Source organism: Archangium lansingense (assembly GCF_026626635.1).
GTDB lineage: Bacteria > Myxococcota > Myxococcia > Myxococcales > Myxococcaceae > Archangium > Archangium lansingense.
This window is the reverse complement of the sequence record NZ_JAPNKA010000001.1, coordinates 13,072,925-13,128,083: the sequence shown is the minus strand read 5'-3', so window position 1 is coordinate 13,128,083 and position 55,159 is coordinate 13,072,925. Positions and strand designations below refer to the sequence as shown.

Here is a 55,159-nt window from a genome sequence, read left to right as displayed (position 1 = left end):
TGGACCTTGCCGATGTTCATCCAGAGCATGCCCTCGATGAGCGTGCCCACGGGCAGGCTGCCTAGGGTGCTCTCCAAGCGGCTCGTCACCTGGCCCTGACGATAGACGCCGTAGTCGTTGGTGCCCCCGGGCTGCTCGGCGGATAGGTGCATGACACCCTGCTGGCCTGGCTCCACGCCCAGCTTCTTCATGAGCTCGACGGTCTCGGAGGCACAGACCGACGAGGGGGCGGACGTCTTCTCCTTGCCGATTGTGATGCACGCGGTCAGGGCGAGGGTGCTCGCGATGAGGCTGGTCTTCAGGGCTGGCGGCATGGGGGCGCTCCTTCGTAGCGAGACTCCCCGCACTACACCGGCGCGCTGCCGGGTGGCCGGCGTGCGTCGTACAGCCGTCGGGCAACGGACGATGCGTCAGGCCTCGGTGACGGGCCTCCGGTGAGGAGTCCACACCCGGTGGTCCCAGACGAGCGACAGCACGGTGATGAGCAGGCCCACGATGACGTCATTGAAGGTAGCGGCGCGGTAGCTGCTGTAACCCAGGACGAAGGGCGAGACGATGAGCCACATGCCGAGCGGGGTGTTGGCGTAGCGCAGCTTGGGGACCGCGATGGCCGCGAGGGCCAGCAGCATGGTGCCCAGACCCACGCACAGGTCATTCAGCTGAGGTTCCTGGAGCCGGTAATCGAGCACGAAAGGCGCCGACACCAGCCAGAAGCCCAGGATGACGTTCAACCAGCGAGCCCACATTCGCCGCTCCTCCGGACGCTTGCACCGTTCAGGGGTTCAAGGTGGGGAGACAGGGCGTCTGGGTGCAACGGGGTGTTCTCTCTCTGGTAGCGAGCATCCACTCACGAGCCCGTCCGCCTGCCCGCCCGCTCTCTCGGTCGCCTTCCGAGTGACACCCAGGGAAAGGTAGGACACGGGGATGCTCCCATTCCCTCTGGGAGAGGGCCGGGGTGAGGCTCTGCTCCGAGGCTGTTCTCGTTGCCTGTTGTTCGCTTCTCGCCGGAAGCCCGAGTTCGCACCGTGTCATCCGATTCACGCGGGAGCATATCGGGACCACTCTGCCCTCCTTCACGGGTAGGAAGACGGTGACGGCTACCCGCACCCCGTCCCTCTCCCGAAGGGCGAGGGGAAATTGGAGACACCCATGCCCCAGTACGACTTCGACATGTTCACCATTGGTGCGGGCTCAGGCGGAGTGGCGTCGAGCCGCCGGGCGGGCTCGTACGGGGCTCGCGTGGCCATCTGCGAGGACAACCGCATCGGTGGCACCTGTGTGCACCGAGGCTGCGTACCCAAGAAGTTGCTCGTCTACGGTGCCCACTTCCACGCGGACTTCGAGGACGCGGCGGGCTACGGCTGGTCGCTGTCCGAGCCCGGCTTCGACTGGAAGAAGCTCCAGGTGGCGAAGGACAAGGAGCTGGAGCGGCTCGACGGGGTGTACCGGCGCCTGCTGAGGGACTCAGGAGTACAGCTCATCGAGGGCCGAGGCCGGGTGGTGGACGGGCACACCGTGGAGGTGGGGGGCCAGCGCTACACGGCGGAGCGCATCCTGGTGGCGACGGGCTCGTATCCCTTCCTCCCCGAGGTGACGGGCATCGAGCATGCCATCACCTCGGATGGGGCGCTGAACCTGCAGGAGTTGCCGAGGCGCATCGCCATCGTGGGTGGGGGCTACATCGGGGTGGAGTTCGCGGGCATCTTCAACGCACTGGGTGCGAAGGTGATGATGCTCATCCGGGGCGACACGGTGCTGCGCGGCTTCGACGACGACATCCGCGCGATGCTCACACAGGAGATGCGCAAGAAGGGCATCGACATCCGGCCCGAGACCTTCGTTCGTGACATCGAGAAGCGGGCAGATGGGACACTGAGCCTGCTGACGAGGATGGGGGACACGCTCGAGGTGGATGCGGTGCTGTACGCGACGGGGCGAGTGCCACAGACAAAGAGGCTGGGGCTGGAGGAAGTCGGAGTGCGGCTGGACGCACGGGGAGCGGTGGAGGTGGACGAGTGGTCGCGCACCAGCGTGGAGAGCATCTACGCGGTGGGGGACGTGACGGACCGCATCAACCTCACGCCGGTGGCAATCGCGGAGGGGCGCGCCTTGGCGGAGACGCTCTTCCATGACAACCCCACGAAGATGGACCACACGGGGGTGGCGTCGGCGGTGTTCAGCCAGCCGCCGGTGGGGACGGTGGGGTGTACGGAGCTCGAGGCGCGCGAGCGTCACGGAGAGGTGGACGTCTACGTATCGAACTTCCGGCCGATGAAGCACACGCTGAGTGGGCGGGACGAGCGGACGATGATGAAGGTGATCGTCGAGCGCGACAGTGGGCGGGTGCTGGGCTTCCACATGGTGGGGGCGGACGCGCCGGAGATCATCCAGGGCCTGGCGGTGGCGCTGAAGTGTGGGGTGACGAAGAAGCAGCTCGACGCGACGGTGGGCATCCACCCGACGGCGGCCGAGGAGTTCGTGACGATGAGGGACAAGAGGCCGGACCCGGTGGCGGACGCGGCGCAGGATCTCGGTCACAACGCCCGGCAATCCTGAGCCCCGTGCTCAATTCCGTGGAGATCACCGCTCACAAAGAAGCACAGGGCGCCGGCCACAGGGCCCTCGGCGGAGACACCAGCGGCGAAGCGGTTCCCACGCTGGTAGCCGAAGCGGTTCTCCACGAGGGACAGCTGCGTCTGACGGACTCGGGGACGCCGTGCTCGCCGCACCAGTCCTTGGCGGCCTGGAAGCAGGGGACGAGCTCGGGGTGGCACCGGGTCCTCATCAAGCGCATGGACTTCTCCTCCGCGAGGGGCGGGCCCTGGCGGAACTCAATGGGTCGGACGGAATCCGGGAACGGTTGGAGCTCCATGGACCCGAATCCAGGAATAAAAGAACAAAGGGGAAGTTGAAATTCAGCCTCGGGGAGGCTGGAATACGTCACGAGCGTGTAACCGGGCGAGCGGAGGCAGGGGCTCTGCCCATCCGGCGGGCTCCCGTTGCAGCGGGACTGGCGGGAGCGTGGGTGCTTGCGCGGGCAGGGGGGACACCATGCGGCCACAAGGACAAGCCAGGCACGAGTCGGGGCACGTCGTGGTGCTCTCGGGGCAGTCCTCGCAGGACGCCTCCCAGGCCGCATGCGCCTCCGTTGCGCCCAATAGCAGGACGAGGGCGAGCGCGAGCAGCATGGACAGGGCACGGCGCATGGACGTTGCCCTCGCGTACCTCCATCCGCGGGCAGCGGCAAGGCTCGCGGGGGGAACGGCTCTCCGCGTCAGGTTGTCTGGACTTCAGGCGTCCCTGGCCGCGCCATCGCCAGGAAATCGGTAGGCCTTCGTCTCTCCCGTAGAGGGCGCGCCGTGAAGCCGCCCGCCCGACGGGAGCTGTGCTCGCGAGGCCATGTCAGAGAGGGGGGAGATGATGATGACCAAGGACAGCAAGGGGGGAATATTGCAATCCTCAAAAATTGAGGATACTGTGGCAAGGGAGGATTCCGTGTTTCAGGACGGGGGGGAAATGCTCGAGCTCATACCGAACTACTTCCTGGTGGAAGGCGCGCAGCTGGACGAGAGCTGTGAGGATGGCCTCTCGCTGTCTCGCCGCTCGGTCTTCACCGAGAAGCTCCTCCCGGCGCGTTGGAAGCCCGTGGGGCGCAAGGGCTCCCGGCGGGAGCTCGCGCAGCGTCCCTCCGTCGTGTCCCTGCCCGTCTGACCGTTTTCGAGCACGGGTAAGCAACCTCAATCCTTCAGGTTGCAATCCAGGGATTCCTGGTTAGTCTCCGCCTCCATGGACACTCCGATTTCCGCCCGGACCGCCATCCTGATGTCGCTGATAGGGGAGCGGGGCTTCGGGCTGGAGATCATCGAGAGGGTCCGGGAGAGGACGAACGGGAAGATTCTGCTGAACGAGGGGTCTGTGTATCCGGCGCTCAAGGCGCTCGAGCGGGAGGGGTTGCTGCGCAGCTTCGAGGGAGAGCCCCTGCCTGAAAGAGGCGGACGTCCGAGGCGTTACTACGAGTTGACGGGTGAGGGTCGGAAGGTGGCCAGGGAGCAGCGCACGGCGTTGCTCAACCTGCTGCAAACGGCGGAGGCATTCTAAATGGACATCCAGCACCCGAATGATCCCCGGCAGCAGTTCCCGCTATTGAGTGCGTTCGGGATGGAGGGCGACGTCGAGGACGGGCTCACCAACTCGCACCGTCCCGTGCTGGCCGCGGACCTCACCCGGAAGGAGCGCGAGCCGCTGCCCCCGCCCGAGGCCCAGGCAGCTGAGCAGGGCGACGAGGAGGACTCCATCATCTGGGTCTCTCCGGTGGCCCCGGTGCATCAGGTGGTGCGGCGGGTGGAGGGCTTCCTCGGTCTGGTGTGCCGGTGGGTGCCCGCGCGTGTCGCCAACGAGGAGCTGGGTGACGCCCTGGAGCGCATCCATACGCTGGCCGGTGTCGGGATTCCTGCGTGGATGCTCTATGCCCAGGCGGGGGTGTCCGCCTTCTGGGCGCTCGTCCATACGGTGCAGGATGCCGCCATCCGGCTCACCCGGACGCAGCGAGCGGAGCGGTAGGCGCTAGCCCTTCAGCAGGTTCTTCATCACGAACCAGACGTTGGCGGGGCGCTCGGCGAGCCGGCGCATGAAGTACGGGTACCAGTGCTTGCCATAGGGCACGTAGATGCGCACCGGGTGGCCCTCGTCCACCAGCCGCTCCTGCAAGTCCCTGCGGATGCCATAGAGCATCTGGAACTCGAAGGCGCCGCGAGGCAGTCCCTTCTTCCGGGCATACGCCAGCGTCTCCTCAATCATCCGCTCATCGTGCGTGGCGATGCCGTGGTACAGCCCGCTGTCGAGGAGGATGCGCATGACGCGGAGGTAGTTCTCATCCACGTCCTTCTTCTCCTGGAAGGCGATGTCGGGTCCTTCCAGGTAGGCGCCCTTGCACAGGCGAATGCGGATGCGCTCGGCGCACAAGGCGCGGGCATCGGCCTCGGTGCGGTACAGGTAGCTCTGCAGCACCGCGCCCACGTGTGGCTCGCCGAACTCCTGGTGCAGCGCGCGCACCACGTCCAGCGTGGCCTGGGTGACCTCGCCTTGCTCCATGTCCACGCGCACGAAGGAGCCGCGTCGCTTCGCGTCGGCCACCACCTCGCGTGCATTGCGCAGCGCCAGCTCCCGGTCGAAGAGCAGCCCGCATTGCGTGAGCTTCAGCGACACGTTGCCGCGCACCCCCACCTGGTCGATGCGCGCCAGCAGCCGCTGGTACTCGTGCACCTCGTCGAGCGTCTCGTCCGGATTGCACACCGCCTCGTTGAGGTGGTCGAAGGAGACCGTCAGTCCTCGCGCGTTGAGCCCCTTCACCGCGGCCACGGCCTCCTCCAGCGTCTCGCCGGCGATGAAGCGGCGGGCGATGCGCCGCAAGGCGGGGACGCCGGTGGCAACGTCCTTCAATCCCTCGCGGCGCGAGAGGAACATCAGGGCGGAGCGGGACAACTGCGTGGCCTGGTCCATGGGTTCCTTTACGGGTCGTGTCGGGCGAGGAAGTCGCCGACGAGAGCGTTGAAGGCCTCGGTGTGGCTCATGTACGGCAGGTGGCTGGCCCCGCGGATGACCTCCAGGCACGAGCCGGGGATGCGCGCGGCCACGTCTCGGGCATACGAGAGCGGCACCAGCAAATCCCTGGCGCCGTGGACGACGAGGGTGGGCACGCGCAGGCGCTCGAGGTCATCCAGGTAGTCCGCGGCGAGGATGTCCCGCAGCCGCCGCAGCAGCTCCAAGGGGGACAGCCGGCGCGCCTCGCGGACGATTTCGGCCCGGCCCTCGGGAGGCAGGTGGATTCCCCCCAGCACCCGGGCCGCCGTGGGCGCGAAGAGGTAGGCGAAGGGTTTGGGCATGCGCACCAGCGTGGACAGGGCCAAGGCCCAGCGTCGCACCCGATGCACGCTGGCCACCGGCGACACCAGCACCAGCGCCTTGATGCGCTCGGGGTGGGCCAGCGCGTAGGCAAGGGAGATGAGGCTGCCGAAGGACGAGCCCACCAGGGAGAAGCGCTCGGGAAGACTCGCGTCCGGGTGCTCCAGCGCGGCGAGGTTCCACTGCAGCGGCGTGTGCGTCAGGGGCGTCTGTTGCGTCGGGGTCCACAGCAGGAGCCGCCGCTCGGTGGCCAAGGGACGCATGGGGGCGAACGAACGGCCGGACGCTCCCAGTCCTGGCAGGCACAGCACGGTCCGCGAGGCGTTGAGGTTGCTGCCGGGAAAGGTGAAGAGCCGGATGGGGTGGCCACGCACCAGTCGCTGCTCACACGCCAATTCATAGCCCCGTTGGATGTCTTCCGGCTCGGGGACGAGTCGCGGCGGGGCGGGGGGATGGGTGGCTTCATGCATGGCAGGCTCGGATGAGGAGGTGGTGCACGCGCGTGGCAATCCGGTCGCGAAAGTGTTTCAGCCGGGACTCGGGTGCATCCACGGGGGGGGGGGCCAGCGAGGGGCCGATGACGAAGGTCATCTTCACGGGCAAGGGCAGTGGACCCAAACCCATCCCCAAGGGCACTCGGTATTTCTCTCCAGGTGCGAGCGGGACACACCAGCGTTCATTCGTTGAGCAAAGAAAGATGTCATCCACGCCAAAGCCAGCGAAGGGCACGATGGGGACGCCTGACTGGGCGGCCAACCGCACGAAGCCGAGCGTCCCCTCCCAGCGCAGCGTGTAATGGTGCTGGGGTTTCTTGAATGTCTCCCAGGCGCCGCCCGGATAGCAGACGACGAGGTGTCCTTGCTTCAACATGGACAATGCGTTCTCTCGGGTGCCCTCGACACCGCCCAACCAGGGCAGCACGGTTCTCACCAGGGGTATCTTGAAGAAGCCTCGCTCGGCCAGCCCCAATGGGTAGCGGCCTGTAGCGCGATGTATCAAATGGAAGAAGGCAGGCGTCTCGTAACCCCAGAGGCCGTGATTGCCTACGAGCAGCACCGGGCCTCGGGCAGGCAGGTGCTCGGCGCCCAGCAGGCGGGCTCGGTGATAGCGGGCAGAGAGGGCCGCGCCGGTCTCGGCGAACCGGAAGACCGCGCGGCGCAAGGGGTTCTGGGCGGCATCCACGGGGTCAGAAAATGGCGATGCCCCAACCCGATGACAGACTCCCTCCGCGCGCCTGCCTGCCACCCCTTCCCATCTGCTGGAAAAGTCGTATGGGGAATGCAACTTTCAACGCCTGTCAGGAAGGGGGGAGGGCCCGGAGAGCGAGCGACCTCCGGCCTCGGTGGTTGTCCGCACCTGGAGGGGTGTCGATGGTTGTGGGGCCATGGGGCCTTTCGAGATGCTGTCAGGGAAGCAAGGGGAGCTGCTGGCGTGCTTTGAGGCGTTGGCACCGGGTGAGGAGGGGTTGCCACCGCCCGAGCGGGTGGAGGAGATGCTCGAGTCGCTCTGGCTGCACGTGCGGCTGACGGAGCGTCACCTGCAGCCCTTGGTGGTGCGAGTGGAAGGGCAGGCACGGGCCCTCCAGGAGGCCGAGGTCCTCCTGGCCATGCACGAGCTGATGGCCGAGCTGGAATGGTTTCCGCGCGGCAGTCTGGAGTGGCAGGTGCGGTTGATGGCCCTGGAGGACGCGGCGGTTGCCCATGTCCGTTCTCTGGAGCTCCAACTCTTTCCCCAGCTCGCCGAAGCGCTGGATGAGCGCGAACAATTGGACCTCGTCCGGGCCCTGGCGGCCACGCGCGAAGCTTTGTGGATGGAAATGCGGCGCACCCGTTCGGGGTTCCAGACGTTGGATCAGCACGAGTCCTGTTTGTCTTGAGGCTGAACGGGCTTTCAGTTGCTGACAACAATCATCACGTCAGACGCAAACTTTATTTATTTTTAATCGACAAGTCGTGTATGGGTGCAGTTATGACTGGGCAGCTGTTGAATAGAACAGCCCCTGGTACAGCAACCCCCAAGGTGGTCCGGCTCTCCCCGGAGACGGCCCACTGAGAGAGGATACACGAGCATGTCGGTCGATAAGGCATTCCGGGAGATGGTTCGTAACGAGATTGAGGCGCAGCTCAAGCCCCTGCGTGACCTGGTGTCGCGTCTGGAGGCGGGCACGGCGGATCTCGATCGTCTCCGCACCGTGGCGGAGCAGCTGGCGCCGCTGGCTGGCGCGGTGGGCCCCCTGTTTGGCGTGGCCGCTGGTAGCCGCGGTGCTGCAGCAGCGCCGGTCCGTCGTGGCCCGGGCCGTCCGGCTCGCGCCGCCTCGGCTCCCGCGCCGGTGTCGGGTGGCAAGAAGCGCGGCCGCAAGCCGGCCGCCGAGGGTGGGTCCCGTGAGTGCGCCATCCGGGGCTGCGGCAAGCCCAGCCGCACCAAGGGCTACTGCGCCGCGCACTACCAGAAGCTGCGCATGCTGGAGAAGACCAACCGCCGCCCGACGAACTGGGTGGACTACGCTGAGTCCAACAGCGTGGAGGACATCAAGCTGCCGCGTGGCCGCGCCGCTGCCAAGGCGCTCGCCGAGGCCAAGAACGCGGGCTGAGCCGCACTCCGGCTGAGCCGGAATTGGACCGGACCCTTCCATTCTCCCTGGTAGAGGGTCCGGTTCTTGCGGGCACGTCGTGAGCCCGCCATTGTTGGGCATCATGAACAAGCGCGAGCTGGAACCCGGAATCTTCACCGACCTGGCCGGACGGACCACGTACGGCGACTACTTGCAGCTGGACCGTCTGCTGTCCGCGCAGGTGCCTCGCTCGCAGCCGCCGCACCATGACGAGCTGCTGTTCATCATCCAGCATCAGACGAGCGAGCTGTGGATGAAGCTGCTCGTGCATGAGCTGACGGCCGTCATTCGTTATATCCAGGCGGACAACCTGGAGCCCTCGTTCAAAATCTTCTCCCGCGTGGGCCACATCCAGCGGATGCTCTTCGAGCAGTGGAGCGTGCTGGAGACACTCACTCCCAATGAGTACCTCGAGTTCCGGGGCGCGCTGGGACAGGCCTCGGGCTTTCAGAGCTACCAGTACCGCGCGTTGGAGTTCTTGCTCGGCCACAAGGACGAGCACTCGCTGGGGCCCTTCAAGCACATGCCGGGCGTGCATGCCCAGCTCGAGCTCTTCCTGCACTCGCCCAGTGTATATGACGAGTTCCTGCGGCACCTGGCGCGCCAGGGCCATGCGGTGCCGGCGGACCGCGTCGAGCGCGACTGGCGCCTGCCTTATGAGAAGAGCACCGGGGTGATGGAGGTGTTCCGCCACATCTACGAGAATCCCGAGAAGCACTGGGATGCCTACGAGATGTGCGAGAAGTTGGTGGACGTGGAGGAGCGCTTCCAGCTCTGGCGCTACCGGCACATGATGACGGTGATGCGAGTCATCGGTTTCAAGCCGGGCACCGGTGGCTCCTCGGGCGTGGGCTTCCTTCGCAAGGCGTTGGACTTGCGCTTCTTCCCGGAGCTCTGGGACGTGCGCACCGAGCTCGCTCCCCCGGGAAGCAGGTAGGGCTTCCCACGCGGCTGCCCGGGGCGTCTCCCATTCCTAGCTTGAGCAGGAAAAGGAGGAGACACCATGGGCGAGCACGACAGGCCGAAGCGCGAGCCCCCGCTTCCAGAGGATGACGAGGGGCGTCCGAAACGTCAGGCCGGAGACCGGCCGGTTCCCACACCAGGGCATGTCGGCAATCTTCCCGATGACGCCCCCGGCCCCGGCAAGCCGGTCGTCTTTCCGCCCCGGGAGCCGCGGGACTGAGTGTTCACCACGGGAGGAGGGTGCATTGGGTCCCTCCTCCCCTCGTGCTAGAGCAGCCCCATGCTCGCGCTCACCCTCGCCGCAGTGCTCGCAGCAAATCCCAATCCCGTCGACGCCTGGTCTCGCAAGGCCTGCCCTCCTCCAAAGCAGACGCCTGACTCCAACGTCGAAATGAAGTTCATGGAGCAGCAGCGCGCCGAGTGCCTGAAGAAGGCCATGAACAAGGCGCTCGACAAAGTCATCGTCCCCCTCAAGAAGTCCAAGCCTCCCGCCTTCAAGGAGTGGATGTCCTTGCAGGCCGACTACAACCGCTGGATGGCCGAGGCCTGCGCCGCCGTCGAGGAGGCCAACTGGGTGGACCTCTCCACCGGCGAGCGCTCCATGGGCACTGGCTATGGTTTCACCGAGAGCCAGTGTCTCCAGCGTCAGTTCTCCTGGCGGGGCTTCTACGCGGATGCTTGGGCTCGCAAGGACTGGAACGGGATTCAGAAGGCGCTCGAGGGCTTCGCCGAGTCCGCCCGCAAGGCCCGCGACACCCTCCAGTCCTACCGCTCCAAGGCGCAGGCCGCTGCCTCCCGCGCTCCCGCTCATGTCGAGGAGTCCGACCTCCCCATGCGCCAGCTCGCCCAGGCGGACTGGAAGCCCTATATGGAGCGCCTGGAGCGCGCCGCCTCCGGCCCCGAGGCCCTCTCCCGCCGCCAGTGCGCCCTCCACCCCAGTCCTCCCACCGATTGCGCCCAGCGCTTCTCCGAGAGCCTCGCCGCTCAGCTCGATTTCTCAGACGCTCTCAGCAATCAAGAAAGTGGGAACTAGCGGTACGACGCCGGGGGGATGTCAGACTGCTTTGCAACATGGCATTCATCATGACTGCCATGTTGAGCCCCGCTCCTCTGTCGCATCTCGAGTTCCCTCCTCTGCGCCGGAAGGGGCTCGAGCTGGTCTCGCGCTCCGTTACCTCTCGCTCGGCTGCGCTCCACGCCTATGCGGCCTCTCAGCTGGGCGCTGAGCTCATCGCCACCTACGGCGCTGGCCGGGGCTCCGCTGGCAACAGCTCCTGGCTCCTGCTCTCCGGGCTCGAAATCCACCTCGGCCAGAGCGTCCTCGCCCCGGACCTCATCGGCTGGCGGCGCGAGCGCCTGCCGCGCATGTCTCGGGGCTCCTCCGGCATCGCGCTCGCCCCGGACTGGGTCTGCGAGGTGCTCTCCCACCCCGAGGAGCGCGCCCAGCTGCTGCCCCTCTACGCCCACGAGGGCATCCGCCACGTCTGGCTGGTGGACCCCGAGGTGCGCACCCTGGAAGTCCTCCAGCTCGACGGCCGCCGCTATTCGCTGACCGCCTTGCACTCGGGGACAGGCACCGTCCGTGCCGAACCTTTTGGTGCCCTGGAGCTTCCGTTGCGCCTCCTGTGGGCGGAGTGAACGGCTAATCTGCGGTCCTTATGGCCGCCGAGTCGCTCGTCTTCGAGAAGGCCCACGTTCTCTGCTACCGCACCTTCGACATCGCCGAGGAGATCAACCTCGAGCAGGCTCGCCGGGTCATCTCCTCGGATGCTCGCCGCCTGAAGCTCGGCCGCGAGAACAGCCAGTACCTTCAGCTCCCCAACCCCCCGTTGGCCTTCGAGCTGGGCCGGCGCGCGCTCGCCCTGCGCCAGGGGCCCGTCACCGTGGACGTGACGGCGCGCCTCTTCGACCATGGCGCCGCCTCCATCATCCTGCGCGTCCCGGTGGCCCCGGGCACCACGCTCGAGCCGCTCATCGCGCTCGCCGATGAGCTCTATGACAGCGTGGCCCTCGAGGAGCTCGCGCTGGAGCTCATCGAGTCGGTGCGCAAGATGATTGCCCCGGCCGTGCAGGGGCCGCACCTGTGGGATCAGAACGAGAGCTACACCGTCCTCTTCGTCGAGCGGATTGAGGGCAACCCCTCCGCCGAGGAGCTGCTGGCGCGCGCGGACCTGGCGCGGGTGCTGCTCGGCGAGGTGAACGACAAGCCGCTGTCCGCCCGCGAGCGCGAGGCCGTCACCCAGTCGCGCTTCAGCTACACCGTGGATGACCTGGCCGTCATCGACTGGAACAGCGCCTTCGTCTACGAGCCCTCCGGCTCCAGTGACATCCCCGATCTCTTGGAGGTGGCCAACGCCCAGCTCCTCGAGTTCCGCTACTACGACTACCTGCTGGATGCCCATATTGGCCGCATCCACGATGAGGTGCAGGCCCGGCGCCACGGCTTCCTCGCCCTCTTCCGCAGCCCCTACCGCGCCCTGGCCCGCGAGACGCTCGCCACCCTGGTGGACCTCAACGAGTTCATCGAGCGCGTGGAGAACAGCCTCAAAATCATTGGCGATTTCTACCTGGCCAAGGTCTACGAGGCCTCCGTCAAGCGCATGCGCATTCCGGCCTGGCAGGCCTCCGTCACGCGCAAGCAGCAGCTGCTGGCCCAGACGTACAGCCTGCTCAAGGGCGAGGTGGACACGGATCGCTCCCTCACCCTGGAGCTCACCATCGTCCTGCTCATCGTCCTGGAGATCCTCTTCGCCTTCCTCCGGGTCTTCGAGTAGGCGCCCCCGCAAGTGAGCCGTTGGACATCCGGGCAAACCCGGGAGTTCCGACTATCCTGAAGCGGACGCTCCGCCGAAGAGGCGGTGGGAAGCGGATGGTAGTCGTGGAAAACTCCTATCTCATGCTCGGTACTGATGTGGACCGGGCCTGGGGGGTGGGGCATGCAGGTGCCCGGAAGCAATTTCGTCGCTGCGGTGGAGCGCATGTCGCGCGCGCTGGAGCAGCTTGCGTCAGCTCCGTCGGCCACGGCCGTGCTGCAGGAGGTGGTGCGCTGTGCCGCCTCCTCTGTGGGGCTGGAGCGCGCGGCCATCGCCTGGTTGGACGTGGATGGACTGCTGCTGACCCATGCCACCCCTGGGGTGTGTCCCGAGGCAGTGGGCAGGTGTGGACGCCTCCTATTGGAGGCCCCGCGTCAGGAGCCCGTGCCCTGGCTGTTCCACCAGACGGAGTCGGGGCTGGAGCCGGCGCTCACCACGGTGATGGACGGGCTGGGGGCGGCGTCGCTGCTGGCCCTGCCCGTGCGCGCCTCGGGCGGGGGGCATGTGGGCTTGCTGATGGGGCCCTCGCCGGAGCCGCGCACCTTCTCTCCCGAGGAGATGCGGCGCTTCACCCTCTATGCGCAGCTGGCGGGGCTGGCCATCGAGCGCGGCCGGTGGGTGGAGTCCGCGCGCAGCTCCGCGCTGCAGGCTCGGGCCGAGGCGGAGCATGCTGAGTTGCTGCGCCTCACCAGCTTCCAGGCGGTGACGGAGGCCTTCGGCCGCGCCCTCACCCGTGAGGACGTGGGCCGGGTCGTGTTGGAGCTGGGCGTGCCCGCGGTGGGCGCGTTGGCCGGCACGGTGCACCAGGTCTCGGCGGATGGGCGCTCGGTGGAGCTGGTGTCGGCGGTGGGCGTCGGTGAGGCGCACCTCGCCCCCCTGCGCTCGATGCCGAGGGAGACGCCCCTGCACGAGATGCCCGGCTTCGACGCCGCGGCCCGTGGCATGCCGGTGTGGCTGGAGTCTCCCGAGGAGGCTCGGGCTCGCTACCCCGCTTTCGGAGCGTACATGGCGCACCAGTCCTGCCAGGCCTATGCCTTCTTGCCCCTGTGCGTGGAGCAGCGAAACCTGGGGGTGCTGACCTTTGGTTTCGTTCAGGCTCGGCGCTTCACCGAGCTGCAGCGCACCCTCATGCTGGGGCTGGCCCGCCAGTGCGCCCAGGCCATGGAGCGCGCCCGCCTCTATGAGAACGAGCGCACGGCTCGTCTCCAGGCGGAGGCCGCTGGGCAGCGACTGCAGCTCCTGGCCGACGCGGGCGTGCTGCTGTCCGGCTCCCTGGAGTGGGAGACGACCGTGTCTGGAGTGGCGCAGCTCGCGGTGGGTGGCTTCTCGGACTGGTGCGCGGTGGACTTCCTCGACGACCACGGCGCCCTGCGGCGGCTCACCGTGAAGCATGTGAATCCCGAGCGCGCGCTGATGCATGACAAGATCGAGGTCTTCTGCCCGGAGCGGGCACGGCCCTCGGCGATCACGGATGTGGTGCGCACCGGACGCTCGCAGCTCGTCACCGGACTGGTGCCTCTCTTCACGCGCAAGGTGGAGGCGCGTCCCGAGGTTGGTGCTGGGGCTCAGTCCGAGGGGGGCTCGTTCATCATCGTTCCGCTGATAGCGCGCCAGCGCACCCTGGGCGCCATGTCCTTCGTGCGCGGGCCGGAGCGCTCGCCCTTCACCGACGCGGACCGCGCGCTCGCCGAGGACCTGGCCGCCCGCGCGGGGATGGCCATCGACAACGCACGTTTGTTGCGCAAGGCCCGCTCCGCCGAGGCCGAGTCCCGCCGCAACGCCGCGCGCCTGCGCATCCTCGTGGAGGTGGACCAGCTGCTGGCCGAGGCTGGCCTGGACCTGCCCGCGGTGCTGGATGTGATTGCCCGCAAGGTGTCCGAGGTGATGGGGGATGGGTGCGTGCTGCAGCTCATGGCCGAGGACGGGGCCTTCCTGGAGCCTGTCACCATCCACCACCCGGAGCCGGAGGCGCGCTGGATGCTGGCGGGCACCGTGCACGCGCGGCGGCAGAAGGTGGGCGAGGGGTTCCACGGGAGCGCCGTCTCCCACGGGCGCGCGGTGCTGCTGCCGGACATCGATGTGGAGGAGGCGCGGGCCTCCGGTGGACTGCCCGAGTACCTGCCCTACCTGGACCGCTACGGGCCGCAGAGCTTGCTGGTGGTGCCGCTGGCGGTAAAGGGGCGCGTGTTCGGCAGCCTGGGCGTGGTGCGGGATGTGGCGGGCGGCCGGCCCTATGGCGAGGACGACCAGATGCTGCTGCAGAGCCTCGCCGAGCGCGCCGCCCTGGCCATCGAGGACGCGCGGCTGTACGGCGCGGCCACCGAGGCAGTGAGGCTGCGGGATGACTTCCTCTCGGTGGCGGGGCACGAGCTGAAGACGCCGCTGAGCGCGCTGCGGCTGCAGATTCAGATGCTGGCACGTACGGCGCGGGAGGTGGCCACCACGCCGGGACTGGCTCAGCGCGTGGAGAAGGCCGAGCGCACCAGCGAGCGGCTGGGCGCCCTCATTGACGAGCTGCTGGACGCGGGCCGCATTACCTCGGGGCGGATGAAGCTGGAGCGCGAGGACGTGGACCTGGCGACGCTGACGCGCGACACCGTGGGGCGCATGTCCGAGGCGCTCGCCCGCGCCGGCAGCGAGGTGAAGCTGCTGGCTGATACCTCCGTGCCAGGGCGCTGGGACCGCGTGCGTCTGGAGCAGGTGGTGGGCAACTTGTTGTCCAATGCCGCCAAGTACGGGCGCGGCCAGCCCGTCGAGGTGCGCGTGGAGTCAGGCCCCGATGGTCGGGCCCGGCTGGTGGTGAAGGACAACGGGATTGGCATTGCCCCCGAGGACCAGGCCCGCATCTTCGAGCGCTTCGAGCGCGCCGTGAATGGCAAGCAGTTCCATGGACTCGGGCTGGGGCTGTGGATTTCTCGGGAGATCATCGAGTCCCACGGCGGGCACATCCTCGTGCAGAGCGCTCCCGGCGAGGGGTCCACGTTTACGGTGGAGCTGCCTCGGGAGTAGGGGCCCGAGTAGGGCTCTCGGGGGACAACCCGGGGGGCGTGGCACCCTCACCCCCACCCTCTCCCGGAGGGCGAGGGGGCGTCGGCGGGCGAGGGGGCTGGCGCGGGCGCGGGGGGTATACGCGGAATCAGGAATTCTTCTGCCTGCTTGTGCCTCGGCCAGGGGAGCCTGGCTCCTATGTGTCCCCTCCCCGGAGGCTGGGATACGCTGGGCCTCGAATCACCCTTAGGAAGGTGGAGAGCCCGTTTGACCCGTGCCGATGGCAGCAACCGCACCGCGGTTCGCGCGGATAGCCCTCTCTTCGGCGAGCTCCTACTCAAGCTCGGCATCGTCACGCCCAATCAGATCGAAGAGGCCCTCGCCCTCCAGTCCCTCAATGGTCAGCGGCTCGGCGAGGCTCTCATCTCCCTGGGCTACGTCACCCGCCAGCAGATCCAGGACGCCCTCGGAGAGGCGCTCGGTCTTCACGACAACCCGACTCAGGGCTTCACCCCCGCGCAGCCTCCGCTGGGTGAGCTGCTCGTGGGCCTCAAGTACCTCACTGTCGCCCAGCTCGACGAGGCGCTCGCCCTCCAGCGCCGCACCGGTCGCAAGCTGGGGGAAATCGTCGTCGAGCACGGGTACTGCACCTACAAGCAGCTCTACGAAGGCCTTGGGCTCCAGAACCGCGTCTCCGGTCGCCAGGAGTCTCCCGCTCGCACCCAGGTGCAGGAGGGCGGCAACCACCGCGTCATGGTCGTCGACGACAGCCCCCTGGCCTGTGCCTTCGTCCAGGAAGGGCTCGTGTCGCTCGGCTACGAGGTCATCTGCTTCCAGGACCCGTACGAGGCCCTTGAGCAGGTGGGCAAGGTGCAGCCGGCCATCGTTCTGAGCGACCTGGATATGCCCGGCATCGACGGCATGGAGCTGTGCCGCCGTCTCAAGGAAGGCCCCAGCCGGGCCATGCCCGTCATCATCCTCACCGCCAACGACAACGACACCGAGCGCGTGAAGGGCCTGCGCGCGGGCGCGGATGACTACGTCAACAAGTCCGCCTCCATGGACGAGCTCGCCGCGCGCATCGATAGCGTCATGCGCCGCACCGGTGAGACGGAGCGGATGCGCAAGCTCTTCGCCCGCTACACCTCCGACGCCGTCGTCGAGGAGATCCTCAAGAGCCCCGACTCGGTGGTGCTCACCGGTGAGAAGCGCGAGGTCACCATCCTCTTCGCGGACATCCGCAACTTCACCGGGCTCGCGGACAGTCTCCCGCCAGAGCAGACCGTCGGTGTGTTGAACCAGGTGCTGGGCGGGCTGTCCGACGCGGTGCTCACCTGCGGCGGGACGTTGGACAAGTTCCTCGGTGACGGGCTCATGGCCGTCTTCGGTGCGCCCGTGTTCCGCGAGGACGATGCGCTGCGTGCGCTCCAGTCCGCGAAGATGATGATGGCCTTCATGGTCGAGCTGCGCGAGCGCGCCGAGGCCGAGTGGGCCACCACCCGCCAGGGCCGCCCCCTCACGCTCGAGCTGGGCATTGGCATCAACTCGGGCATGGCCGTGGCTGGCAACATCGGCGGCTCCATGCGCACCGAGTACACCTGCATCGGCGACTCGGTGAATGTGGCCGCGCGCCTGTGCGCCCTCGCCGGGCCTGGGGAGATTCTGGTCGGCGAGCGCACCGTCGAGCTGCTCACCGGTCATGAGTCGGGCTTCGAGGAGCTTCCCCCTGTGCGCCTCAAGGGCAAGCCCCACCCGGTGCCCCTCTTCCGCGCCCTCTGGTAGGTCACGAACAGCCTCCTGCGCCCATTCCTGGCACAGGGGCGGGGGCTGTCGACCGCAATCACGTCCGGCAGGGCACCACGGCGTCAGGCGCTGGTGGGGCGGGAAATCTCCTCGGCCCATCGCGGCTCATTATCTTCTCTCCATCACACCCGTTCGGCCCACCCCACCGACACCTGTGGAGGCTGAGATGAGCATCGCGGCGGCGACGCGGCAAGCGTATGCGGTTGTAGCGGAAGCGAAGTCGACGGCATTCCGGGAAGCTACGAGCCAGCCCTCCCGAGAGTCGGCGCTACAGAGCGTCGTGAAATGGATTCCGAGCGAGGCCCTCGGTAGCTATATCGCCCTGGTGGGCGTGGTGGCCCCCGAGAACGACGGGGGCCGGTGGGCTCTCTTCGTGATCGGCGCCGCGCTGGTCTGCATGTTCCTGCTGCTCAATGTCGCGCTCGCCAACAAGCAGGGCGCCGCGGAGTGGCTGGCCCAGAAGAAGCAAGGCGATCCTCCGAAGCTCGCGGGCTGGCGCCTGTTCGGAGTGCTCGTCCTATCGCTCGCCTCGTTCGTGGCGTGGGCGTGCGCGCTGCCGGGCACCCCCTTCCTCACGCTGAATCCCGATGCCACGCAGTGGGGGGGTGGGGTGGCGGTCGTGTGGTCGCTCCTTCTGCCGAAGGTGGCGGAGCTCTTGGACTTGAGGTTGCCATCAGTCTGAGGTCTGGCTCGTGTGGCGCTCGATGCTTCCGAGGGGGGCGCGCGGCTGATAAGAGGACTCCGTGACGCCGCGCCGCCGCCCCCATCTGATGGTCATCTTCCTGCCGTTCGCCTTCGTGGCCATCGGCATCACCGTGTGGCTCGGCCTCCGCGGCAAGCACGACCCTGGCGCTGCCCAGGTCCACGCCGACTTCGCCCGCCTCCTCTCCGCCCTCGAGGCCTACCGCGCCGAGCACGGCTCCATCCCCGACGAGGGGGATTTGTCCTTCCTCGTGCCGAAGTACCTCCCCGCCGTGCCCACCGACCCCTGGGGCCACCCCTATGCCTTCGCGAGCGATGGGCAGCGGCCCTTCCTTCAGTCCTATGGCCAGGATGGGCTGCGCGGTGGCAATGGTGCCAATCAGGACCACACCAACCATGACGGGCATGCGGCAGTGGGGACTCGGTAGGGGCGCGGTGGTGTAGACCCTCACCCCAACCCTCTCCCAGAGGGAGAGGGAGCTTGCACGGAGAGGGGAGGGGCGTCCTGGTGCGCACTCTCGTGGCCGGGGGCCTCCTGGCCCTTCGTGCAATGGTCATCCTCTCGTCGAGGGTTTTCCTGAGAGAGGGCACATCCCCTCGCGCCCTCGATGGGAGGCTGTCATGCCCGTGGTGTGCGCTACCAACCTGTCCCACGCCTCGGACCGCTCTGCCCAGGTCGCGGCCGCCATCGCCGCTCGCCTCGGTGAGCCCCTGTGGCTTCTCGGTGTGCTCGACACCGAGCACCCCTCTCCTCATGGCCCTCGCTCGCGTGATGAGGCGCTTACCCGGCTGTCCGCCGAGGCGGACCAGCTGCGCACCCCCGGCCTCGCCGTGGAGATGCGTCTGCTCGAGGGCCCTCCTGGCACCGTGCTCGCTGAGGAGGAGCTCGTCCGCAACGCTCGGCTGCTCGTTCTCTCCACCGAAGGCTGGGCCCCTGTCTCTGCCTGGCGCCGTACCCCTGTCTATGAGCGGGTGGCCCAGCAGGCCCACGTCCCCGTGCTCGTGGTGCGCCGTCAGGGCGACGCCCTCGCCGATTGGGCTCAGGGCCGCCGTCGCCTCCAGGTGCTCGTTGGCATAGATGACTCGCGCACCTCGGCCGCCGCTGTGACCTGGTTGCACGAGCTGCGTCGCGTGGGCCCCTGCGACGTCATCGCTGTCTCCGTTTGCTCCCCTGTCGAGGAGCGCGAGCGGCTGGGCATTCACACCCCCGTGCACCTCGAGGTGTTGGACCCGGTGGTGCGCCGCATCGAGGTGTTGGACCCGCAGGTGGAGCGTGTGCTGCTGCGCGAGCTGAGTGAGCGCGTGGGTGAGCTGCCGGGAGAGGGCCGACTGGAGCTTCACCTGGAGCCGGGCTTCGGTCGCCCCGCGGATCATCTGCTGCACGTGGCACACGCTCGCGGCGCGGACCTCGTCGTGGTGGGCAACCACCAGCGCGGAGGGCTCGCCCGGTTGTGGCACGGCTCCGTGTCCGCCGGCGTGCTTCGCCATGCCGAGCAGTCCGTGGCGTGCGTGCCCCCCAGCCAGCCCACGGCTCAGAGGAGCGTCCCGCCTCGCGCCGTGCTCGTCCCCGTGGACTTCTCCGAGGCCAGCGCTCGTGCCATCTCCCAGGCCCGCTCGCTCGTGCGCCCCGGTGGCCGCGTCCACCTGCTTCACGTGCACCGCCGCCGCCCCGCGGACCGCGCCTGGGTGATGGACCAGTACGGCGTTGTCCCCGAGCCCCCTCGCGAGCAGTCCGCTGTCCTCGAGCGTCTCAAGGCCTTCGTGCCCCACGAGGAAAACGCCACCGAGGTGCACTGGACCCTGGAGGGCGTCACCGGTGACGACGTCGCCCGAGCCATCTGCCAGGCCACCGAGCGCGAGGGGGTGGACCTGGTCTGCCTGGGTACGTCTGACGCACCGGGTCATGCCGACGTCTTCAACGACTCGGTGGCCCGAGCCCTCGTGGAGCGCTGCCGCCGCCCCGTCGTGGTCCTCCACGCGTGACCCTCCTCGACAGGTCTCGTGCGGTTCCCCGCTACTTTTGCAACTCCGTGGAAAGACTGGGGGATTTCCGCGTGCGGGGCTGGTTTACCGGCCCCTGAGACGTTGCCGGGTTCGACGGGAAACCCGATTTGCGTTAGGCTTTGTCAAAAGCAGTCAACGACGGGGGAGGTCTGCCTTTGACACCGCGAGGGTACCGCGAAGAGGAGCTTGTAGCGAACCGCGCTTCGGTGCTCCTGAGCGGCGGCACGGAAGATGAGCGGCGCACGTGGGCGGCGACGGCGGCGAGGAACTTTTCCAAGGAGGGGCCCCTGGTGGAGGTCCGCCAGACCGAGCAGGTCGGCGACGCTCTCCGGCAGCCTCGTGGGGTGTTGTTCATCCCCGACGTGGCTCGCATCAGCATCCCCGCCCAGGGGCTCATCGTCCGCTGCCTCCAGACCCAGGAGGAGCGGCCCAAAATCGTCGTCGGCCTCTCCGGCGGCGTCGAGCTGGCCCGCTCCAAGGGGACTCTGCGCGAGGACCTCCTCTACCGCCTCCACCTCGCCCAGGTGGACCTCACCCTCGACGGCATGCGCGAGCTCATCGCCCAGCGCCGCGCTCAGCTCGTCGCTGACGAGGTCGCTCGCAAGGCCGAGGCCGACCGGCTCGCCGCCGAGAAGGCCGCTCAGATGAAGGCCTCGGGCATCACCGTGAAGAGCTCGCGCTTGCGTTCCAAGGCGGCCCCTCGCGCTACTTCGCCCAAGGTCACGCGCAGGTAACACGGCCACACGGCACGGGTTCAGCCTGGGGTCCGGATACCCTCACCCCGACCCTCTCCCGAGGGGAGAGGGGTGGTTGCGCGGGTAGGGGGCTTTGTAGGGGGCCTGGTGGCTCAGTGCTTGTGCTTCTGGCCTCGCTTCGCCTTGAAGCCTTCCTTCGGGGCCGTGACGCGCTTGGGGGCCGCCGCCGTCGGCGTCGTCTTGCGCCCCTGCGTCCGCACCGTCTTGCGCGTCGTCCGCCGCTTCGGGGTCTCCTCGGCCTCGGCGGAGACCTTCAGCGGCCGGGGCGCAGACTGGGCCTTCTTGAGGCGCTCCTTCGCGGCCCTCGCCTCCGCCAACACGAGCTCCGCCGTGGCCTGGGCCTCTGTTCGCACCTGCTTCGCCGGACGGCCCACCACCTTCCGCTCGGGTGGGGGCCGGTACAAGGTGCGCTCCCGCCGCTGGTGCTCCATCGCCGCGTCCTCTCCGGCCGGCCCTCGCTTTGCCCCCGCACTCCGCTGCTCCCGGGGGATCCACTCCTGCTGCAGCCGGTCCACCGTCCTCACGGCCGAGACGGTGCTCTCCACCACCCACCGCACCCCTTGGGTGCCCAGGCGCAGCGCCTCGTCCTTCAGCCTCTCCACCAGACGCGTCCCAATGGTCGCCATGCGTGTGTCCCTTCCTTGTCCCGTGTCTTTCCGGCCAAGGTATGCACGCTGGATTGGGTTGGGAGCACTGCGTCAAAATTTGAGCCGTCCGCACGGCGGTCAGGCCCTTCAGCGCTTGCTCGTCCGCCAGGCCCCTCTTCTCAGGAGCGCTCCATGACCCAGACCCGCGACCCGTTGGTGCTGACCCAGGGCAACATCGTCCGGGTGGCCGCTGACGCCATCGTCAATGCCGCCAACACCTCGCTGCTCGGGGGCGGGGGCGTGGACGGCGCCATCCACCGCGCCGCCGGGCCCGAGCTGCTCGCCGAGTGCCGCCCCCTCAACGGCTGTCCCACCGGAGAAGCCCGCATCACCGGCGGCTACAAGCTGCCTGCCCGCCACGTCATCCACACCGTGGGCCCTGTCTGGCAGGGCGGCCACAAGGGCGAGCGCGAGCTGCTCGCGCGCTGCTACCGCTCCGTCTTCGAGCTCGTCGAGCGCCACGGCCTGCGCTCCGTGGCCTTCCCCTCCATCTCCACCGGCGCCTACCGTTTCCCCATCTCCGAGGCCGCGCCCATCGCCCTGCGCGAGATTCGCTCCGCCCTCGTGCGCCTGCCTCAGCTCGAGCAGGTGACGGTGGTGCTCTTCAGCGAGGAGGATCTCTCCGTCTACCGCGAGGCACTCGCCGCGGCCGGAGCACCCGCACCCTGAGTACGGGGGTGTTCTGGCTCCCTCTGGAGGGCTGAAGTAGAGTCCCGGCTACTCAGCTTTTCCTTGACTGGAGCCGCCTCATGTCCCAGCAGAAGCCGCGTCTGAAGAAGCCCGTGGAGAAGGTCCGCGCCGAGCTCCTCGCCGATCCCGACACCAAGCGCATTGCGAAGTCGGTGGGCATGGAGCTGGAGGCCTACGTGGAGCTGGTGCTCGACTACGCCCAGAACCCGGACAAGCAGCCGATGCTCCAGGTGGCCGATGACGCGGAGCTGCGTGCCGCGGGCTACGAGCCGCCCACCCCCGAGGAGGTGGGTCAGTTCTTCGTCGCCGGCGCCAAGGGCGAGCTGGGCATCGAGGGCCCCCGCTTCGACAAGTCCGGGTTCGACAGCGCCCCCTCCTCCGCGGGCAAGCCCTCTCTGCAGGGCACCGAGGGCCAGAAGCCCCTGGCCTCGGATGACCCCGAGAATCGTCAGGAGCTGCTCAACCAGATGCGCAAGGGCGGCCCGGGGCGGGTCTGAAATCCCACACGCAACTCGAAAATCCCACCTCCGATAATCCTTTTGTACTCCCCAGCGACGCTGGGGCCGCTTCCAACACTCGAGAATTCGTCTTCCCCACCCGGGGACACAGGGGCACGACCATGGGCTTTCTGAAGAGCATCGGCAAGGCAATCGGCGGTATCGCGAAGACGGTGGGCAAGGTCGCGGACGTGGTCGGCAAGGTGACCAACTTCCTCCAGAAGCCCCTGGACGCGATCATGGCCCCCGTGAAGAAGCTGGTGGGCGGCGCGCTGGACAAGCTCCCCTTCGGCATCGGCAACTTCATCAAGCCCTTCGCCGACAAGTTCCTGGATAAGGCCCTGTCCTTCGTGGCCAGCGGTCCGCTGGGTGGCCTGGGCGTGCTCTCCAAGGCCATGCCCACCATCAAGAAGCTGGGTGACCTGGCCGAGACGGTCGGTGGCATCGCCAAGAAGGTCGGCGACGCCCTGCCGCCCCAGGGTGGCATCAACCTGCAGAACATCTTCGCCCACGCCCACGCCCAGAAGCTGCTCGAGGCGGCCTGAGCCCCTCGCGCTCCAGGGCGCGGCGTAGAAAGGGCCGGTCTTCCCTATACGGGAGGCCGGCCCTTCCTGTTTTCCGCCGCCGGGTGCTACTCGCCGCTCTTCACCAGCCGCTCGGCGTCGAGCACCAGCCGCGCCACGTCGTCGTCGTGCTCGCTGTTGTAGTAGCCACGAATCTCCCCCGTCCGGTCCACCAGCACGAAGTGCGAGCCGTGGAAGATGCTGGCGATGTCGTTCTCGTCCGCGCCGTCCTCCCGGCCCATGGCGATCTTGAAGCCGCCGACGATGGTGTCCTTGAGCTGCTCGTACTCGCCGGTGAGGAAGCTCCAGCGCGCCGGGTCCGCCCCGTGCTTCTCGGCATAGGCGGTGAGGCGCTCGGGGGTGTCGTACTTCGGGTCCACCGAGAAGGAGATGAGCGCGAGCTCACCCAGGCCCGCCGTCTGCTTCTGCACACCCGCCATCTTCCGCGTGAAGACGGGGCAGATGGTGGGGCAGCGGGTGAAGATGAAGTTGGCCACCCAGGGACGGCCCTCGAGCTGCTTCAGGCCGAAGGGCTGGCCGTCCTGGCGGGTGAAGCTGAAGGCCGGGAGCCTGCCGAGCCGCTCCAGGGGCTTCTCCCGGGGCAAGGCCAACCCCACCCCGAGCAGCATCAGGCACACGGCGGCGGCCAGCCCTCCCCACAGGAAGTGTTTCGAGGAGCGCGGCGGATTCGGAGTCGGGACGTCGGTGGACATGGGGGCCGGCCCCGACTGCTAACGGATGCGTCCCGGCCGCACAAGGTCACAGGCTTCCGGGTCGCCTCCTCCCTCCCCGGGCGGCTTCAGGCACCCCCAGGTGTCAACTACTCCCACCTCGGAACGGCCTGCGCTCGACAGTCCAACCCCCACCCCCGAGCAGCCGTCAGCGCGCTCTGCTAAGCCTGAGGCCCGAGTCCATGGCAATCCACGAGCCGTCAAGAACTCCAACCGGGGGGCTGGAGAGCGGGGCCCCGGCGGGGGTTGATCCGCTGCTGGACGGCGTCACCGACGGCATTCTCGTGGTGGATGGGGCCTGGCGCCTGGTGTGGCTCAACGCCGTCTTCGAGCGGCTGTTGGGTCGCTCGCGCGAGCAGCTATTGGGGCAGGAGCTGTGGACGGCGTTGCCCGAGGTGGCCGAGAGCGCCTTCGCCCCGGCCTGGCGCCGTGCCATGGACGCGCGCACCCTGGTGTCGCTGGAGGACTTCTTCGCGCCCGGCGGGGTGTGGCTGGAGTCGCGTGCCTTCCCCTCGGGTGAGGGCCTCGTGGTCTTCAGCCGGGACGTGACGGAGCGGCGCCTGGCGGAGAACGAGCGGGTGCGGCTGCTGTCCGCGGAGCAGACGGCGCGTACCGCCGTGGAAGGTGAGCGCACCCGCTTCCAGGAGATGCTGATGCTGGCGCCGGCCGCCGTCAGCATCACCCGCGGCCCCGAGCACCGCTTCGTCTTCTCCAACCTGCTGCACCGGCGCTTTCACGGCAGCCGGGACATGGTGGGCCAGCCGGTGCGCGAGGCCCTGCCGGAGCTGGCGGGCCAGGGCGTCTTCGAGGTGATGGACCGGGTGTACACCACCGGCAGCTCGTACGTGGGCCGCGCCCGGCCGGTGAAGGTGCCGCGCACGGTGGGCTCGCCGCCGGAGGAGATGTTCTTCGACATCGCCTACCACCCCCAGCGCGACGCCGCTGGACGGGTGGAGGGCGTGGCCATCTTCGCCTACGACGTGACGGACCTGGTGCGCTCGCGCGGCACCGCCGAGGCGCTGGCTCGCGACCTGGGGTACAGCGAGGAGCGCTTCCGCTCGCTGGTGACGGCCACCTCGGACATCATCTGGGCCACGCCGCCCTCGGGCGAGTTCGTGGAGGCCCAGCCGGGCTGGAGTTCCTTCACCGGGCAGTCGCGTGAGGAGTACCAGGGCTGGGGCTGGTTGGACGCGGTGCACCCGGAGGATCGCGAGCGCACCGTGCGGGCCTGGGAGGACGCGCTCTCCACGCACGCCTCTTTCCTGGTGGAGCATCGGCTGCGGCACCACGACGGCTCGTACCGTCACATGCTGGCGCGTGCGGTGCCGGTGCTGGAGAAGGACGGCTCGGTGCGCGAGTGGGTGGGAGCCCATCGGGACATTACGCGCCAGCGCCAGGGTGAGGCCGAGCTGGAGCGGCTGCTCGCGCGGGAGCAGCACCATGCCGTGCAGTTGCAGGGGTTGGCCAGCGCCGCGCTCGTCATCAGTGAGGCGGATACCGTCGAGCATGTGCTCAAGGCCGTCACCGAGCAGGCGCGCGAGGTGATTGGCGCGCACCAGTCGATGACGAGCCTGACGGAGGAGGGGAGCTGGGCGCGGGCCATCCACTCGGTGTCGGTGTCGGACAAGTATGGGGCGTGGCGTGAGTGGAAGGAGCCCTCGGAGGGCACGGGCATCTACACCTGGGTGTGCCGGCTGAACCTGCCCATGCGGCTGACGCAGCCGGAGCTGGAGGGGCACCCGGCCTGGCGAGGCTTTGGCCGGCATCCAGCGAAGCACCCGCCCATGCGTGGGTGGCTGGCGGCGCCGCTGGTGGGACGGGATGGGCGCAACCTGGGCCTCATCCAGCTCTCGGACCGGTACGAGGGGGACTTCAGCTCCGAGGACGAGGCGATTCTCGTGCAGCTGGCGCGCATGGCGTCGGTGGCGATCGAGAACACGCGGCTGATGGCGGAGACGCAGGCGGCCAACCGCGCCAAGGACGAGTTCCTCGCGGTGATGAGCCATGAGCTGCGCACGCCGCTGACGGCGGTGCTGGGCTGGACGCAGATGCTGCGCAACCGGCAGAACGACGCGAAGGCGGTGGAGAAGGGGCTGGGCGTCATCGAGCGCAACGCGCGCACGCTGGCGCAGTTGATTGAAGACGTGCTGGATGTGTCTCGCATCATCACCGGGAAGCTGACGCTGCACCGGCGGGGCGTGGACCTGGTGGGGGTGGTGCAGGCGGCGGTGGAGGTGGTGAAGCCGCACGCGGAGCAGAAGGGAGTGTCGCTGTCGCTCGAGGTGGACGTGGGCGGCAACGGCACGGCGATGCTGGTGGGGGACCCGGGACGATTGCAGCAGGTGTGCTGGAACCTGCTGGTGAACGCGGTGAAGTTCACTCCGGGGGGAGGGCGGGTGCAGGTGCGGGTGGAGCGCAACGAGCGCGAGCTGTGGGTTCGGGTGACGGACACGGGGAAGGGGATTCGCGCGGACTTCGTGCCGCACCTCTTCGAGCGCTTCTGGCAGGCGGACGGCTCGGCGACGCGCGAGCACGGCGGACTGGGATTGGGGCTGGCGATCGTCCACCACCTGGTGGGGCTGCACGGAGGGCAGGTGCGGGCGGAGAGCGCGGGGGAGGGGAAGGGCTCCACCTTCACGGTGACGCTGCCGGTGCCGGCGGTGCTGCCAGAGACGAAGCCGGAGGCGTTGCCGGGAGCGGAGGCTCCGGCGCCGGAGGTGAGGCTGGACGGGGTGACGGTGCTGCTGGTGGAGGACGCGGCGGACGCACGCGAGTTGATTGCGCTGATGCTGCGTGAGCGGGGCGCGGTGGTGGGCACGGCGAGCACCGCGGCCGAGGCGATGGAGCGGCTGAGGGAGTCGATGCCGGAGGTGCTGGTGTCCGACATTGGCCTGCCGGGGGAGGACGGGCACTCGCTCTTGAGGAAGGTGAGGGCGTGGGCCGAGGCGAGGGACCAGTGGGTGCCAGCGATTGCGCTGACGGCCTATGCGAGCGCCGAGGATGCGCGGCGGGCCTACCGCGCGGGCTTCCAGGTGCACCTGGCGAAGCCGCTGGAGCCGGCGACGCTCGTGGAAGCGGTGGCGCGGCTCGCCGGGCGCGGGGACGCGGGCGCCCGGGTGGGGTGAGGCACACCTACTGCGCGAGGTCGTCCAGCACGGGAGCCGGGAATGCCCGCCGTCTGGCGGGTAGAATCCACGGCCCATGCGACCGCTCCGAACCCTTTGCCTGCTGCTGGTGGGAAGCCTCTTGGCGTGCGCCACCACGAGCCCGGTTCTCCAGGAAGGCAGCCCAACACCCGAGCCCGAGGTGGTGGCGACGTGGGAGGAGGGTTGTGAGGACGAGCGCAGTCTCGTCCTGCTGTGCCAGGAGGACGGGGAGGAGTGCGGCTTCTTCCACTGCCAGGAGGTGGTAGGTGATGAAGAGGTGCTGCTGGCGTCGCGGGGAGGGGGGTCCCTCTACATTCCAGGCCCCACGCCTCGTGGGTGGAGGGGCCGTCCCATCGGCTGGCCACGCAACACCCGGCCCGTTCTCACCTTCCGCTTCAACCGGCACTTCGACCCCAAGCCGCCGCTGCCCGCCCTGCCTCCGGGCCGCTGGGTCAAGCACCACCTCTTTCCCCAGGCTCAGGAGCTTCGGGAGTGGTTTCATGCGCGAGGGGTACCCGACATTCATCAGTACACCATGCTCATCCCCGAGCATGTCCACATCCGTATCCACAGCCAGGGGTCCAGGGGGGGCAGGTGGAACCAGGCCTGGCTGGACTTCAAGGATGCGAAGCCCAATGCATTTCCCGAGGAAATCTACCGTCATGCCGGAGAGCTCATCTTCCGCTTCGAGCTGACGGGGCCCATCGTTCCGTATGCGCGCGGAGGCAGGTGACGAGATGACGAGGTTCTACAGGCTCCGGACACCGCGGGAGTCGAAGTACACCGGTACGCTCAGAGCCAGGCACAAGTGGGGCAGCCTGCCCGGGATTCGTTGCCCCGAATGTAAAGCCACGTGGGCGGGAGGAATGACCGCATATCCGGGCGCGGACCTGTCCACCCTGGCCGAGCGCGGCGAGTACGAGAAGGCCCGGCCAGAGCCCCTCGACGAGTTCGTGCGGCTGCGTGAGCTGGTGCGGCCAAGGGTGCCACCCGGAGGCCAGTTGCTGCCGGGTGCGAAATTCGGCCCCTTGGTGGGCACGGCCTCGGGCACCTTCAGCCCCCTGTTCTTCTATTACGTCGAGATGCCGCTGATACATCGCGAGGCGCTGGAGAAGCTGCAAGCCGAGGGAGTGCGCGGCCTGCGCGGTTTCCCGACGGAGCTGCGCTTCCGCCAGAAGAAACACCCCGAGTTGTTGGAGCTGGAAGTCCTGCCGCACGGCCGGCTGCATCCGGACTGCACCCCTCCGGATCGGCGCCCTGCGTGTCCCAAGTGCGGTTGTGACAACTACACCTTCCCGGAGGAGCCCATGCTGGAGGTGGCGTCACTGCCCACGCACACGGACCTGTTCCGGCTGAGCGACTTCGAGACCATCTTCATCGGCACCGAGCGCTTCGTGGAGACGGTGCGGCGGCTGGGCCTGGAGGAGCTGGACATCCGCGAGGTGCCCGTGCGCTGAGCCCGTCACCGGGCTCCTCATTCCTTCGCGGTGTCCGGGTCCTGCTCCGACTCCGCAGGAGGGCGCTTCATCAGCTCTTCCGGCAGGGGCATCCGGACGAGCCGCAAGCCCGTCCCCTTGCGCACGGGCATGACCTGGAAGCCCTGGCCGGAGATCCTGACGAGATCGCCCTCCCGGGCCTGTCCACCGCCGAGCCATGCGTCCGCCTCTTCTCGCGAGGCGAACGTCTGGGCCACGACGACGTAGTCGATGGCGGGCGTGTAGAACGAGCGGAAGAACTCGCGATAGTCGTCCAGCTTCTGGGTTTCACGGACGTAGAACAGCGCTACCGCGGCGATCCGGAGGGCCTCGTCCTCCGACGAACCTTCCGGGTACTTCTCGTTGATGGTGCGCAGGATGTCGAAGACGGAATCAACGTCGAACTGGGGGTTGTAGAGCATCGCGAGCGCGGAGTGGGTTAGAGGGAAAGCGGAGCCAGGAGGGCGTCTCCGTCGACGCCCGGGTCCTGGCGCAGGGGGTCCTGGGTGGGCTTGATGAGCGTGCCGATCGACATGTCTCCCGTGCACCCATGCTCGGATTCCTTGTTCAGCCCCCCTGATCGCCCGGGGACGCTTGTTCCCAGAGTGCGTCCGCGCTCATGAATTCCGCGCCTTTGCGCACTCTGGGTGTGGGGGCTGCCGGTTTTTCCTACCCCCCCAGCAACCTTTTGTCGCCTCGCGCGAGAATAGGTCATCGCTGTCCCTTTTCCCCCTGACTCACTCGCTTTCGGAGTCCCCCGTGTCCGTCCACACCGTTCGTCGCGGCGACACCCTGTCGGCGCTCGCCAAGCAGTACAACACCACCGTCGACAAGCTGGCCAAGGCCAACAACATCAAGGACGCCAGCCTCATCCAGGTGGGCCAGAAGCTGAAGCTGCCCGACAGCTTCGAGCGTCCGTCCACCAGCGGCCCCTCCAAGGGCGGCGGTGACAAGTTCGAGAACCAGGCCCCAACCGCCAGCACCAGCGGCCGTGCCGGTCCCGCCCGCGATGACGACGGCCGTCAGTTCCCCACCTCGGCCGATGGCACCCCCATCTTCAAGCAGGGCGATGCCCAGTGGGGCGGCCGCGCCCTCGGCACCGGCTCCTCCATCTCCGCCGCCGGCTGCGCCATGACCTCCACCGCCATGGCCATGAGCAAGATCACCGGCAAGGTCATCAACCCCGGCGAGCTCGACGCCCACCTCGACAAGAACGGTGGCTACTCCGGCAACGGCCTCATCTGGGGCCAGGCCGCGAAGATGGGTGGCCTCAGCGCCAGCAAGCCCGGCTGGAGCCTCGATAACATCAACAAGCAGATCGACGCCGGCCGCCCCGTCGTCATCGGCGTGGACTACAAGGCCGGCTCCAACGGCGGCGCCAATGGCACCGACCACTGGGTCGCCGTCACCCGCCGCGAGGGCAACACCTACTTCGCCAACGACCCGGCCACCGGCAAGGAGATCTCCCTCAAGCTGCAGGGCGGCAAGCTGGTCGGCGGCCCCAGCAACTACAAGAGCACCGGCGAGCTGGTGACCTTCTCCGGCGGCAACCCCAAGCCGGGCACCGCTCCGGCCGGCGGCGGCAACACCCCCGCGCCCACCAACCCCACACGCCCTCGGTGGGCGGCAATGCCTCCATCAAGGGCCTGGACCTGCCCACGGGTGACCTGGAGAAGGGCGCCAAGGGCGATGCCGTGAAGCAGCTCCAGACCGCGCTGGTGAAGCTGGGCCACATGACCCAGGCCGAGATGAACACCGGCCCGGGCACCTTCGGTCCCAAGACCGAGGCGGCCCTCAAGGAGTTCCAGGCCGCCAACGGCGTGCCCAACACCGGCTACTACGGCCCCCTGACCCGCGCTGCCTTCAAGAAGCTCGGCGCTGACGTGGGTGGCACCTCGGGCACCGGCGGCACGGGTGGCTCCTCCGGCCCCGGCCCCGTGACGGGCCCGAGCAACGAGCCCGGCACCAAGGGCGGCGTGTCGCTCGCGCAGCTGCGGAAGATCATGCCCAACCTGTCGCAGGCCAAGGCGGAGCAGTACCTGCCCCACCTCAACAAGGCCATGGCCGAGGCCGGCATCAACACCCCCAAGCGCCAGGCTGCCTTCCTCGCGCAGCTCGCCCACGAGAGCGGTGAGTTCCGCTACATGGAGGAGATTGCCTCCGGTGCCGCCTACGAGGGCCGCAAGGACCTGGGCAACACGCAGCCGGGCGACGGCGTGCGCTTCAAGGGCCGTGGCCCCATCCAGATCACCGGCCGCTCCAACTACCGCGCCGCGGGCAAGGCCCTGGGCATCGACCTGGAGAACAACCCCAAGCGCGCCTCGGACCCGGATGTGGGCTTCCGTACCGCCGCCTGGTACTGGAACAGCCGCAACCTGAACAAGTACGCGGACTCGGGCGACTTCAAGGAGCTCACCCGCCGCATCAACGGTGGCTACAACGGGCTCGCTGACCGGCAGAAGTACTACCAGCGCGCGCTCGACGTGCTCACCTGATAGACAGCTTCACGTTTTTGGCACGGCCCCCCTTCCCCCCGAAGGGGGCCCGATGACCGCGGCCAACCCCCCTCGGCCGCGGTCATCGTCTTTTCAGGGGTGGGTGCTCCGCGAGGTGTCCGCGGGCCTGGGGCTTTCAGGGCTCCGGAGGTTCCTCGCGCGGATGAAGGCAGAAGGCGATGACCCACGCCAGCACGCCGGAGAGCGCCAGCAGGAACCGCTCCGCGCCGTACACCCAGAAGTCACCGGCCGGCTCGCCCAACGCCAGGAGCAGCAGCACCAGGCCCACCATCGCCTGCACGCCGGTGAGGACGTGCTGGGCAATGCGGAACCTCTTCCATTGCATGATGGCCGAGAGCACGGGTGGCGTGAGCAGCGCCAGGACGATCAGCGGCAGGTAGCGCGCGGGCCCGGAGAAGAGCTTCTCGTGGCCGAGGCCGAGGCCGTCGTCGAGCAGGGCCTCGACATAGGAGAAGAACTCCTGGGACAGCAGCGTCGCCGGCAGCAGCACGTTGACAGCGGTGAGCCCCAGTCCCACGAGCGCGTGAGAGGAGAGCGGAAGCGGCCCAGCGCCGCGCGCCCGGGCCAGCATCTCGGGCGTCACCTCGAGGGCGTACGGGTAGCCGAGCTGCAGCAGCGTCTCCAGCGCGGCGACGCCCACTCGCTTTCCGGAGCTGCCGGTCAGCTCACACAGCCGCTCCTCCTCCAACAAATCCAACATCAGGTCCGCCCGCTCCCGAGGGGACTCGCCTGGCAGATACGGCGCCTGGAGCCCGGCCAGGAACGTGTCCACCTCTGGGGCCGATACACCCGACAGGCGGAGCAGCTCCAACCGCTCGCGTACCGGCACTGGCTCGAGGGCCGGTAGGGACGGCACGGGCTCGGCTCCCTCCTCGTGGGTGGGGGACGGGGCTTGCTGGAGGCGTTGCATGGACACCGCTCAGCCTAGTGCGAACCCGAGCCAGGTGGCACGCGGCCAGAGCCCGCTTCCTTCGCACGCCGGCCGGGCGGGCAACCGGTGGAGAAGGCATTGCCTGGCGTCCATGCGCACCCTGCGACTCATAAGGACCCCTGACGCGGGTGGAGCGAGGACCCCCATGGCGATGGAGCGAGCGCAGCGTTTCGTGGATGCACTGGCCCGGCTGGAGGAGAACGGAGACGTGGAGCCCCTGCTGGAGCTCTTTGGAGACGACGCGCAGGTGAGCAACGTGGCCGCCCGGCGCACCTTCCATGGCAAGGACGGCGCTCGCTACTTCTGGCGCGAGTACAAGGGCATGCTGCGCCAGGTGAAGTCCACCTTCCGCAACATGATCGAAGCCGGTGACCGCGTGGCGCTGGAGTGGGAGTCCAGTGGCACCGCGCACAACGGCGCGGCGGTGGACTACGAGGGCGTCTCCATCATCGAGTGGGACGGAGAGCGCATCTCGCGCTTCTACGCCTACTTCGATCCACGTGTGCTGGGTCAGGAGTTGTCGCTGGGCACCGCGCCGCGCTCGGAGCCTCCGGCCACCGCTCCGGCCTGAGCACAGCTGATTTCCCGGCTCCCAAGAAGACGGAGTCCCACGTCCTGTTTTCCCCGGTGGTGGGAGAGCACGGCGTGGGCTTTTTCCGTCATATATCGACATGTAACGCACCGAGACGTTGGCGCATACTGACTGGGACTGTTGATTTCCTGACCAAGGGGAAGCGATGTCCCGCACCGCCGTCGTCCTGTTGATCCTGCTCCTTGCCGCCCCCGCCACGAGCGCCCACGCCGCCGGGAAGAAGCGCGCCGCGTCAGCTCAGACTTCCAAGAAGTCCTCCACGTCCACCGAGAACCCCACCGAGGCGCAGCCGCCCGAGTCGAAGCCCACCGAATCACGGCCGGCCGACGCTCCGGTACAGCAGGCCGAGGAGCCGGGGCTGGACATGGATTTCGATCTGCTCGAGCCCTCGGAGGCCGCCGAGGCTCCGCGCCTGGTGGACCCTGCGCTGGAGCGCGCCATCGCCCAGCGCCGCACCATGCTCACCATCCACCAGGGGCTGGGGCTCGCCACGCTGACCACGCTGGCCGCCACGGTGGTGGTGGGGCAGCTGCACTTCAATGACCGCTACCGTGGTGGGGGCGACACGGGCCGCTACGACGCCTTGCACACGGGCCTGGTGATTGGCACCTCGACGCTGTTCGTCGGCACGGGGTTGCTTGGCCTGTTCGCGCCCACGCCCTTCAAGAAGGAGCTGCGCCTGGACACCATCACCTTGCACAAGTTCTTCGTCTCCCTGGCCACCGCCGGCATGCTCACGCAGGTGGTGCTCGGCCTGGTGACGGCGAGTCAGGAGGGCAATCTCTCCCAGGTGAACCTGGCCACTGCGCATCAGGTGGTGGGGTATGCGACGCTCGGGGCCGTCGGCGCAGGCGCCCTGATGATCGTCTTCTGAATACGGAACAGGCACACGCGTAGAGACACCCGGAGGCACTCATCATGAAAAGCTCATCCCTGGCCGTACTGGCCACGCTGTTCTTGTCTACGTCCGCGCTTGCGCAGGAGGCGGCCCCCGCCCCGCGCACGTACTCGGTGAAGGCGAGTGACAGCTCACTCACCTACCGCCTCAAGCACACGCTGCACGAAGTGGTGGGCATGGCGCGCCCCACCGAGGGCAAGGCGCGGCTGCTCCCCGACGGCACCCTGCAGGTGGCCGTGCGCGCCAATGTGGCGGACTTCGACTCGGGCAACTCCAACCGCGATGCCCACATGAAGGAGGCCACCGAGGCTCCGAAGTTCCCCGTCGTCGAGTTCAAGGGCGTGGCCACCGGCGTGAAGGTGCCCACCACGTTCCCCTCGGAGCAGGCGGTGACGCTCAAGGGCCAGGTCACCTTCCACGGTGTGAAGCAGGCGGTGGAGGTGCCCATGAAGGTGGTGTTCACCTCGGCCAAGGAGATCTCCGCCACGGGCAACTTCCAGATCAGCCTGGAGGCCTTCAAGGTGGAGCGTCCGTCGCTGATGATGAAGAAGGTGGACGACGCGCTGGACCTGGAGACGAAGTTCAAGCTCGAGGAGGCGAAGTGAGCACCAATCGCCGGGGTTTCCTCAAGGGACTGGCGGGCGCGAGCGCGGGGGCCGCTGCCACGGGCCTGGCCGGGTGTGCGCCGGACATCTCTCCCGCGCCGGTGCTGGACGCGACCGAGGATAACGGGCGCGTGGTGTTGATGGTGAGCCGCTACCCGGAACTGGCGCGCGAGGGCGGCGCCGTCACCCTGCGCGTGCCCGACCGGCCGAACGTGCTCGTCATGCATCCGCAGGGGACCCAGTACGCGGTGGTGTCCAGCCTCTGCACGCACCGGGGTTGCCCCCTGGGCTTTCAGGAAGGTGAGGCCATCTGCCCGTGTCACCTCTCTCGCTTCGCGATCGATGGAAGGCCGACGCACCCGCCCGCGACCATTCCGCTGACCACGTTCTCCTCGAGCTACGACTCGGAGTTGGACGAGCTGACCATCAACTTCGTGGCCGGTGAGGAGGGCTTCCCCTCGGTCGTGGATGGGAAGATCTTCTTCCCCTTCACGCAGTTCCCCCAGCTGCGGACGGCGGGCGGCGTGGTGCAGGGCACTCCCGAGGGCTACGGCAAGCTCATCTTCGTCTTCGCCCTCGACGGCGGAGGGTACTCGGCGGTGGACTCCATCTGCCCCCACCAGGGGTGCGGCGTGGGTTACCAGGAGGCGTCGCAGCTCCTGCGGTGTCCCTGCCACGAGGCGCGCTTCAGCAGGACGGGCGCGGTGCTGCAGATGCCCAACACCGGTGACACCATCGGCCCCATCAAGACGTTCACGGTGACGAGCGACGCCACCGGCGTCACCGTGGAGATCGTTTAGCAACCTCCCCTCTCCCCTCGGGAGAGGGACGGGGTGAGGGTGCCTGGAACAACCAGGTTGCGCCCTCGCCCCGTTCCCCCGAGCTGGACTCCTAAGCCCCCGGACATGGTTTCTGTCCACGTCTGGCTCGGTGCGAAGAGACGGGCGGCTTCCGGGCGCGAACTCGAGCAACTGGTCCGATGGTCGGACCAGTTGGGACAACTCGCGGCCGGAAGGTGCAGCGCGCCACCGCCCCCGTCCATCCGCGGTGGCCTCATGGCGAGGGATGGACAACATCTATGTCCGGGCGCTTAGCGCAGGTGCGCGGGGCCAGAGCTGCAGCCCGCGCCCTGGTTGTTCACGACAATGGAGTAGTCGGAGTAGTTGACGACACCATCGCGGTTGAGGTCCGCCGTGGGGCTCGCGGGGGGGACCGGACGGCCGAAGTTGTTGAGCACGTGGTAGAAGTCCGTGGCGTTGACGCAGTTGTCCTGGTTGGTGTCGCCCGGGATGGGGGCGGGACCCGAGTCAGGCACCGTGGTGAAGGTTCCTCCCGAGTCCGTGGCCACTCCCCGGAGGAAGGCCAGGTAGCTCGCGGGGAGGAGGCTCGCCGTCGTCACGAGTCCCTTGCCCTCGTAGGAGACCTCGTACACCGGGCTGCTGCCACTCCTCAGGCTGACGTAGTTGTCGAAGACATCCACATCGAAGACGAGCGCGTAGTCGGAGTTGTCCTCGCGCAGTGGATCTCCCGTCTTGAGCATGTTGCGGACCTTCCACTGCCAGGAGTCCATCGTCAGGTTGGGGTAGGTCCCCACGCTGCTGGGCCCGTAGCAGGGGGAGTCCAGGGGCGTGCTGTTCTCCTCTCCATCGGAGACCAGGTAGAGCCGCTTGGACGCATTCACGCCCGGCTTGTGATTCAGGAGCACGTCGACGGCGTCGCAGACGGCCTTCGCGAGTGGGGTCACTCCATTGCCGACCTGAAGGCCATTCAGGACCCCCGTCGTGCTCCCGGCATCCCCGAAGCCACTCTCCTGGGTGGAAGCGCTGCCCTCGAAGCTCCAGACCGAATACTCCGTAGGCAGCGCCTTGGGCTTGCCCACGTAAATCCTGGCGCGGCGGATGGCCTCGAAGAACCGCGACTGCCCGTCGCTCCGGGTCGCCTGCATGGAGCCGCTGCGGTCGAGCAGGATGATGATGTGCTCCTCATCGAAGGGCTCGGCGGCGGCCTCCCGGCTCTGTAGCGACAGGGTCACGAGCAACGCCACGAGCACGTGCGCGAATCTTGGAGACCTCACTGACTGGGTATTCATTTCAAGTCCTCATCGTCCGAGCGCCCGCATCCGGAGGCTCAGCCCGGCCTGTGCACCGGCCGAAGCGCAGGCACTGGAGCCATCCCATGATGCGTGACGGCTCCTTTTATAAACCGGAGTTCTTCCTGGACCTACGACTATTCACCGTATTCCCAGTTTTACACGTCCGTGACAATCCATTCACATAATCCATTCGCAACCGCGTGTGTCTTTTCAGCAATCATGCAGATTTCCTCCAGGTGTGAGTCGCTCTTGGTCTAACGCACCCGGAGTGGAAAATAGATTGCTCAATTCAGGTTCTTCGTGTTACCCAGGCCAAAATCGAAAACGGAGATTATCTGGCATGGACCGACGTATCCTGCTCGGAACGCAGCTCCTCTTACTGGCGGTGGCTCCGGCGGCGTGGGCCACGGGGGGCAAGGGGATGACGTGGGCGAAGGGGCGCCACGTGACAGGCGTGGACGAGCTGGGGTGCGGGAGCTGCAATGCCTATGTCGGAGACACGGCCTGCACGGCGGCGCTGCCCATCCTCTGCATCCAGAAGGATGGCGCACCGCGTCCAAGCTACTACACGCCCAGCTCGTCTTCCTATGAGTGGGCCGCCGGAAACCTCGCGACCACGCTGCCGGTGACGGGCACCCTGCTGACGAGCCTGGCCGCTGCCAACCAGATGTGCACCACCTTCTTTGGTGCCGGCTGGCGGATGGCGGAGTTCCATGATGGCTGGGGGTGGGGCATGAGCGCCTTCGGCAACGTGCGCAGCGACACCCGCTTCTGGGTGCACATCAACGACCAGCCGGCCAACTGCTGGAACCCGTAGTCCCCGAGCTCCGTTACGGAGCTGTGACCTCGTGGCCCGCGCGAGCGCGCAGGGCCCGCGGCACTTCGGCGCAATACAGCGAACGCGGAGAGGCTGACGTGAGAGCCAATCTTTGGTCTCACTGAACTTTCCAAGCATAGTCGGAAATGACGGCGTAGCGGGCTTAGTGTCCTGATGTTTTTTGTAAAAAATATACTTCACTTTCTGGTTATTCCGGGGTTATACGGAAAGTGAAGTTACTCCCGGTGAAGTCTCTCCACGGAGTCGAGAGGCCGCTGGGTTGAGCAGACAATCGGGTCCCCTTGCTCGGGGACACTTGTAGAGGTTTGCGCGCTCTCGAGCGTGCGAACACGGAGGGGGGGAGTGTCCTCCGTGGGAGTTCTTAGTCCAACCACGAAGCAAGGAGTTGCACCATGAAGAAGTCTGCGATTTCCGCTGCGATGCTCGCGTTGTCCCTCGGTGCGGCCGGCACGGCCGGCGCCGTCCCCATGCACCCGGGTCAGGTGAACCCCCCGGGAAGCTTCTCGGCCTACGTGAAGAGCCGCTTTCACCTGCTCGCCGACTCGGACAACGTCAAGCTCGTCTACTACGTGCCGAAGTACGGCAACGTCGCGGTGCAGTCGCCGCAGAGCACCCAGCCGGTGCCGCGCTTCTCCATCGCGGCCTATACCCCGACCTCCGGCTTCTGGGCGTTCAAGGAGCTGAGCATGGTGGGTGGCACGCTCTCCACCACCGGTGACATCGGCGCGCTGCAGACGCTGCAGAACGAGGCCACCTGGCAGGGCCTCCAGCTTGCCCCCGCTCCCGTGTCCAAGGCCCGCACCACCTTCATGGTGGGCGCCGAGCAGCTGACGGACGGCCGCGTCGATGCCGAGTGCATCGAGGAGGAGTACACGGTCACCGGCCCCAACGGCCAGCCCGTCACCTACAAGATTCCCGTGTGCCAGGTCCGCAAGCCGGACGGCACGTACGTGCCCGCCAACGTGATGTACAAGTTCACGAGCATCGCCGCGGCCGCCAACGGCACGGTCAACCAGGACATCTCCTTCCAGGCCGCCACGCTGCCTGATTGGAGCCCGTTCATGCGCAACCTCATGAACTCCGGGTCGAGCTGGGAGTCCGTGCTGCTGGCCGACGTGGAGTGGGAGATCAAGACCGCCACCCTCACCCGCCAGGCCCGCCTGACGGTGAACTGGCAGTCCCTCTTCGAGCAGGCCAGCGCCTTCGCGGCCTTCCACCTCAACTCCTGTGTGGACATCGAGATCAGCGCCTTCTTCCAGCGCGTGGCGACGTGTCAGGGTGGCACGGGCCCCTGCGGCGTGTTCGTGGAGTACCGCAAGACGGACGGCACCTGGACCTCGGTTCCGCCCAACGACTCCAACTTCCTGTCCGTCGTGAACGCGCTCGAGACCACGCTGCGTAACGAGCTGTTCGCCTCCATCCGCCCGGTCAACGGCCCCGTCTCCACCCAGGCCAGCGCCATCTTCACGCTGCGCGCCAACTACGAGAAGATGCTGACCAACCGGAACGAGGTGTACTACGTCAACTACAACCAGGGTCCGGCGCCCATCAACCTGTCCACCAACCTGAGCATCAACTGCCTCTGGGGCGGCTACGAGACGGGTCCGGTGTTCTGGAACATGGAGAACGCCGGCTGCCGCGCCATCCTGGGCCAGCCGTAATCTCTCTCTGAGTCAATCGAAGGGGCTCTTCTCTAGAAGGGCCCCTTCTTTTTCTCCTACCCGAGACTTCCTCTCATGCACGCTTCCCGAATCCTCACTGCCCTGCTCGCGGGGCTGGTGTCCTTTAGCGCCCTGGCCGCCGAGCAGTACGACTACTCGCGCATCATCCAGGGGTCCAACATGGTGTTCGTGCCCTTCGTGGGCTCGAACTACGGCCCCGTCTATTACACGCAGTACGCGCAGCAGACGACCCCCATGGGGATCTCCGGCGACCTGCGGAGGATGACGGTCAACCTGCGGCCCACGGCCCACCTGCCGACCAGTGCCGTGTACAACAGCTTCATCTCGGCCAATAGCATCAGCGACACGCGGGTGGTGCCCGTTCCCGCCAATGGCTCGTGCCAGCCCACGCAGGAGCTCAAGGACCTGGTGTCCTCGATGCCGGCCCAGTTCAAGCCCACCATCCTGACGGGCGGCTATCCCAACATCTGCGCCGTGAACATCTACTTCTGGCCCCACCAGGAGCAGGCGGTGAGGGACCTCATCGCCGCGCGTCCCGTCATCATCATGCAGGCCAGCATCCCGATGTGCGATCCGAACGGCCCCGCGCTGAACGTGTCCGCCATCAACCAGGAGCTCATCGCCCAGGGCGTGCTGCAGACCAACGGCGCGGGTGATGTGTACGGCAACTACTGGAACCTGGTCTTCGAGGCCACCCGGCTCGCGCTGCTCAACCCCTCGCTCTTCGTCTCGGCTGACCCCAAGGTGGGTTGGGAGGTCTACATGAAGCTGTTCCAGGTGGACTCGTCCACTGGGATCGCCACGATGCCGGCGGCTTCTCAGGGCCCGGCCTACATGTGCACTCCTGCCCCGCTGAACATCTCGTACGGCGTGCCCGTCGTGCCGTAGAGAAGGTGCCGGGCTGTTGCTCGAGGAAACGACCGGAGCACCCAGGACAGACACCGTGGGTGCTCCGGATGGAGGGTAGGGGTCATGGCGAGAAGAGTCTGGGTTGTCGTGGGGTTGCTGGGGCTTGCCGGATGTCAGGGCAATGGTGGCGGGGGAGGGGGCTTGCTTCCCGCACAGCAGAAGAAGGAGCTGCAGGCCTGTGTCCTCCGGGAGCTGCCTCCACCGGGTGACGCCTCCGCGGAGTGGACGGTGTCCGGGTATGTGTTGGTGGAGGCCTACGTGAAGTGCAAGGGAACGTCCGGCACGGCGGCGTCGGCGGACTTCCGCGACATGTTGCAGGAGCTTGCCCGTCCGCTCGACGGAGACGCGTCCCGGCTGCGGATGCTCGTGGCTCCGGGAGCGCAGCCGTGAGGGCCTGGCTCCTGCTTGTCCTGTTGGGGGCGATGCCGGCTTTCGCCGGGAGCGTGGACGTGGAGGAGTGCGCGGGGTGCCACATGGCCCGCCGCACCGAGCCCCAGTCCCGCTTCTCCAATGGACTGGGCAGGTGGAACGACAGCCAATGCTTCGGCTGCCATGCGGAGCTGAACGACGTGGCCCTCAAGCACCACCAGGGCCTGCCCGACCGGCGCTACATCGCCGTGCCGGTGCGTGAGGACAAGCTCAAGCGCATGGCGACGACGGAGCCGCTCTCGTACATGAGCGCGCCGGAAGGGCTCGAGGCGAAGGCGGGCTCGGTGTCGCGGATTTCCCAGGAGGGGCTCGCGGCCTTCCTCAAGCGTCCGAGCACCCTCTCGTTCAAACCCGGGAGCAAGGCACCCCGGATGATGGCCTATCCCACGCTGGAGCCCGGGGACCTGAGCGCCCTGTCGAAGCTCTTCGGGGTGAAGCCGGCGTCCGCGAAGAGCGCGGCCCCGGCGCCGCTGACGGACGCGGAGCGCCAGAAGGCCCAGTCGCTGTGGACGGCCCGCTGCGTGGCCTGCCATGGCGGTGAGCAACCCGTGGCGGGACGCACGGGTGTGACGCTCGGGCTCTACACCCCCGAGTGGCTGTCTGCCTATGCCCGAGGCAAGGCCCGCTCTCCCCTGAAAGCGCGCACCATGCCCGTGGTGGCGCTCTCGCTCGAGGAGGCCCGGCTGCTGCACCGGCTGTTCGGGGAGATGCGGGTGGAGGCCGAGCGGGCGCTGGATGAGAAGGTGTCCCGGTTGAAGCTGGAGGCCGCGGCGGCCCCGGGCGCGGTGCCCGCCGAGTTCGTGAGCTTCCTCTGGGGGCGCTTCTTCCGCGAGGGGACGTGCGTGCACTGCCACGCGACCAGCCCCCGCGCCGCCAGTGCCTTCGCCGCGAACCCCGAGGGGTTGAAGGACTACCTGCGCCGCCGCTCGGGCCTGGAGTTCTGGCTGCGGCTGGAGACGCGGGCGCTGGAGGACGAGCACGGCCTCGTCGCCGCGCGGCCCGGCATGCCCATGGCCGGAGGCGCGCTGCCCCGCGAGACTCGCGGCCTCATCGCGCGCTGGGTCCTGGAGGGCTGCAAGGATCCCCAGGGGCAGGTGTGGTGCAAGAAATGAAGGCTGTCCTGTCGTAAGGAGATGCACGGTGGCTGAGCGAACCCTGGGCTCGAGGAAGTGGTATTGGCTGTGGGGCCTGTTGATCGGGACGGGGTTGTGGGCGGGGTGTGAGTCCGCTCCCTCCGTGGAGGAGGCCCCGACCGAGCAGCTCCAGCAGCCGCTGGGCGGACGGCCTCCGCCGGCGAGGGTGTCGGTGGGCCAGTACCACTCCGTGGGCGTGCACACGGACGGCACCGTCTGGGCCTGGGGCTACAACCGCCAGGGCCAGCTCGGAGATGGGAGCACGCTCGACAAGGCGACGCCCGTGCAGGTGCCGAACCTGGGGGGAATCGCCGCCGTGGCCGCGGGCGACTACCACTCGCTGGGCCTGCACGCGGACGGCTCGGTGTGGGCCTGGGGTGACAACACCAACGGCCAGCTCGGGGATGGCACGTACACCGCCAGGCCCGCGCCCGTGCAGGTGAGCGGCCTGAGCGGCGTGGTGTCGCTGGGCTCTGGCTTCTCCCATGCCCTGGCGCTGCGCTCGGATGGCACCGTGTGGGCCTGGGGCGACAACCGCTACAACCAGCTCGGCAACGCGTCGGTCACCAAGAGCAACGTCCCCATGCAGGTGCCCGGCTTGAGTGGCGTGCTCGCCGTGGTGGCCGGAGGCTATTCCTCGCTGGCGCTGCGCTCGGATGGCACCGTGTGGGCCTGGGGCGACAACCGCTACGGTCAGCTCGGCGATGGCAGCACGGTGCGGCGCGTGACGCCCGTCCAGGTGGCCAACCTGAGCGGCGTGGCGAGCGTCTCCGCCGGCTCCTACCACGCCCTGGCGCTGCGCTCGGATGGCACCCTGTGGGCCTGGGGCTTCAACACCTACGGACAGCTCGGGGATGGGACGACGACCCAGCGCACCGTGCCCGTGCAGCTTGGCCTGACGGATGTGCGGCAGGTGGTCGCTGGCAACTACCACTCGCTGGCCGTGCGCAACGACGGCGCGGTGTGGGCCTGGGGCGACAACCGCTACCGCCAGCTCGGCAATGGCACGCTCACCAGCAGCCTCGTGCCCCTGCAGGCGGGCCTGAGCGCGGGCGTCACCCTGGTGGCGGGCTACAAGCACTCCCTGGTGCTGCGCTCGGACGGCACGGTGTGGTCCTGGGGGGACAATGTCTTTGGTCAGCTCGGGGATGAGACGTTCCTGGCGAGGAACGCTCCCGTGCAGGTGAAGGGGCTCTCGCTGGGCAACGCCGACGTGTCCACCGGCCAGCTCCACTCCGTCATGCTGGGCCGGGACGGACGACTCTGGGCGTGGGGAGACAACGAGGAGGGGCAGCTCGGCACCGGGACGCAGCAGGACAGCTCCCTGCCCGTGTCGGTGGCACTCAGCGGCGTCATCTCGGTGGCGTCGGGCTTCCGGCACACCGTGGTGCTCAAGTCCGACAGCACGGTGTGGACGTGGGGCCTCAATCGCTACGGTCAGCTCGGGGATGGAACCACCACCATCCGGCCCCAGCCTGTTCAGGTCCCAGGGCTGTCTGGAGTCACCTCGGTGGCCGCGGGCGATTACTTCTCACTGGCGCTGCGCTCGGACGGCACGGTGTGGACGTGGGGCTTCAATCGCTACGGTCAGCTCGGGGATGGAACGAAGACCGACAGACTCCAGCCCGTGCAGGTGTCGGGCTTGACCGGTGTCCTGGCCATTGCCGCGGGCGACGGCCACGCGGTGGCGCTGCGCTCGGACGGCACGGTGTGGACCTGGGGGTACAACTACGATGGCCAGCTCGGGAACGGGACGCGCAACTGGCACATCCTGCCCGTCCAGGTGGTGGGGCTGTCGGGCGTGGTGTCGGTGGCGGCCGGTGGCATGCACTCGCTGGCGCTGCGCTCGGACGGCACGGTGTGGACCTGGGGCTACAATGGCGCGGGTCAGCTCGGCAACGGCTCCTTCGTCGGCAGCACCGTCCCCGTGCAGGTGTCGTTCCTGAGTAGCGTCACCGCCATCGTCGCTGGCCACCACCACTCGCTGGCGCTGCGCTCGGACGGCACGGTGTGGGCCTGGGGCTTCAACTTCGATGGGCAGCTGGGCAATGGCATGCGCGACAGCCGCAACACCCCCGGCATGGTGGCGGGACTGACCGGAGTCGTGTCCATCATCGCTGGGGATTATCACTCCATGGCGCTGCGCTCGGACGGCACGGCGTGGGCCTGGGGCTTCAACGGCCAGGGCCAGCTCGGGGATGGGACGGCGGACACCGCCCTCATCCCCGTGCAGGTGGTGGGCCTCTGAGTCGAGGCCCGGGCTCCCCTCAGTAGAGGCGGCTCCAGAACGAGCGACGCGACGAGATGTGGTCCAGCGCTTGCTGGAGCTCCTCGTCGTAGTCGGCCCGGGTGGCGATGTCCGCCATCGAGATGATGCCCACCAGCCGATCGTCCCGCTCCACCACCGGGACGCGGCGCACCTGGCGGCGGCCCATCAACGCGATGATGCTGTGGATGTCCTCGTCTGGCGTCACCGCCTCCACGTCATCCGTCATGATGTCCCGGGCGTGCATGTTGTCCGGGGGCCGGCCCTCGGCGAGAGTGCGGATGACCAGGTCCCGGTCCGTGATGAGGCCTCGCAGCCGCCCCTGCTTGTCCACCACCGGGACGATGCCGCAGTCCTCTTCCTTCATGATGCGCGCCACCTCGCGCAGGCTGCTCTCCAGGTGCGCGCTCTTCACCTGCCGCGTCATGATCTCCCGAGCGTTCAGCGGCTCGCGCTTCCAGCGGCCCCGGCGCTGCGTCTCGGTGCGCGGGGGCACCGGCTGCCCCATGCCCACCAGCCCCGAGTACTCGCCCATCCCCTCGCGTGGCTCCATTCCGGGACGGTCCTCCCACGTGTGAGCCTCGCGCCCCCCCGGCTCCGAGCCACCGCGTGCGTCGCGAACGCCCCGTGACCTGTCCCGCGGCTCGCGCCCGCCGCGCTCGTCGTACGGGAGCCGGTCACCCGTGTCGGTGCCGGTGCGGTCCCACGGGCGGTATTCGCGGGGCGGGTGGTTCTCCTCCAGGGAGTGGTAGCTCTCCTGCTCGCCCATCAGCGGCCCCGAGCCCATGCCCGAGGCGTCATCCAAGGCCCGGTCATCCCGGCCATAGGGACCATGGGGGACGCTGGGGGGGCGCCCGGGGCGCTCGACGGGACGGCCTCGGCCCAGGTGGAAGAAGCGCCGGCGCTGGGGGCTCCGCTCGAAGCGAGTGTCGACCTCGGGAGGTGGTGCGCCCTCCTCGGTGCGAGGCTGGGCCATGCGCAGCTGGGCGGCGCGGTGGAAGCGGCCCTCGCGCACCTCGGGGGGCTCGTCGCGCTCCGTGCTCCAGCCGGTGACGTCGGACTCGGAGCGCTCGCGAGAGCCCGGCGGGGCCTCCGCGGCGCGGCGCTCGCGCTCTCCGGGAGTACCGTTCGGCGGCGAGTTGCGAGCCGGGGTGTCCCGGCCATCATCGGTGTGCCTCTGGGCCATGGGGATGCGACCTCCTGCGTGAATGTGCCGCGGGAGGCTCGGCACGCCCTCGGCTTCCTCCAAGGGCCTCAGGAGTCACGGCGCGCCCGGCTGTCCGCCCGCGGGCATGCGCCCCCTCACCGAGTGCCCGGCTTCGGACACCCGTGCTGCCCTGGAGAGCGGGCTTCCCTCACGACGTGGCGAGCGCCTCACCCAGCCGCACCAGGCCGCCGAAGTCCTCCAGCTCGCCCCCGGCCTCGGGAGCGGCCACCGCCACGGCCCCCGCGGGCAGCTTCTCCGCGAGCCGCTCGAGCAGCCCCCGGTGGGCCTCGGCACGTGCCCGCTCCAAGTCCGCCAGGCGGATGAGGGCCTCCACGCCGTCGCGCGCGGCCCCCGCGTCCTCCACGTGCCGCAGCAGCGCCTCGGGCGACGTCAGCCCCTCCTCGCGCGCCCAGCTCCGGTTGAGCACATAGCCCGCGAAGGGCAGCCCCTTGTCGCGCAGCATGTCTCGGAAGAAGGCCGCCTCCTGCAGCGAGGCTCCCTCTGGCGACGTCACCAGCAGGAAGGCCGCGTCCGGCGACGCCAGCCGCGAGCGCAGCCGGTCCGCCCTCAGCCGGATGGCCGCGAACAGCCCGCTGAAGGCCCCCAGGAAGGTCCTCATCTCCTGGGTGAAGCCCTCGCCGAAGATGCTCCCCAGCACGGTGCCCACCAGCTGCGACGTCTTGCGCCACAGCATCCCCCCGCGTCCCTTCTCCTCGGGCAGGAAGAGCGAGACGATGCGATCATCCAGGAAGCGCGCCAGCCTCCCGGGTGCCTCCAGGAAGTCCAGCGCGTGGCGGCTCGGCGGTGTGTCCAGGACGATGAGCTCGTAGCGGCCCTCGTCCAGGAAGTGGTCCAGCGCCTCGGCCGCCGCGTACTCCTGCATGCCCGCCACCAGGTCCGACAGGAAGCGGTAGAGGCGGTTCTCCAGGATGGTGCGCGCTGTCTCGGGCGAGGGCGACAGCCGCCGCACGAAGCGCTCGAAGACGACGCGTGGATCCAACATCCACACGTCCAGTTGGCCCGCTCCAGGCTCGCGGCCCGCGAAGAGTCGCTCGGGGGCGATGGTCGTGGGCTCCGCGCCGCCCTCTGTCAGCCCCATGGCCTCGGCGAGCCGCCGCGCTGGATCAATGGTGAGCACCAGCACCTTGCGACCCGAGCGCGCCGCCGCCACGCCCAGCGCTGCCGCCGTCGTCGTCTTCCCCACGCCTCCCGCGCCACACAGGACGAGGACACGCTTCTCCCTCAGGAGGGACTGGATGCTCATGACTGGGCCCCGGCGCGCTCACTCCGAGGCGTGGACGCAGGGTGGAAGGTGGGACGGGCGAGATACGTGGCGAGCCGCTGCACCAGCTCCGGGCCTGTGCCGGGCAGCTCGGGCAGGGTGAGCAGCGGCGCCGGGAGGTTGCCCGCCAGCCGGGCCCTGGCCTCGTGTGCCCGGTCCAGTCGCCCCAGGGCGCGCTGCCCCCGGTGCGGCCCGTGCTCATCGAGCAGTCGCTCCACCGCGGCGCGCCCGTCGGGCGAGAAGGGGTTGTCCGGCATGCGGTTGAGGACGCCCGCTGCAATGGGAATGCGGTGGCGCTGGACGGCGGTGGCCAGCTCCAGCGTCTCACTCACCGGCAGCGGCTCGGGCAGGCTGACGAGCAGCGCCCCGGTGAGCCGCGGGTCTCTCAACAGCCCCAGTCCCTCGCGCACCGAGCGGCCAATCGGCCCTCCGGGGATGACGGACAGCAGCGTGTCCGGCAGCGCGGCGATGGCCAGCGCATGGCCAGTGGCTGGCAGGTCCAGAATGCACAGCGGGTAGAGGGGGCTGCCATCCGGGCGGGTGCGACGCACCAGGTGGAGCATTTGATAGAGGACGCCCATCTCCCGGAGCGCGGGAGCGGCCTCGAGGAAGCGACGCAGGGCGCGGGTGCGCATGGCGGCCTCGGCCATGACACGCAGCGGCAAGACGTCCTGAAGGAAGAGCCGCTGGCCCTCGGAGGAGGAGAGGCGGACGAAGGAGAGGCCCGGGGACACGTCCTCCACACGAGGGCCGAAGACACGCGGGGCACCCACGAGAGCGCCCAGGGGCGAGGGGCTGTCCTGCTCCTCGGAGCCTATCTCCACCTCGGCCAGCAGCACGCGCCGACCCGCGGCCACCGCCGCACGGGCCAGGGCCGCCGCGAGCGTCGTTTTGCCCACTCCCCCTTTTCCCGAGACGAGCAGCGCCCTCCGTTCCCACAGTGCGTCGAGCAAGGTCGTCGCCCCTCCCAAGGTGTGTCGTGCAGGAAGGCAGTCATAACGACCGTTTGCCGGTACCACAAGAGATGCCACCGGGTGGGAGTCACCCGGCGGGCAGCCTCGAGCGTCTGTTACTGCACGGGCCAGCGGGCGGCGATCTCCTCGCACGCGCGCTGCACGTCGCACAGCCGGCGCACCCGGGCCTTGGGCGGCAGGAACTCCTTGCCGGCGAACACGTCCACCACGCGGACCAGCCTGGGCTCGATGGGGCCCAACAGCGCCAGGTGCTGCTCGGCAAAGGCCTGCAGCAGCGTGGAGATGTACTGCCCGGAGCGCTCGTCCAGCGGGTGGTGCTTGGAGAAATACAGCTTCATCACCCCCACCTTGTTGTTGCCGTTCCGGTCCACCGACTGCAGCACCACCTGGGGCAGGACGCGGATGGCCACGCCGGCCATCTGCAGCGCGGGCGGCTCATGTCCCACCTCGCTGGCCACCACGCCTTGCAGGCCCAGGCGCGGGTGCAGCTTGCGGTAGTGCTCGATCGCCTCGATGCAGAGCTGGGCGCGGTGCGCGTCGAAGTCATCGGCGAACACGCTGGTGGCCAGGCGGTGCTGATGCTGGCGCAGGATGCCCTCGTCCTGGCCGCGGCACAGGAAGTCGGTGATGGCGTGAGCGGCCTCGGGGTAGCGCAGGTACTGGGGGTCTGGCGGGTGCTTCTGGGACTCGATGAGCCGCTTGCGGAGCGCGGGCGTCGCCGTGAGGTAGCGGCCCAGCTTGTTCACCGAGACGTGAGGTGACTCCGGAAGTCCGTTCATGAAGTGCCTCCCTGATACGTCGTGATGTGAAGACATTAACGGATGGGTCTGACATGACCGGAGGGCGGGCGTCCGAGGGGAAATGCCCATCCGCTCTTGCAGGCAGAGGGGGCTGTCCCCATGTGTGGGAGAGGGTTGGCGGGCGCCTTTTCCCGAGGGCCTCATGGGCGAACACACCCCTCCCTCCCTTGCCCTCTACCCTGCTGGAAGTGGTGAGCAGGGTGATGGGGGGAGTGGCTCGGCAGCTCACGCGAGTGGGGCTGGGCAAGCACGTTTGTTTCATCCACGGGAGCTTCGAGGAGCAGATCTCGGCGTTCGCGCCCTACGTGCGCATGGGGCTGGAGCGGGGCGAGCGCTGCGTGTACTGGCTGGACGAGCATGGCCCGGAGGTGGTGCGCGCGGCGCTGGGGGCGCAGGGGGTGGACGTGGCACGAGCGCTCGCCCGGAGAGCGCTCATGCTGACGAACGCGCGGGAGGTGTTCCTGCGCCGGGTGCCCTTCGTGCCGGAGGACCTGGTCGCCATGTTGGCGCAGATGGAGGCCGAGACGCTGGCGGCGGGCTTCTCGGGGCTGCGGCTCACCGGGGAGTCGACGTGGATGCTGGGCTCGCACGCGAGCGCCGAGCAGTACATCCACCTCGAGGCGCTGCTCAACCGCTTCTTCCCGGGCAGCCGCACCATGTGCTTGTGCCAGTTCAACCGGCACCGCTTCCCGGCGGAGCTCATCCACGACGTGCTGCGCACCCACCCGGTGGCGATCATCGAGGACGAGGTGCACGACAACCTCATCTACGAGTGGCCGGAGCTGGTGCTGGGGGAGGCGTCGGCGCGGCGGCGCGTGGAGTGGATGGTGGCCCAGCTGAAGCGGGAGCGGGAGACGGATCGCAAGCTGGTGGAGCTGGGGATGAAGCTGGCGGAGCAGGTGGAGGAGAACGCGAGGCTGTACGAGGAGTCCCGCGCGGCGGTGCGGATGAGGGACGAGTTCCTCTCGGTGGCCTCGCACGAGCTGAAGACGCCGCTGACGCCGCTGCGGCTGAAGCTGCAGGGGCTGAGGCGGGAGGTGGAGACGGGCGAGGCGGAGGTGGTGCCGCGCGAGCGGGTGGTGCGCGCGGTGCAGGGAGCGGAGCAGCAGTTGCGCAAGCTGACGGTGCTGGTGGACGCGCTGCTGGACGTGTCGAGGCTGACACAGGGGCGGCTGGCGCTGACGTGGGAGGACCTGGATTTGACGGAGGTGGTGCGGGAGGTGGCGGAGCGGTTCGCGCAGCAGGCGGCGAAGGCGGGCTGCGCGCTGGAGGTGGAGGCGGAGAGGCCGGTGGTGGGGAGGTGGGACCGGCTGAGGCTGGAGCAGGTGGTGACGAACCTGCTGTCCAACGCGCTGAAGTACGGGGCGGGGAGGCCGGTGCACGTGACGGTGGAAGCGGAGCCGGAGCGGGCGGTGCTGGTGGTGCACGACGAGGGAATTGGCATCGAGCCCGAGCACCTCGAGCGCATCTTCGGAAAGTTCGAGCGGGCTGTCTCCGGGCGCCACTACGGCGGGCTGGGGCTGGGGCTCTACATCACGCGGCAGATCGTCCAGGCGCTGGGAGGAGACATCGAGGTGAGGAGCGAGCCGGGACGGGGTGCCACGTTCCGCGTGGTGTTGCCGCGCCGGCGCGAGGGGGACGCGGGCTGAGGCGCCTCATCCTTCCTGGATTCCCCGGGGGACGTACACCCTTATCCTGTGGGACGCGGAGCGCCAGCGCTCCGTCACCCTCGCCAACGTGACGTTCCCCGAGTAGGTACTGCCGCCGCAGTGGCCCGGCTCGACCAAGGCGTGAGGCTAGACTTCCTCGTCGGGCAAGAGCGTGCGCAGCAACTCGTCGTCGGGTCCGAGCGGGCGCCAGCCGGGCGGCGGCGGCGTGGCAAGGAGCGCATCTCCAACCCGCCTTACGCGCGCCTTATGCGTTTCTGGGGTGTAGGCGGACCAACGCCCAAGCGCCATAGCAACCTCGAACCGGTTCTCATCGTCCATCACGGTTGGCCAACCATTAGGGAGTCCTTCGGCAAGTTCGCGCACGAGAACATCGCGCACCAAGCGCGTGACTTGATTGCGACGCTCAGCCTCGGCGAGCAACCCGCTGAACACCTGCACTGCGGCGACGTCATCCTCGCCAAGCTCCTCGGCCAACAAATATAGCGGGACGGCAGGACGAGCCTCGGCGAAGGCGGTGAGCGAGTCGTAACCACGCTCGCGAACCCGCTCGTACAGGCGCACCTTTACGTTGCCTTGCCACGCACGCCCATCGCTCATCGTGCTCTCCAACGAATGAACTTCATCGGGATTCTATAGTCCCTCATGTTCTTTGCGACGAGCTTCAGGATCTCGTTTCGCGTCAACACCCGGCCAGCCCTGAGCTCGGCATCGAGCAGCGTCTCCATGATCATCCGGTTCCATTCACCGGGCCATGTGCGCCCCAGCTTCCAGTTCCCACCGCCGTGGATGGCCTGGTGGTGCGCCTGCTCCAGCTTCACGCAGAACTGGTCGATGTCCATGTCGCCAGTGAAGCCGCGCTTCTCGAACCACTCGCGGAACTCCTTGGGCATGACGTGGTGCCGGGGGGGCTCGGCCATGCCAGCCCCCGCTCTGCCCGTCACGCGCATGCCCCGCACCTCGGGCCCGTCGCCGAGCGCCTCGCGCACGCCGCGCGGCAGCTCGCCGTGCGCCATCATCATCTGGCCGGTCTGAATCCGCACCGCGGCGCTGACGGCGGGCAGGGAGAGGACGCCCGCCCGCACCAGCCGGTTCACCCTCTCCACCCACTCGGCGGAGACGACAATGCGCGTGCCCATCATCACGCCGTTGGTGCCCATCACCATGCCCACCCCGAGGGTCATGGGGGCCGAGGGCCGCAACGCGGGCAGCGAGAACTTCAGCGCCGACCTCATCGTCACCAGCTCCATGAGCTGCGCCAGCAACATCACCTTCTCGACGTTCTTCAGCCCCGAGTGGACGCGCTCCGCCGTCCTGTTGAACTCGCCGGACAAGTAGCCCATCAGCGCGGGCATGTTCTCCGCCGCTGCCTCCACCTGCCCTGGCTCCCGCGAGGCCAGTGCCGTCATGGCCGGCTCCACCCTCTTCCGCCAGCGGTCCATGTCCACGAACAGCGTCTCCACCGAGTTGTAGCCCTGCTTGAACACCACATCGAGAAGGTTGAGGAAGTCCACCCAGGCGGCCAGCAGCAGCGAGCCCAGCATGGCGGCCTCCAGCCGTGGGCCCGCCAGACGCAGCAGCGCCAGTTGCATGTCCAGGTCCTCCACCTCCGAGGCGGCGTGGGCCAGCCGGGTGGCGGCGGCGAGCTCGGCGTCCAACCACCGCAACTGGTTTTGGCCATACTCGATGGAGGGCACGAAGAGGCCAGCGGCCTTGCCGGCGATGCCCCAGTGGCTCTTGCGCAGCCTGGAGAGTTCCCCGGAGAGGTCGCGGGTGGAGCCCGCCACGTCGAGCAGGGCACCGCGAAACGCCAGGTGGGCCGCCAGGGCGCTCCCCCATGCCGTCTCCTCCGCGCCGCCAGGGCCCACCGCCGTCACCGTCTCCCGCGCGCCCTGGCGGCGGTGCAGCCGCTGCGGCCCCTCGGGCTCGGGCGCGGACGGCTCACCCGGGCTTTCGGCCCATACGGGCGCGGCAGCCTCGTGCGGCGTGTAGCGCAGGTGTGTCCCCCGGCCGGGCGCTGGCGTCAGCGGCGCACAGGCGTTGGACAGCAGGGCCAGGGCGAGCAGCAGCCCCATCCACAGCTCCATCCGCGCGGGGTATCGCCACCTACCAGCTGGGAAGGCCGACAGCGGTGGCTCCGTGGCCCCATCGGGTGGGTTGTCGGGCCCTTCCGCCTGAGAGAGGAGCAGTTGCACCAGCAGCGTGGATGTCATCAGCGCCTCCGATGGGTGATTCCCATTCTATCGGGCGCCCCGACAAATCCTGACAGCCTGGACAGCGCGGGCAAAAGGCGCCTCGCGTCGTAGGGTCCGTAACCCAACAGCACAGGTCACCTGGGGCAGCTCGATGAACCCCCGGTGCTCTCGCACATGCGCCGCAGCGTGGGCTCGCTGGGCACCATCGCGCCCCGCTCGACCCGGCCGTAGACGCCGGACTTCAAGCCCACCTTTTTTGGCCACCTCCGCCAGCGTGAGCCCGAGCCGCAGGCGAGCAGCCCGGGCCGCATCTCCCAAGCGAGCAAGCCGTTCCCCGGCGAGCGGCTGGGCTGCGCCATAAATATCTTCCGCCGAAGCGACATCCAGCCGGGACAGACGATGGCCATCATCGGCATCGGCTTCTTGGGCGCGCTGCTGACGCGCATGGCCACCAACTCCGGAGCGCGCGCGCTGGCGGTGACGCGCCGCCCGGGCGCCGACAGCCCCGCGGCCCCCTGCTTCAGACGATCCTCTCTCCACCTGCACTAACCCTTCGTCCGCAAGAGGGGCTCTATCCTCCTATCTTCTTGAGCACGTGAAGTGACGTCCTCTATGTTGGTCGGTGAGATTTAGCCCGGGATGGTCTCGGCGCGCACGAGAACCTGAAACTCATGGAAGCCCTCGCGTCACGATGGTCCGCGCTTCTCGCCGATCTGAACGATCTGCGAGTGCACATTGAGCCGGCGCGACTGCGCGAAATTGTCGCCGAGTGCACAGCTGCTCTCGATGGCAAGCTGGCGGCGGGAGAAGAGGAGCCTCTCCATTCCATACTCGCACTCGCGTACTACCGTCTCGGTGAGACCCGACGCCAGCTCGTTCACACGCGAGCCATCGCGCGTCTGCGCCCGGATGATGTACTTGCGCAGCGAAACTACGGGGGAAGCCTCATTGAGGTGGGGCAGCTGACGGAGGGGATCTCTGTCATGGAGGAGGCTGCGAACCTACCAAGCCCGCACCGGTCCAGAACACTCGGAGACCTCGCCTTCGCTTACACCCAGGCGAGACGGTGGGATGATGCCCTCGCGGCCTTTACTGAATCCGTGCGAGTCGCTGACTACACCTCAGAGCGGGATCTGATGTCACTGGCTGCCCACGGGGCACAGCTGGGATTCAGGCAGCAGTCGTTGGAGTTCCTAGCTCGGTACCTTCAGGTCGCGCACGGCGTAGAGCTCGGCGAGCGCACAGCTCCCGATGTCGTCCGAGATGTCGCAGCGAATCATCCTGAGTGGCTGTGGTTCGTGGCGGGCGTGCCACCTCTCCGACTGGTCATTCTGCAAGCGTTGACGGTGGATCCACTGCTGGCGGGTCACATCCCGTGGGATCACTTTTCCGCAGAAATCATTACGACTGAGTCTGCGCAGTCAGCAGAAGACGTGTTCGCGACGATGAAGCCACTAAGCGACGAGGCTACGCTTGCTGTCCTCAGGGATGGTGGAGACGGTGATGGCTCGAAATAGCGATCTAGCTGAGAGGCGTGTTCAGTTGGGACTCGCGCCTGTCGAGCTTCAAGCCCCTGCACGTCCCGGTGCGGTCTTCATCGTTGATTTGTCGACCAAAGGCAACGGTGACACAGTGCGTTTCCCCGAAGGAGAACTCCAGCGAACGACATCTGAGCACGAGACCCGCAGAGTCATCATCGCTCAGAGCGCGTTCCACTCGCAGCGAGCAGATCCACGAACGATTCTCGTAGTCCCATGTAGCGCGTCGCATAAGGGCCCTGTTGCATCGTGGGATCTCCAAATCCCCGATGGCGAGGAGGGGTTCACGAAGCCAGGCGTGGTTGCATATGTCTCCCTCGTTCAGCCGATCCTTAAATCGAAGCTCATCTCTTTCGAGGGGATGCTGCGGCCGGAGACTATCGCATTGATGCACATGCGCATTGCAGTGCTCTTCGGCCTACAGGATCCGATGGCGCTGCCTGTGCCGCCTCGGAAGAAGTAACCGTTAGGTCGAAGTAGAGGCGCAGGCTTCATCCTGTCGGCCTTCAATCTCGCGGTCGGAAACTAGGAAGGATGGAAGGGGGCCGCCCGAGCACTGCGCCAGGCCGGTGGAGAGGCCGCGCAGCTCCCTTGGAGTACCCTGCCCAGGCCGCCCTCCCATGCGGTGCGCGGCAGGGAGCTGGGCCTGATGGCTCGTGGCGGCTTGAGCCTCAACACCACGCGGCCTGACCGCCTCATACAGCACCGTCCCCTCCGGCTGCCTCCGCCGGTACTCCCACCTGCGCTCCCCCACCTGCCCCTCCCCCAGCCACACCTTGTCATGGGACGCGCTACTGATGGGCTCCCACTGGCTTTCTTGGCGCCCTGGCTGCTCGGGTGGTTCGAGGCGCGACCAAGACAGCGCGTCAGGAGGGGCGAACTTGGTGCCAAATGGGTACCAAAACGGGCGAACGCGCCTGAATGCCGCTGAACGCCACCAGACGGAAAAACGCCCTGCTTCCGAGGACTTGAGAAGCAGGGCGAGTGGTCCCGGCTGGAATCGAACCAGCGGCCTGCGGTTTAGGAAACCGACGCGCTATCCAACTGAGTTACGGGACTGAGCATGGATGGCAGTTCGGGACGACGAATGGAGCGAGGTGCACGACAACCTCATCTACGAGTGGCCGGAGCTGGTGCTGGGGGAGGCGTCGGCGCGGCGGCGCGTGGAGTGGATGGTGGCCCAGCTGAAGCGGGAGCGGGAGACGGATCGCAAGCTGGTGGAGCTGGGGATGAAGCTGGCGGAGCAGGTGGAGGAGAACGCGAGGCTGTACGAGGAGTCCCGCGCGGCGGTGCGGATGAGGGACGAGTTCCTCTCGGTGGCCTCGCACGAGCTGAAGACGCCGCTGACGCCGCTGCGGCTGAAGCTGCAGGGGCTGAGGCGGGAGGTGGAGACGGGCGAGGCGGAGGTGGTGCCGCGCGAGCGGGTGGTGCGCGCGGTGCAGGGAGCGGAGCAGCAGTTGCGCAAGCTGACGGTGCTGGTGGACGCGCTGCTGGACGTGTCGAGGCTGACGCAGGGGCGGCTGGCGCTGACGTGGGAGGACCTGGATTTGACGGAGGTGGTGCGGGAGGTGGCGGAGCGGTTCGCGCAGCAGGCGGCGAAGGCGGGCTGCGCGCTGGAGGTGGAGGCGGAGAGGCCGGTGGTGGGGAGGTGGGACCGGCTGAGGCTGGAGCAGGTGGTGACGAACCTGCTGTCCAATGCGCTGAAGTACGGGGCGGGGAGGCCGGTGCACGTGACGGTGGAAGCGGAGCCGGAGCGGGCGGTGCTGGTGGTGCACGACGAGGGAATTGGCATCGAGCCCGAGCACCTCGAGCGCATCTTCGGCAAGTTCGAGCGGGCTGTCTCCGGGCGCCACTACGACGGAGGGCTGGGCCTGGGGCTCTACATCACGCGGCAGATCGTCCAGGCGCTGGGAGGAGACATCGAGGTGAGGAGCGAGCCGGGACGGGGTGCCACGTTCCGCGTGGTGTTGCCGCGCCAGCGCGAGGTGGACGCGGGCTGAGCCGCCTCATGCGTGCCCGTTGTTCTTCCTGGCTCGAACAGCCAGGAGCTCGCGCTCGACGACGCGATCCTTGTCTCGTCCTAGATGGCGTTTGACGGCGATGAGATCGTCCAGGCTGATGATGCGGCAGGGACGCTCGTAGATATCCTGTGTGACTGCTCTGGAGGCTACGTCCGCATAGGTCCCAACGGGTGGAACCTCGGAGAGGATGTCGAGGCGTCCCAGGTCCGTCAGCAGATAGAGGTTGCGATTCTTCGCGAGCGCTGCGGGTGATTCGGTAACGGGGCGTTTGGGGAGGGCGAGTGCGTATCGGGGA

At 68.1% G+C, this 55,159-nt stretch carries 55 protein-coding genes and 1 tRNA gene (2 of these 56 cut by a window edge); 37 read left to right on the top strand and 19 right to left on the bottom strand.

Annotated elements, in window-relative coordinates:
* Positions 1 to 314, bottom strand: partial view of a hypothetical protein gene (locus OV287_RS52940; protein ID WP_267541716.1) — the start only. The gene continues 322 nt to the left of window position 1, outside the view; only the first 314 of its 636 coding nucleotides appear in the window; the start codon lies at positions 312 to 314; its stop codon lies off the left edge, out of view.
* A 96-nt stretch (positions 315 to 410) separates the two neighbouring features.
* Positions 411 to 746 (bottom strand): SPW repeat protein, encoded by a 336-nt coding sequence (locus OV287_RS52935; RefSeq protein ID WP_267541715.1) that lies wholly within the window; start codon positions 744 to 746, stop codon positions 411 to 413.
* 403 nt (positions 747 to 1,149) lie between these two features.
* Between OV287_RS52935 and gor the strand changes: the two genes are divergently transcribed.
* From gor to OV287_RS52915, 4 genes are all read left to right on the top strand, one after another.
* Positions 1,150 to 2,556: a glutathione-disulfide reductase gene (gene gor / locus OV287_RS52930; protein WP_267541714.1), complete on the top strand. Its 1,407-nt coding sequence runs from the start codon at positions 1,150 to 1,152 to the stop codon at positions 2,554 to 2,556.
* A 960-nt stretch (positions 2,557 to 3,516) separates the two neighbouring features.
* Positions 3,517 to 3,711, top strand: a complete 195-nt coding sequence (locus OV287_RS52925; RefSeq protein ID WP_267541713.1) for a hypothetical protein — start codon at positions 3,517 to 3,519, stop codon at positions 3,709 to 3,711.
* A gap of 75 nt (positions 3,712 to 3,786) precedes the next feature.
* The gene (locus OV287_RS52920) at positions 3,787 to 4,098 is read left to right on the top strand and encodes a PadR family transcriptional regulator (protein WP_267541712.1); all 312 of its coding nucleotides are present in this window, start codon (positions 3,787 to 3,789) and stop codon (positions 4,096 to 4,098) included.
* Complete coding sequence (locus OV287_RS52915; protein WP_267541711.1) at positions 4,099 to 4,560, top strand: hypothetical protein; 462 nt, start codon at positions 4,099 to 4,101, stop codon at positions 4,558 to 4,560.
* 3 nt (positions 4,561 to 4,563) lie between these two features.
* Here the strand turns inward: OV287_RS52915 and OV287_RS52910 are convergent, their stop codons facing one another.
* From OV287_RS52910 to OV287_RS52900, 3 genes are read right to left on the bottom strand one after another with little or no spacing between them, the layout of a single operon-like run.
* Positions 4,564 to 5,499, bottom strand: coding sequence for a proline dehydrogenase family protein (locus OV287_RS52910; protein WP_267541710.1), 936 nt, complete (start codon positions 5,497 to 5,499; stop codon positions 4,564 to 4,566).
* An 8-nt stretch (positions 5,500 to 5,507) separates the two neighbouring features.
* Complete coding sequence (locus OV287_RS52905) at positions 5,508 to 6,371, bottom strand: alpha/beta fold hydrolase (RefSeq protein WP_267541709.1); 864 nt, start codon at positions 6,369 to 6,371, stop codon at positions 5,508 to 5,510.
* Positions 6,364 to 7,062, bottom strand: a complete 699-nt coding sequence (locus OV287_RS52900; RefSeq protein ID WP_267541708.1) for a lysophospholipid acyltransferase family protein — start codon at positions 7,060 to 7,062, stop codon at positions 6,364 to 6,366. Before OV287_RS52900 ends, OV287_RS52905 begins: the two co-directional genes overlap by 8 nt.
* Positions 7,063 to 7,285: 223 nt before the next feature.
* Between OV287_RS52900 and OV287_RS52895 the strand changes: the two genes are divergently transcribed.
* The 12 genes from OV287_RS52895 to OV287_RS52840 all read left to right on the top strand — a co-directional run bounded on the left by OV287_RS52895 (position 7,286) and on the right by OV287_RS52840 (position 20,519).
* Complete coding sequence (locus OV287_RS52895) at positions 7,286 to 7,777, top strand: hemerythrin domain-containing protein (protein WP_267541707.1); 492 nt, start codon at positions 7,286 to 7,288, stop codon at positions 7,775 to 7,777.
* A 192-nt stretch (positions 7,778 to 7,969) separates the two neighbouring features.
* On the top strand, positions 7,970 to 8,491 hold the full coding sequence (locus OV287_RS52890) for a cell wall protein (protein WP_267541706.1): 522 nt from the start codon (positions 7,970 to 7,972) through the stop codon (positions 8,489 to 8,491).
* A gap of 91 nt (positions 8,492 to 8,582) precedes the next feature.
* Complete coding sequence (locus OV287_RS52885) at positions 8,583 to 9,449, top strand: tryptophan 2,3-dioxygenase (RefSeq protein WP_267542592.1); 867 nt, start codon at positions 8,583 to 8,585, stop codon at positions 9,447 to 9,449.
* A 306-nt stretch (positions 9,450 to 9,755) separates the two neighbouring features.
* Entirely contained in the window at positions 9,756 to 10,508 is a 753-nt protein-coding gene (locus OV287_RS52880) for a hypothetical protein (RefSeq protein ID WP_267541705.1), read from the top strand.
* A gap of 50 nt (positions 10,509 to 10,558) precedes the next feature.
* Positions 10,559 to 11,113 carry a Uma2 family endonuclease gene (locus OV287_RS52875; RefSeq protein ID WP_267541704.1) on the top strand — a complete coding sequence of 185 codons (555 nt, stop codon included), beginning with the start codon at positions 10,559 to 10,561 and terminating at the stop codon, positions 11,111 to 11,113.
* Positions 11,114 to 11,133: 20 nt separating this feature from the next.
* Entirely contained in the window at positions 11,134 to 12,249 is a 1,116-nt protein-coding gene (locus tag OV287_RS52870; protein WP_267541703.1) for a hypothetical protein, read from the top strand.
* A 162-nt stretch (positions 12,250 to 12,411) separates the two neighbouring features.
* Entirely contained in the window at positions 12,412 to 15,297 is a 2,886-nt protein-coding gene (locus tag OV287_RS52865) for a GAF domain-containing sensor histidine kinase (protein WP_267541702.1), read from the top strand.
* A gap of 177 nt (positions 15,298 to 15,474) precedes the next feature.
* Complete coding sequence (locus tag OV287_RS52860; protein ID WP_267541701.1) at positions 15,475 to 17,058, top strand: adenylate/guanylate cyclase domain-containing protein; 1,584 nt, start codon at positions 15,475 to 15,477, stop codon at positions 17,056 to 17,058.
* Positions 17,059 to 17,359: 301 nt separating this feature from the next.
* Complete coding sequence (locus OV287_RS52855; protein WP_267541700.1) at positions 17,360 to 17,761, top strand: hypothetical protein; 402 nt, start codon at positions 17,360 to 17,362, stop codon at positions 17,759 to 17,761.
* A 61-nt stretch (positions 17,762 to 17,822) separates the two neighbouring features.
* Positions 17,823 to 18,209 carry a type II secretion system protein GspG gene (locus OV287_RS52850; RefSeq protein ID WP_267541699.1) on the top strand — a complete coding sequence of 129 codons (387 nt, stop codon included), beginning with the start codon at positions 17,823 to 17,825 and terminating at the stop codon, positions 18,207 to 18,209.
* A gap of 193 nt (positions 18,210 to 18,402) precedes the next feature.
* Positions 18,403 to 19,764, top strand: a complete 1,362-nt coding sequence (locus tag OV287_RS52845; protein WP_267541698.1) for a universal stress protein — start codon at positions 18,403 to 18,405, stop codon at positions 19,762 to 19,764.
* Positions 19,765 to 19,940: 176 nt separating this feature from the next.
* Positions 19,941 to 20,519 (top strand): Fis family transcriptional regulator, encoded by a 579-nt coding sequence (locus OV287_RS52840; RefSeq protein WP_267541697.1) that lies wholly within the window; start codon positions 19,941 to 19,943, stop codon positions 20,517 to 20,519.
* A gap of 113 nt (positions 20,520 to 20,632) precedes the next feature.
* Here OV287_RS52840 and OV287_RS52835 read toward each other — a convergent pair whose 3' ends face one another.
* The gene (locus tag OV287_RS52835; RefSeq protein WP_267541696.1) at positions 20,633 to 21,166 is read right to left on the bottom strand and encodes a hypothetical protein; all 534 of its coding nucleotides are present in this window, start codon (positions 21,164 to 21,166) and stop codon (positions 20,633 to 20,635) included.
* 153 nt (positions 21,167 to 21,319) lie between these two features.
* On the opposite strand from OV287_RS52835, the gene OV287_RS52830 reads away from it, so the two are divergent.
* The 3 genes from OV287_RS52830 to OV287_RS52820 all read left to right on the top strand — a co-directional run bounded on the left by OV287_RS52830 (position 21,320) and on the right by OV287_RS52820 (position 22,919).
* Entirely contained in the window at positions 21,320 to 21,856 is a 537-nt protein-coding gene (locus OV287_RS52830) for an O-acetyl-ADP-ribose deacetylase (protein WP_267541695.1), read from the top strand.
* Between the two features lie 80 nt (positions 21,857 to 21,936).
* Positions 21,937 to 22,374 carry a hypothetical protein gene (locus OV287_RS52825; RefSeq protein WP_267541694.1) on the top strand — a complete coding sequence of 146 codons (438 nt, stop codon included), beginning with the start codon at positions 21,937 to 21,939 and terminating at the stop codon, positions 22,372 to 22,374.
* Between the two features lie 122 nt (positions 22,375 to 22,496).
* On the top strand, positions 22,497 to 22,919 hold the full coding sequence (locus OV287_RS52820; protein WP_267541693.1) for a hypothetical protein: 423 nt from the start codon (positions 22,497 to 22,499) through the stop codon (positions 22,917 to 22,919).
* Between the two features lie 86 nt (positions 22,920 to 23,005).
* Here the strand turns inward: OV287_RS52820 and OV287_RS52815 are convergent, their stop codons facing one another.
* Positions 23,006 to 23,650 (bottom strand): SCO family protein, encoded by a 645-nt coding sequence (locus OV287_RS52815; RefSeq protein WP_308809811.1) that lies wholly within the window; start codon positions 23,648 to 23,650, stop codon positions 23,006 to 23,008.
* Between the two features lie 200 nt (positions 23,651 to 23,850).
* On the opposite strand from OV287_RS52815, the gene OV287_RS52810 reads away from it, so the two are divergent.
* From OV287_RS52810 to sitI6, 3 genes are all read left to right on the top strand, one after another.
* Positions 23,851 to 26,793 (top strand): PAS domain-containing protein, encoded by a 2,943-nt coding sequence (locus tag OV287_RS52810; RefSeq protein WP_267541692.1) that lies wholly within the window; start codon positions 23,851 to 23,853, stop codon positions 26,791 to 26,793.
* Positions 26,794 to 26,869: 76 nt separating this feature from the next.
* Positions 26,870 to 27,547 carry a SitA6 family polymorphic toxin lipoprotein gene (sitA6, locus tag OV287_RS52805; protein WP_267541691.1) on the top strand — a complete coding sequence of 226 codons (678 nt, stop codon included), beginning with the start codon at positions 26,870 to 26,872 and terminating at the stop codon, positions 27,545 to 27,547.
* Between the two features lie 4 nt (positions 27,548 to 27,551).
* Positions 27,552 to 28,271, top strand: coding sequence for a SitI6 family double-CXXCG motif immunity protein (gene sitI6, locus OV287_RS52800; protein WP_267541690.1), 720 nt, complete (start codon positions 27,552 to 27,554; stop codon positions 28,269 to 28,271).
* A 17-nt stretch (positions 28,272 to 28,288) separates the two neighbouring features.
* On the opposite strand, the gene OV287_RS52795 is transcribed toward sitI6, so the two are convergent.
* Positions 28,289 to 28,711: a hypothetical protein gene (locus OV287_RS52795; protein ID WP_267541689.1), complete on the bottom strand. Its 423-nt coding sequence runs from the start codon at positions 28,709 to 28,711 to the stop codon at positions 28,289 to 28,291.
* Positions 28,712 to 29,048: 337 nt separating this feature from the next.
* Here OV287_RS52795 and OV287_RS52790 point away from each other — a divergent pair, with 337 nt between their 5' ends.
* Complete coding sequence (locus tag OV287_RS52790; RefSeq protein ID WP_267541688.1) at positions 29,049 to 29,987, top strand: LysM peptidoglycan-binding domain-containing protein; 939 nt, start codon at positions 29,049 to 29,051, stop codon at positions 29,985 to 29,987.
* Positions 29,909 to 30,784 carry a glycoside hydrolase family 19 protein gene (locus tag OV287_RS52785; protein WP_267541687.1) on the top strand — a complete coding sequence of 292 codons (876 nt, stop codon included), beginning with the start codon at positions 29,909 to 29,911 and terminating at the stop codon, positions 30,782 to 30,784. The genes OV287_RS52790 and OV287_RS52785 overlap by 79 nt, the downstream gene beginning before the upstream one ends.
* 136 nt (positions 30,785 to 30,920) lie before the next feature.
* On the opposite strand, the gene OV287_RS52780 is transcribed toward OV287_RS52785, so the two are convergent.
* Positions 30,921 to 31,715, bottom strand: coding sequence for a hypothetical protein (locus OV287_RS52780; RefSeq protein WP_267541686.1), 795 nt, complete (start codon positions 31,713 to 31,715; stop codon positions 30,921 to 30,923).
* A gap of 166 nt (positions 31,716 to 31,881) precedes the next feature.
* On the opposite strand from OV287_RS52780, the gene OV287_RS52775 reads away from it, so the two are divergent.
* The 4 genes from OV287_RS52775 to OV287_RS52760 all read left to right on the top strand — a co-directional run bounded on the left by OV287_RS52775 (position 31,882) and on the right by OV287_RS52760 (position 34,631).
* Positions 31,882 to 32,307 carry a nuclear transport factor 2 family protein gene (locus OV287_RS52775; RefSeq protein WP_267541685.1) on the top strand — a complete coding sequence of 142 codons (426 nt, stop codon included), beginning with the start codon at positions 31,882 to 31,884 and terminating at the stop codon, positions 32,305 to 32,307.
* Positions 32,308 to 32,473: 166 nt separating this feature from the next.
* On the top strand, positions 32,474 to 33,202 hold the full coding sequence (locus OV287_RS52770) for a hypothetical protein (protein ID WP_267541684.1): 729 nt from the start codon (positions 32,474 to 32,476) through the stop codon (positions 33,200 to 33,202).
* A gap of 44 nt (positions 33,203 to 33,246) precedes the next feature.
* Positions 33,247 to 33,831: a YceI family protein gene (locus tag OV287_RS52765; RefSeq protein WP_267541683.1), complete on the top strand. Its 585-nt coding sequence runs from the start codon at positions 33,247 to 33,249 to the stop codon at positions 33,829 to 33,831.
* Entirely contained in the window at positions 33,828 to 34,631 is an 804-nt protein-coding gene (locus tag OV287_RS52760; protein ID WP_267541682.1) for a QcrA and Rieske domain-containing protein, read from the top strand. Before OV287_RS52765 ends, OV287_RS52760 begins: the two co-directional genes overlap by 4 nt.
* A 290-nt stretch (positions 34,632 to 34,921) precedes the next feature.
* Here the strand turns inward: OV287_RS52760 and OV287_RS52755 are convergent, their stop codons facing one another.
* Positions 34,922 to 35,920, bottom strand: a complete 999-nt coding sequence (locus OV287_RS52755) for a dockerin type I domain-containing protein (RefSeq protein WP_267541681.1) — start codon at positions 35,918 to 35,920, stop codon at positions 34,922 to 34,924.
* A gap of 343 nt (positions 35,921 to 36,263) precedes the next feature.
* Here OV287_RS52755 and OV287_RS52750 point away from each other — a divergent pair, with 343 nt between their 5' ends.
* The 6 genes from OV287_RS52750 (at position 36,264) to OV287_RS52725 (ending at position 43,162) form a co-directional block, all read left to right on the top strand.
* A complete protein-coding gene (locus OV287_RS52750; RefSeq protein ID WP_267541680.1) occupies positions 36,264 to 36,740 on the top strand; it encodes a flagellar hook-length control protein in 477 nt (158 codons plus the stop codon).
* A gap of 413 nt (positions 36,741 to 37,153) precedes the next feature.
* Positions 37,154 to 38,422 (top strand): hypothetical protein, encoded by a 1,269-nt coding sequence (locus tag OV287_RS52745; RefSeq protein WP_267541679.1) that lies wholly within the window; start codon positions 37,154 to 37,156, stop codon positions 38,420 to 38,422.
* 75 nt (positions 38,423 to 38,497) lie between these two features.
* Positions 38,498 to 39,331 carry a hypothetical protein gene (locus OV287_RS52740; RefSeq protein WP_267541678.1) on the top strand — a complete coding sequence of 278 codons (834 nt, stop codon included), beginning with the start codon at positions 38,498 to 38,500 and terminating at the stop codon, positions 39,329 to 39,331.
* An 84-nt stretch (positions 39,332 to 39,415) separates the two neighbouring features.
* On the top strand, positions 39,416 to 39,742 hold the full coding sequence (locus tag OV287_RS52735) for a hypothetical protein (protein WP_267541677.1): 327 nt from the start codon (positions 39,416 to 39,418) through the stop codon (positions 39,740 to 39,742).
* The gene (locus tag OV287_RS52730; RefSeq protein WP_267541676.1) at positions 39,739 to 40,893 is read left to right on the top strand and encodes a hypothetical protein; all 1,155 of its coding nucleotides are present in this window, start codon (positions 39,739 to 39,741) and stop codon (positions 40,891 to 40,893) included. Before OV287_RS52735 ends, OV287_RS52730 begins: the two co-directional genes overlap by 4 nt.
* Positions 40,894 to 40,921: 28 nt before the next feature.
* Entirely contained in the window at positions 40,922 to 43,162 is a 2,241-nt protein-coding gene (locus OV287_RS52725) for an RCC1 domain-containing protein (RefSeq protein WP_267541675.1), read from the top strand.
* A gap of 19 nt (positions 43,163 to 43,181) precedes the next feature.
* Here the strand turns inward: OV287_RS52725 and OV287_RS52720 are convergent, their stop codons facing one another.
* The 4 genes from OV287_RS52720 to OV287_RS52705 all read right to left on the bottom strand — a co-directional run bounded on the left by OV287_RS52720 (position 43,182) and on the right by OV287_RS52705 (position 47,422).
* Positions 43,182 to 44,366: a CBS domain-containing protein gene (locus tag OV287_RS52720; protein WP_267541674.1), complete on the bottom strand. Its 1,185-nt coding sequence runs from the start codon at positions 44,364 to 44,366 to the stop codon at positions 43,182 to 43,184.
* 169 nt (positions 44,367 to 44,535) lie between these two features.
* Positions 44,536 to 45,651, bottom strand: a complete 1,116-nt coding sequence (locus OV287_RS52715) for an ArsA family ATPase (RefSeq protein WP_267541673.1) — start codon at positions 45,649 to 45,651, stop codon at positions 44,536 to 44,538.
* Complete coding sequence (locus OV287_RS52710; protein ID WP_267541672.1) at positions 45,648 to 46,622, bottom strand: ArsA-related P-loop ATPase; 975 nt, start codon at positions 46,620 to 46,622, stop codon at positions 45,648 to 45,650. The genes OV287_RS52715 and OV287_RS52710 overlap by 4 nt, the downstream gene beginning before the upstream one ends.
* A 116-nt stretch (positions 46,623 to 46,738) precedes the next feature.
* Entirely contained in the window at positions 46,739 to 47,422 is a 684-nt protein-coding gene (locus OV287_RS52705; RefSeq protein WP_267541671.1) for a hypothetical protein, read from the bottom strand.
* Between the two features lie 233 nt (positions 47,423 to 47,655).
* On the opposite strand from OV287_RS52705, the gene OV287_RS52700 reads away from it, so the two are divergent.
* Positions 47,656 to 49,092: an MEDS domain-containing protein gene (locus OV287_RS52700; protein ID WP_267541670.1), complete on the top strand. Its 1,437-nt coding sequence runs from the start codon at positions 47,656 to 47,658 to the stop codon at positions 49,090 to 49,092.
* Positions 49,093 to 49,239: 147 nt separating this feature from the next.
* Here the strand turns inward: OV287_RS52700 and OV287_RS52695 are convergent, their stop codons facing one another.
* The 3 genes from OV287_RS52695 to OV287_RS52685 all read right to left on the bottom strand — a co-directional run bounded on the left by OV287_RS52695 (position 49,240) and on the right by OV287_RS52685 (position 51,751).
* The gene (locus OV287_RS52695; protein WP_267541669.1) at positions 49,240 to 49,710 is read right to left on the bottom strand and encodes an NUDIX hydrolase; all 471 of its coding nucleotides are present in this window, start codon (positions 49,708 to 49,710) and stop codon (positions 49,240 to 49,242) included.
* Positions 49,707 to 51,323 carry a DUF2380 domain-containing protein gene (locus OV287_RS52690; RefSeq protein WP_267541668.1) on the bottom strand — a complete coding sequence of 539 codons (1,617 nt, stop codon included), beginning with the start codon at positions 51,321 to 51,323 and terminating at the stop codon, positions 49,707 to 49,709. The genes OV287_RS52695 and OV287_RS52690 overlap by 4 nt, the downstream gene beginning before the upstream one ends.
* A gap of 116 nt (positions 51,324 to 51,439) precedes the next feature.
* Positions 51,440 to 51,751 carry a hypothetical protein gene (locus tag OV287_RS52685; protein WP_267541667.1) on the bottom strand — a complete coding sequence of 104 codons (312 nt, stop codon included), beginning with the start codon at positions 51,749 to 51,751 and terminating at the stop codon, positions 51,440 to 51,442.
* A gap of 225 nt (positions 51,752 to 51,976) precedes the next feature.
* Here OV287_RS52685 and OV287_RS52680 point away from each other — a divergent pair, with 225 nt between their 5' ends.
* On the top strand, positions 51,977 to 52,822 hold the full coding sequence (locus OV287_RS52680; protein WP_267541666.1) for a tetratricopeptide repeat protein: 846 nt from the start codon (positions 51,977 to 51,979) through the stop codon (positions 52,820 to 52,822).
* A gap of 1,006 nt (positions 52,823 to 53,828) precedes the next feature.
* Here OV287_RS52680 and OV287_RS52675 read toward each other — a convergent pair.
* Positions 53,829 to 53,901 (bottom strand) — tRNA-Arg (locus tag OV287_RS52675).
* A gap of 9 nt (positions 53,902 to 53,910) precedes the next feature.
* Between OV287_RS52675 and OV287_RS52670 the strand changes: the two genes are divergently transcribed.
* Positions 53,911 to 54,843, top strand: coding sequence for a sensor histidine kinase (locus tag OV287_RS52670; protein WP_308809809.1), 933 nt, complete (start codon positions 53,911 to 53,913; stop codon positions 54,841 to 54,843).
* 6 nt (positions 54,844 to 54,849) lie between these two features.
* Here the strand turns inward: OV287_RS52670 and OV287_RS52665 are convergent, their stop codons facing one another.
* Positions 54,850 to 55,159: the 3' portion of a hypothetical protein gene (locus OV287_RS52665; protein ID WP_267541665.1), read on the bottom strand. It continues 179 nt past the right edge of the window; 310 of the gene's 489 nt are visible here — the last part of the coding sequence; its start codon lies off the right edge, out of view — the gene reads right to left on this strand; it ends in the stop codon at positions 54,850 to 54,852.

Excerpts from the sequence above, each read along its gene's own strand:
- OV287_RS52935 (WP_267541715.1), bottom strand. The coding sequence starts at position 746 with ATGTGGGCTCGCTGGTTGAACGTCATCCTGGGCTTCTGGCTGGTGTCG.
- gor (WP_267541714.1), top strand. The coding sequence starts at position 1,150 with ATGCCCCAGTACGACTTCGACATGTTCACCATTGGTGCGGGCTCAGGC.
- OV287_RS52925 (WP_267541713.1), top strand. The coding sequence starts at position 3,517 with ATGCTCGAGCTCATACCGAACTACTTCCTGGTGGAAGGCGCGCAGCTG.
- OV287_RS52920 (WP_267541712.1), top strand. The coding sequence starts at position 3,787 with ATGGACACTCCGATTTCCGCCCGGACCGCCATCCTGATGTCGCTGATA.
- OV287_RS52915 (WP_267541711.1), top strand. The coding sequence starts at position 4,099 with ATGGACATCCAGCACCCGAATGATCCCCGGCAGCAGTTCCCGCTATTG.
- OV287_RS52910 (WP_267541710.1), bottom strand. The coding sequence starts at position 5,499 with ATGGACCAGGCCACGCAGTTGTCCCGCTCCGCCCTGATGTTCCTCTCG.
- OV287_RS52905 (WP_267541709.1), bottom strand. The coding sequence starts at position 6,371 with ATGCATGAAGCCACCCATCCCCCCGCCCCGCCGCGACTCGTCCCCGAG.
- OV287_RS52895 (WP_267541707.1), top strand. The coding sequence starts at position 7,286 with ATGGGGCCTTTCGAGATGCTGTCAGGGAAGCAAGGGGAGCTGCTGGCG.
- OV287_RS52890 (WP_267541706.1), top strand. The coding sequence starts at position 7,970 with ATGTCGGTCGATAAGGCATTCCGGGAGATGGTTCGTAACGAGATTGAG.
- OV287_RS52880 (WP_267541705.1), top strand. The coding sequence starts at position 9,756 with ATGCTCGCGCTCACCCTCGCCGCAGTGCTCGCAGCAAATCCCAATCCC.
- OV287_RS52875 (WP_267541704.1), top strand. The coding sequence starts at position 10,559 with ATGACTGCCATGTTGAGCCCCGCTCCTCTGTCGCATCTCGAGTTCCCT.
- OV287_RS52870 (WP_267541703.1), top strand. The coding sequence starts at position 11,134 with ATGGCCGCCGAGTCGCTCGTCTTCGAGAAGGCCCACGTTCTCTGCTAC.
- OV287_RS52865 (WP_267541702.1), top strand. The coding sequence starts at position 12,412 with ATGCAGGTGCCCGGAAGCAATTTCGTCGCTGCGGTGGAGCGCATGTCG.
- OV287_RS52860 (WP_267541701.1), top strand. The coding sequence starts at position 15,475 with ATGTGTCCCCTCCCCGGAGGCTGGGATACGCTGGGCCTCGAATCACCC.
- OV287_RS52845 (WP_267541698.1), top strand. The coding sequence starts at position 18,403 with ATGCCCGTGGTGTGCGCTACCAACCTGTCCCACGCCTCGGACCGCTCT.
- OV287_RS52835 (WP_267541696.1), bottom strand. The coding sequence starts at position 21,166 with ATGGCGACCATTGGGACGCGTCTGGTGGAGAGGCTGAAGGACGAGGCG.
- OV287_RS52830 (WP_267541695.1), top strand. The coding sequence starts at position 21,320 with ATGACCCAGACCCGCGACCCGTTGGTGCTGACCCAGGGCAACATCGTC.
- OV287_RS52825 (WP_267541694.1), top strand. The coding sequence starts at position 21,937 with ATGTCCCAGCAGAAGCCGCGTCTGAAGAAGCCCGTGGAGAAGGTCCGC.
- OV287_RS52820 (WP_267541693.1), top strand. The coding sequence starts at position 22,497 with ATGGGCTTTCTGAAGAGCATCGGCAAGGCAATCGGCGGTATCGCGAAG.
- OV287_RS52815 (WP_308809811.1), bottom strand. The coding sequence starts at position 23,650 with ATGTCCACCGACGTCCCGACTCCGAATCCGCCGCGCTCCTCGAAACAC.
- OV287_RS52810 (WP_267541692.1), top strand. The coding sequence starts at position 23,851 with ATGGCAATCCACGAGCCGTCAAGAACTCCAACCGGGGGGCTGGAGAGC.
- sitA6 (WP_267541691.1), top strand. The coding sequence starts at position 26,870 with ATGCGACCGCTCCGAACCCTTTGCCTGCTGCTGGTGGGAAGCCTCTTG.
- sitI6 (WP_267541690.1), top strand. The coding sequence starts at position 27,552 with ATGACGAGGTTCTACAGGCTCCGGACACCGCGGGAGTCGAAGTACACC.
- OV287_RS52795 (WP_267541689.1), bottom strand. The coding sequence starts at position 28,711 with ATGCTCTACAACCCCCAGTTCGACGTTGATTCCGTCTTCGACATCCTG.
- OV287_RS52780 (WP_267541686.1), bottom strand. The coding sequence starts at position 31,715 with ATGCAACGCCTCCAGCAAGCCCCGTCCCCCACCCACGAGGAGGGAGCC.
- OV287_RS52775 (WP_267541685.1), top strand. The coding sequence starts at position 31,882 with ATGGCGATGGAGCGAGCGCAGCGTTTCGTGGATGCACTGGCCCGGCTG.
- OV287_RS52770 (WP_267541684.1), top strand. The coding sequence starts at position 32,474 with ATGTCCCGCACCGCCGTCGTCCTGTTGATCCTGCTCCTTGCCGCCCCC.
- OV287_RS52765 (WP_267541683.1), top strand. The coding sequence starts at position 33,247 with ATGAAAAGCTCATCCCTGGCCGTACTGGCCACGCTGTTCTTGTCTACG.
- OV287_RS52755 (WP_267541681.1), bottom strand. The coding sequence starts at position 35,920 with ATGAATACCCAGTCAGTGAGGTCTCCAAGATTCGCGCACGTGCTCGTG.
- OV287_RS52750 (WP_267541680.1), top strand. The coding sequence starts at position 36,264 with ATGGACCGACGTATCCTGCTCGGAACGCAGCTCCTCTTACTGGCGGTG.
- OV287_RS52745 (WP_267541679.1), top strand. The coding sequence starts at position 37,154 with ATGAAGAAGTCTGCGATTTCCGCTGCGATGCTCGCGTTGTCCCTCGGT.
- OV287_RS52740 (WP_267541678.1), top strand. The coding sequence starts at position 38,498 with ATGCACGCTTCCCGAATCCTCACTGCCCTGCTCGCGGGGCTGGTGTCC.
- OV287_RS52735 (WP_267541677.1), top strand. The coding sequence starts at position 39,416 with ATGGCGAGAAGAGTCTGGGTTGTCGTGGGGTTGCTGGGGCTTGCCGGA.
- OV287_RS52720 (WP_267541674.1), bottom strand. The coding sequence starts at position 44,366 with ATGGCCCAGAGGCACACCGATGATGGCCGGGACACCCCGGCTCGCAAC.
- OV287_RS52715 (WP_267541673.1), bottom strand. The coding sequence starts at position 45,651 with ATGAGCATCCAGTCCCTCCTGAGGGAGAAGCGTGTCCTCGTCCTGTGT.
- OV287_RS52705 (WP_267541671.1), bottom strand. The coding sequence starts at position 47,422 with ATGAACGGACTTCCGGAGTCACCTCACGTCTCGGTGAACAAGCTGGGC.
- OV287_RS52695 (WP_267541669.1), bottom strand. The coding sequence starts at position 49,710 with ATGAGCGATGGGCGTGCGTGGCAAGGCAACGTAAAGGTGCGCCTGTAC.
- OV287_RS52690 (WP_267541668.1), bottom strand. The coding sequence starts at position 51,323 with ATGACATCCACGCTGCTGGTGCAACTGCTCCTCTCTCAGGCGGAAGGG.
- OV287_RS52685 (WP_267541667.1), bottom strand. The coding sequence starts at position 51,751 with ATGCGCGTCAGCAGCGCGCCCAAGAAGCCGATGCCGATGATGGCCATC.
- OV287_RS52680 (WP_267541666.1), top strand. The coding sequence starts at position 51,977 with ATGGAAGCCCTCGCGTCACGATGGTCCGCGCTTCTCGCCGATCTGAAC.
- OV287_RS52670 (WP_308809809.1), top strand. The coding sequence starts at position 53,911 with ATGGCAGTTCGGGACGACGAATGGAGCGAGGTGCACGACAACCTCATC.